The sequence below is a fragment of the Roseovarius dicentrarchi genome, from assembly GCF_003316635.1.
GTDB classification, from domain to species: domain Bacteria; phylum Pseudomonadota; class Alphaproteobacteria; order Rhodobacterales; family Rhodobacteraceae; genus Roseovarius; species Roseovarius dicentrarchi.
On sequence record NZ_QNQP01000020.1, the window covers coordinates 1 to 55085 of the forward strand.

Below are 55085 nucleotides of genomic sequence, written 5' to 3' on the forward strand. Positions count from 1 at the left end.
CCACGTCGCAAGCAAAGCCCCCAGACGGACTCGCTATATGAGGGCGGTCCGCCTGGGGGCTTTGTCACTCCAGAGGTGGGTCAAAATTAAACGCTGAAACGGGGTCAGTTTTAAACGCTCATTGACAACGCTATTCCGAAAGGCTTGATCGACCGGGACTATTCGGCGGGCGTCATTCCCAAGCCGCGCCCGAAAGATCGGCCCTATGCCAACCGGCCTTGGGCGGTCGAGGAACGCACCGTTGTGCTGGATCGGTCCGCGCCTCACGTCCGGGTGGCGGTCGCGCTGATTATGAACACCGGCCTTGATCCGTCCGACGCGCTCAAGCTGACCCGTCGCCAGATCGACGGAAACACGATCTGGGGCGTCCGGGGCAAGACGGGGCACGAGGTCGCCATTCCTATCGGCCCGACGCTGCAAAAGGCTCTGGACGCGGCACCGGCACACGACGCGGTGACGATCCTTGCCACGTCCAGCGGGAAGCCTTGGACCTACAACGGCTTTTCGACGGTCTGGCACCGCTTCAAGAAGAAGCTGGAAGCCGAGGAAGCTGTGCAACCCGGTCTGACACTCAAGGGCCTGCGGCATACCGTGGCCACGACGCTACGCGAGGCGGGGCTTGAGGAACGCCAAATTGCGGACCTGCTGGGGCAGAAAACCCCGTCGATGGCCCGCCACTATTCCCGGTCTGCCAACCTTGCGGACCGCAACCGGATCACGATGGAAACACTGGAAAAGGAGAACGAACGCCGATCACAAGTTGTCAAACCATTCAAGAAAACTGTCAAACCCTGAAAGGCTCAAGAATGAATATCGAGCAATATCAAGCGTTTGAATGGTGCCCGGGGGCGGAATCGAACCACCGACACGAGGATTTTCAATCCACTGCTCTACCCCTGAGCTACCCGGGCACCGGGAATGCGTTTGCATTCGGGTGAGGGCGTTCTAGGCGAGGCTATCGGCGCTGTCCAGAGGGTTTGTAATTATTTTCAGTGCAGTTTGGCGCGTTCTGCCTCGGCGGCCAAAATTGCCTCTTCCACATCATCGGGATCGGTTGACGGGATGGCATAGCCACCGCCCAGCCAGCGCGCCAAATCGACGTCGGCGCAGCGCTTGGAGCAGAATGGGCGGTGGGTCGGATCGGTTTTTCGCGCGCAGATCGGGCAGCTCATGCGGGCATCTCCAGCGGCGCGCGGTCGCGCTTGCGTTGCAGCTCAAAATGGCCAAGTGGCGTCCAGCCGACCAACGCGGTTTCGGTCGTGTCCGCGCGGAATGCGGCGCGCAGGGCGTCTTCGAACTGGCGACGGTCCTTTTTGGCCATCGGCGCAAGGTCCAGCACGATCTGCCCGCCGAGGCCGCGCAGGCGCAGCTGGCGGGGCAGCTCGCGTGCGGCGGCGATATTGGCCTTGTGGCCCGCGGCGGGGCTGGTATCGGCCCCGGTGTTCACATCGACGGCAACCAGCGCGCGGGTCGGCTCAACATACATCGAAGCGCCGCCGGTCAGGGGGACATGCGCGCTTTCAAGCAGGGCGATCTGATCGAGGACGCCCTCGCCCTCGAACCCGCCGGGATCGGTCACGACATCAGCGGGCGCAGTCCACTCGCGCCATGCCAGCTGGTGGGGGCTGTCGCCCTCGGTCAGCATTTCGGCGTCGCCCTCACGGTCTGCCAGTACTGCGGCGGCCAGATCGGCCATGGCGCGGATATCGTCGGCAATGGCAGAATCGTCCGCCACCGCACAGGAAGAGCGCAGGATCAGACCCAGCGCGCTGGTGTCTACCTCATCCATTTCCGCATGCGCGATCTGCATCAGTGCATCGCGCCGGGCATCATCGCGAATGGCGCGGCTGACATTCAGGCCGGGGGCGCCCGGCGTCACAATGGCGTAGCGCGCTTTGAACAGCAGTTTTTGCGTTACCGGCAGCGCCTTGCCCGGCTCGGCCAGGCCCGTCACCTGCACCAGCAGCACCTGACCGGGCGCAAGGCCGCGCACCTGCCGCAGGAAGGCAGGGCCGTCCGGGGTCCGCAGGAACATGCCTCCCTGCCCCTTCACGGGCCGGTCGGCGATGGCGCGATAGATCGTCCCGGCACGCGGTCCGCCGCTGTCGATCAGCACATCCTCAAGCCGTCCGGCAACCAGCCGCGCGGCAGCCTCGTGCCCGTTATAGTGATCCAGAACAATGGTTTCGCGGCTCATGATTGCGGCCTCCAGCCTGCGGCGGTCAACAGATTTGCCGTCTCGGCCAGTGGCAGGCCGACAACGGAAGTGAATGATCCGGCGATCCACGGGATGAGCGCGCCCGCAGGCCCCTGGATGCCGTACCCGCCTGCCTTGCCGCGCCAGTCACCGGTGGCGAGATAGGCAGCGATTTCAGTATCAGACAGGCGTTTCATTTTCACCTTGGTCAGGACATCGCGCTGCCAGAGCCGGCCTGCGCGCCGCACTGCAACGGCAGTGATCACACTATGGCGGCGGCCGGACAAGGCGCTCAGAAACGCGCGCGCCTCGGCCTCGTCTTCGGGCTTGCCCAGAATGCGGCGACCCAGTGCAACGGTCGTATCGGCGGTCAGAACGATGTCGCCTGCGTCCGCCTTGACCGCCCACGCCTTTTCCAGCGCCATGCGAATGCAGTAGGGGCGCGGCAATTCGGACCGGTGCGGCGTCTCGTCAATGTCGGGCGGGCAAATGGCATCGGGCGTCACGCCGATCTGGGCCAACAGCTCGCGCCGACGCGGGCTGCCAGAGCCGAGGATCAGTCTGGGACGGGGATCAGGGGAAAGCGTCATTCGGGCACCCAGTTTTCATACGGGGCGCGACCGCGTTTCGCTGTGGCGAAACGCTTTCCCGCACGCGGCGATATGGTTCGTCGCCGTTACTTGAAACGATAGTTGATCCGGCCCTTGGTCAGATCGTAGGGGGTCATTTCGACCTGTACTTTGTCGCCTGCCAGAACGCGGATGCGGTTCTTGCGCATCTTGCCTGCCGTGTGCGCGATGATCTCATGGCCGTTCTCCAGCTCGACCCTGAATGTCGCATTCGGCAGGAGTTCCTTGACGACACCGGGAAATTCGAGCGTATCTTCCTTGGCCATGGGGTCTCCTGTAAAAGCAATTTCCGCACATTGGCGGAACAGCGCCTTAGATGGCCCCATTCACCGCAATTTTCAAGGGCTAAAGCGCCGCATGCCGCAGCGCAGCACGATCTAGCGCAAGGATGTGATGATCGGCGCCCCGTCCCGACCGGCCTGATCGTCCCAATGACTGCGATTCAGCACCCCGCCATCGGCCCGCACATGCGCCACGCGCGCCAGATCGACCTCGCCAAAGGTCCAGCCGGGCTGGTTCAGCACGCCTTCGGCAATCACGCCTGTCGCCGGAAACCCCACGTCAGGCGGGCCGAATATCCCGCCCATGCCCACATTCTCATCAACTGCAGGCGACCACGGCGCGGCCCCGACGGTAGAGGACATGACGCTGACGCATTGCGCTTCCAGCGCGCGGGCCATCGACCCGATTCGCACCCGGCTGTAGCCTGCCAGCGCCTCTGTGCAGGATGGCACCAGCAGCAGTTCGGCATCGCTGACGGCGCGCGCCAAGAGCGGAAATTCGCTGTCATAGCAGATCAGAACGGCGATCTTGCCCAATGACGTATCAAACACCTGCAACTGATTGCCCGGCACCACATCCCACGGCGTACGCTCGAACCGGGTCATGATCTGCTTGTCCTGCGTGCCGCGACCGCCGCCCGGCGCGAACAGGCGCGCACGGTTGACGGGGCGCGCGCCATAGGCCTCGTCGAATACCGGCGCCGACGCGGCAAGGATATGCACGCCATGTCCGGCGGCCAGATCGGCATGCAGATCGTCGACATCCCCGATCAGATCCGACACCACATGCAGGCACTGCTCCAGATCGCCCGCCGCCTCTGGCCCCGCCAGCATCGACAGCTCCAACGCGCCGTATTCCGGGAACACCAGCAGATCGGCCCCCTGCCCTGCAGCGTCTTGCACCCAGTCGGTCAGCTTGGCCTTGTAGGCCGCCCAATCGGGCAGCGGATCCAGCGGGTATGCGGCTGTTGCTATCTTCATGTTCATCACCTTACCTGCGCCGCGCGGCTGGTCCAGCCCCGGCTGTCATCTTTCCGGCAAATACTCGCCCCGCAGGGCAGGTCGCTGTCAGGCGGCCTCGGCTGTAAACTGTAGCTTGGCCAGCCGGGCATAAAGGCCGCCTTCGGCCACAAGCGATTCGTGCGTGCCGATCGCCACGATGCGGCCCGCCTCCATCACGATGATGCGGTCCGCCTTCTTCACCGTTGCCAGACGGTGCGCCACGATGATCGTCGTGCGCCCTTCGGCCAGCTTGTCCACGGCCAACTGCACCGCGCGTTCGCTTTCGGCGTCCAGCGCGCTGGTCGCCTCGTCCAGCAACAGCACCGGCGCATCGCGCAGGATGGCGCGGGCGATGGCGATGCGTTGCTTTTGCCCGCCCGACAGCATGACACCGCGCTCGCCCACCTCGCTGGAGTAGCCTTCGGGCAGCGCCATGATGAAATCATGCGCCGCCGCCGTGCGCGCCGCTGCCTCGACCTCGGCGTCGGTGGCGTCCAGACGGCCAAAGCGGATGTTCTCCCGCGCCGATGTGGCAAAGATCACAGGATCCTGCGGAACCAGCGCCATCACGCGGCGGAAATTGTCGCGGCGCATGTCCGACAGCGCCGTGCCGTCCAGCAGGATACGCCCCCCGAGCGGGTCGTAAAAGCGTTGCAACATCTGAATGACGGTCGTCTTGCCCGCGCCCGACGGGCCGACCAGCGCAATCGTCTCTCCGGCGCGGATATGCAGATCGAAGCCATGCAGCGCGGGCACATCAGGCCGCGCCGGATAGACGAAATCGACATTCTCGAACCGGATATCACCAGTCACCGGGCTGGGCAGGGCCACCGGATCGGCCGGATCCTCGACGGGGTCGGACGCGCCCAACAGCTCGACCAGACGCTCGGTCGCGCCGGCGGCGCGCTGCAATTCACCCCAGATTTCGGACAGGGCGCCAACGGCGCCCGCGACCATGATCGAATAGATCACGAACTGCACCAGCGCGCCCGCGCTCATGCCGCCGCCGCGCACATCGCGCGCGCCGATCCACAGCACACAAACGACGCCCGTGAACACCAGGAAAATGACGATCACCGTCATCGCCGCGCGCACGCGGATGCGCTGGCGGGCGGATTCGTAGCTGCGTTCGGTGGCGGCACCGAAATCGGCGCGCGTCGCTGTCTCATGGGTGAACGCCTGTACGGCCTGAACGCTCAACAGTGCCTCGGACGCCTTGCCGGAACTTTGCGCGATCCAGTCCTGATTGTCGCGGCTCAGCTTGCGCAGCTTGCGGCCCAGCGTCATGATCGGGACGATGATCAGCGGCACGATCAGCAGTACCAGCCCCGTCAGCTTGGGCGAGGTGGCCAGCATGAGAACCAGACCACCCAGCAGGATCAGCAGATTGCGCAGCGCGATCGAGATCGACGATCCGATGACGCTCAGGATCAGGGTGGTGTCTGTGGTGATCCGGCTCAGCACTTCACCGGTCATGATTTTTTCAAAAAACACCGGCGACATGCCGATGACCCGGTCAAACACGGCGCGGCGAATGTCCGCCACCACCCGCTCGCCCAGTTTGGTGACCAGCGCATAGCGCAGGCCGGTGCCAATCGCCAAAAGCGCGGTGATCACCAGCGCGCCCATGAAATAGCGATCGAGAATCGCGCCGTTTTCAACGCCGAAATTGTCGATGACGCGGCGCACGGCCAGCGGCAGCGCCAGCGATACGGCGGCGGTCAGGAACAGCGCGGCGGCGGCGGCGGCCATCAGCCCCTTGTAGGGCATCAGGAACGGCACCAGCGCAGCCAGCGCCCCGATGCGCTTGGAGGGATCGCGATCCCGCATTTCGGCGGTTGCAGCGGCGTTGCGTGCCATGGCGCACTCCTCGTGGTGACGGTCAGCTTGCCCGCGTTCTGGCCCTGCCGCGCGATAGGGTCAAGCGCCCATTCGTCGCGGGGGGCGCGGCGCCCCTATTCTGCCGGGGCGGGGTCTTGCGCGCGTTCAGCCTCGATCCGGCGCCATTTGGCGACGTTTGCGTTATGCTGGTCCAGCGTTTCGGCAAAGGCGTGCCCGCCCGATCCGTCAGCGACGAAAAAGACGAAATCAGTCTGCGCCGGATCAACCGCCGCCTCGATGCTGGCGCGGCCCGGATTGGCGATGGGGGTGGGCGGCAGACCTTGAATGACATAGGTATTCCACGGCGTTGCCTTGCGCAATTCGCTGGCGCGCAGGCCCCGGCCCAGCACGCCCTTGCCTTCGGTCACGCCATAAATCACCGTCGGGTCGGTTTGCAGGCGCATGCCCTGATTCAGCCGGTTGACAAAGACCGAGGCCACCTGCCGCCGCTCGGCGGCGACGCCGGTTTCCTTTTCGATGATCGAGGCCAGAACCAGCATTTCCTGCGCATCCTTCAGCGGCAAGCCGTCGGCGCGGCTGGCCCATGCGGCGGCCACCAGCACCTCCTGCGCGGTCTGCATCCGCTCGATCAGGCTGGCGCGGGTGTCGCCCTTGCGCACCTCATAGCTGTCGGGGGCCAGCGTGCCTTCGGCGGGCAGCTCGGCCACGTCGCCCTCCAGCACGTCGATGGATTTCAGCGCATCGACGATCTGCCAGCTGGTCGTGCCCTCGGCAATCGCGATGCGGTAACGGGTGTCAGCCTGCGCGCGCACTTCGGTAAAGCTGTCCGGCGCCTCCTCGGTCGCCGGATCAAAGGCGGCCTTTTCCACATAGCGGCCCGCCTCGATGTCCAGCTCGCGCACCTGCACTTCGCTGCTGGTCACGCCGATGCGGTACACCACTTCGGTGCCGCAGGTACTGGCCCCGCCGCGCGTGATCAGATTGGTGATCTCGCCCATGGTCGAACGCTCGGGGATCAGCCAGCTGCCCGCTTTAAGATCGCCCGCCTTGCCCGCATAATCGGCGCCCATGCGAAAAATCATCGGGCTGGTGATGGCGCCCTGCTCGGCCAGATCGATTGAAACGCCGCGCATGGAGGCGCCGCGATCAACCCGAAGACAGATCGGCGCGTCGTTTGGCCCCTCGGCGGTGTAGGTATTTTGCCCCCACAGGATAATCCCCCCCACGAGGAAGACCACGACGACCAGAAAACTGATCGCGCTGGAGGCAATGTTGCGCCACATCAGCGCAGAGCGCCAAAGCAGATGCTGGCATTCGTGCCACCAAAGCCGAAGCTGTTCGACAGTGCGATCTTCACCGGACGCTCGACCTTCTTGTTCGGGGCCAGATCCAGCGGGGTTTCCACCGCCGGATTGTCCAGATTGATCGTCGGCGGCACCACCTGATCGCGGATCGCCAGAATTGCAAAAATCCCCTCGATCGCGCCGGCCGCACCCAGAAGGTGGCCCGTCGCCGATTTGGTCGAACTCATCGTGGCGGTGCTGGCCGCATCGCCAAGCAGCCGCTCGACTGCCTTCAGCTCGATCGTGTCGGCCATCGTCGAGGTGCCGTGCGCGTTGATGTAATCCACCTCCGAAGGCTCGGCCCCGGCATGTTTCAGTGCCATCTTCATCGCGCGATAACCGCCATCGCCATCCTCCGCCGGGGCGGTGATGTGATAGGCGTCGCCCGACAGGCCATAGCCCAGAACCTCGGCATAGATCTTGGCGCCGCGCGCCTTGGCATGCTCGTATTCCTCCAGCACCACGATGCCGGCGCCCTCGCCCATGACGAACCCGTCGCGATCCACATCATAGGGGCGGCTGGCGGCCTGCGGGTCGTCCGCGCGCTTGGTGCTGAGCGCCTTGCAGGCGTTGAAACCGGCAATGCCGATCTCGCAAATCGCCGCCTCGGCGCCGCCTGCGACCATGACATCGGCATCGCCGAACATGATCAGCCGCGCCGCATCGCCGATGGCATGCGCGCCGGTCGAACAGGCCGTCACCACCGAATGATTCGGCCCCTTGAAGCCATAGCGGATCCCCACCTGCCCGCTGATCAGGTTGATCAGCGCGCCGGGAATGAAAAACGGCGACACGCGGCGCACGCCCTTGTCGCGGATGATCAGCGTCGTTTCCTCGATCGAGCGCAGGCCGCCGATGCCGGAGCCGATCATGACGCCGGTACGCTCGCGCCCTTCGTCATCGGTGGGCATCCAGCCGCTGTCCTCCACCGCCTGCTGGGCAGCGGCAACACCGTAAAGGATGAAATCATCGACTTTGCGGCGCTCTTTGGGCTCCATGTAATGGTCTGCGTTGAAAGTGCCGTTTGTACCGTCGCCGTCAGGCACTTCGCAGGCGTATTTGGTCAGCACGTTGGCCGGATCGAACCGCGTGATCGGACCCGCGCCCGATTGTCCGTCCAAAAGACGGCTCCAGCTTTCTTCGACGCCGGATGCCAGCGGTGTGACCAATCCCAGGCCCGTTACAACGACACGCCGCATACGCAGTCCCTTCCCTTTGTTCCGTTTCCGGTCTTACCCCGCCTTGGGTCCGGGGGGCAAGACCGCGCCGCGCACTGCGCCCGACATCCTTATACCAAAAGGCCCCCGCAAAACTGCGGAGGCCCTTTGTTTTTTCGCCCGGCAGGCCGCACGCGGCCCGCGATAGCTCAGGAGGCTTCCTTGATGAACTTGACCGCATCGCCGAAGGTCTGGATATTTTCGGCGGCGTCATCGGGGATCTCGATGCCGAACTCTTCTTCGAAGGCCATGACCAGTTCGACCGTGTCGAGGCTGTCTGCGCCCAGATCGTCAATGAACGAGGCGTTTTCGACAACCTTGTCCTCTTCGACGCCCAGATGCTCAACAACGATCTTCTTCACGCGGTCTGCGATATCGCTCATGTCATAATCCTCATGTCTCGGTGGGCATTTGGCCCGATTGTGCCCCCGCCCGGCAGGCGGGTAGCGGCGTGAATGATGCCCTGATGGGGCGTGGTGTCAAGGCCCGCTGCGCGGGTCCGCAAGGGCGCACATGGCGCGCGCCCCAAGGTGAATCTGCGCCGCCTATAGCATATGCCGCTGGCGACGCAAACGATTTCCCCACCTTGCGCCTGAACGGCAATCGGCGCCGGCCACGGTGAAAACCGCACCGCGCCTGGGCGTGGCTTCGCTCAGAGCATCGCCATCCCGCCATTGACGTGCAGCGTGGCGCCCGTGACATAGCCTGCCTCCTTGCTGGCCAGGTAGAGGACAGCGGCGGCAATCTCATCGGCCTCGCCCATGCGGGCGGCGGGAATCTGGCCGTTTATCTTGGCCTTCTGGTCCTCGGTCAGCTTGTCCGTCATCGGGGTGGCGATGAAACCGGGGGCGACCGCGTTGGCAGTAATGCCGCGGCTGGCGACCTCGTAGGCGATGGATTTTGTCAGGCCGATCACGCCGGCCTTGGACGCGGCATAGTTGGCCTGACCGGGGTTGCCGGTGGCGCCCACGATGGAGCTGATGTTGATGATCCGGCCCCAGCGCGATTTCATCATCGGGCGCATGACGCCCCGGCACAGGCGCATGGTGGAGGTCAGGTTGACGTCCAGAACGCTTTGCCATTCGTCGTCGGACATGCGCATGAAAATCTGGTCGCGGGTGATCCCGGCATTGTTGACCAGAATATCGACGCTGCCCATCGCCTCGATCGCCTGTTTCGGCAATGCCTCGACCGCGTCCTTGTCCGACAGGTTGCAGGGCAGCACATGCGCGTTCGTGCCCAGTTCAGCGGCCAGCGCCTCCAGCGGTTCGGTGCGCGTTCCGCTCAGCCCGACCGTAGCGCCGGCGGCGTGCAATGCGCGCGCGATGGCGCCGCCGATGCCGCCCGACGCGCCGGTTACCAATGCGGTTTTGCCTGTAAGATCAAACATTTCAATATTCCTTTTGCTGTCGATTGAGCGGTGCAAGATTTTTCGCGAAAAATCTCGGCCCGGCATCAGCTGTTTTTCACGGCCTCAACCGCTGCCGCGACGTCGTCCGGGGCGGCGATGTTGCGCACGGCGGTATCGCGCGCGATACGGCGCACCATGCCGGACAGCGCCTTGCCGGCGCCGATTTCCCATGTTTCGGTCATGCCCTGGGCCGCCATATACTCCACGCTTTCGCGCCAGCGCACCGATCCGGTCACCTGCGCAACCAGCAGCGCGCGAATCTCTTCGGGGTCGGTGACCGCCTCGGCGCGCACGTTGGCGATCAGCGGCACAGCCGGGGTATCCATCGGCACCTCCTCCAATGCGGCGCGCATGACGTCGGCGGCGGGCTGCATCAGGGCGCAGTGGAACGGGGCGCTGACCGGCAACAGCATCGCGCGCTTGGCGCCCTGCGCCTTGGCCAGATCGACGGCACGCTCCACGGCGGCCTTGTGGCCGGACACAACCACCTGAGCGGGGTCATTGTCATTGGCCGCCTCGCACACCTCGCCCTGCGCGGCCTCGGCTGCGATGGCCTCTACAGCGGCCAGATCGAGGCCCAGCAGCGCGGCCATGGCGCCCTGCCCGACCGGCACAGCCTCTTGCATGGCGCGGCCGCGAATCCGCAAGAGCCGCGCGGTATCGGCCACGCTGAGCGCGCCGGCCGCGGCCAGCGCCGAATATTCGCCCAGCGAATGGCCCGCGACAAAGGATACGGCGTCCAGCGTCACGCCCTCGGCCTCCAGCGCGCGCATCACCGCCAGCGACATGGCCATCAGTGCCGGCTGCGCGTTCTGCGTCAGCGTCAGCTGTTCCTGCGCGCCGTCCCAGATCAGCGCCGACAGCCGCTCGCCCAGCGCGTCGTCAACTTCGTCGAACACGTCGCGCGCTGCCGGATATGCGTCGGCCAGGGACTTGCCCATGCCGATGGTCTGCGCGCCCTGCCCCGGAAAAATGAATGCTCGGCTCATGCCGCTCTCCTTCGTCTTGTGTCGTTCTGCGATATCGCGCAGCGCCGCGCGAGGCAATGCCGGGCTGCCGATTGCAAGATTGCGCGCATCCCCCTAAGCGGTACAGTCGACCCAGCTTCGAGCAAAGGATACAGCATGCACGCCGCAAATACCCCCCTAAGTTATGGATGGATCACCAAGACATTCCACTGGGCCATCGCCCTGATGATCCTGACGATGTTTGCCCTGGGTTGGATCGCCAGCACGCTGGCGGGCTGGATCGAGGCGCCGGACATCATTGTGTCAGATAACACAATCTGGTGGACCAAGATCCTGTTCTCCACCCACAAGACGCTGGGCGTGGCCATCTTTTTCCTTGCGATCCTGCGCATCCTTTGGGCCATCTCACAGCCCAAGCCCAAGCTATTGAACGGCGACAATACCGCCGAGGCGACGCTGGCCGAAACGGTGCATTGGCTGCTTTATGGCTCGCTGGTTCTGGTGCCGCTCAGCGGCTGGGTGTATCACGCGGCCACCACGGGCTATGCCCCGATCTGGTGGCCGCTGGGGCAGAACCTGCCGTTTGTCGACAAGGATCCGCAGCTTGCCGAGATCAGCGCCGCGCTGCATTTCATCCTGCAATGGGTGCTGGCCGGGGCGGTTTTGCTGCATATCGTCGGCGCGTTGAAGCACCACTTTGTTGACGGCGACGCCACCTTGCGCCGGATGCTGCCCGGCTATACCGAGGCATTGCCCACTGACCGGCAGCCCGGCCATGCCCTGCCGATACTGGCCGCGCTGGTTATCTGGGCCGCCGCACTGGGCGCCGGTGCCTGGGCTGGCTGGCTGACGCCCGCAGCCAGCGCGCAAGGCGAAGCACTGGTCGAGGTGCAAAGCGACTGGACCGTGCAGGACGGCGCGCTGACCATCGCCATCGTTCAGGGCGGCGCCGAGGTGACGGGCAGCTTTGCCGACTGGACGGCCAGCATCGCCTATAGCGAGGTGCCGGATGACGCGGGCAAACATGGCGACGTCACCGTTAAGATCGCAATCGCATCCCTGACACTGGGCAGCGTGACAGGACAGGCCATGGGCCCCGATTACTTCGCGGCCGAGGAATGGCCGACCGCCACATTCGCCGCCGATCTGGTCCAGTCCGAGGATGGGTTGATTGCGGACGGCACGCTGCGCATCCGCGATCAGGAAATGCCGGTGCAGATGCCCGTCACCCTGACCATCGAGGGCGATATCGCCGACGCCGCCGGATCCCTGACCGTTGATCGCCGTGATTACGCCGTCGGCCTTGGCACGCAGGACGAAAGCACGCTGGCCTTTGACGTGAGCATCGACTGGCAGCTGACCGCAACGCGCGCCGCGACCGAGTAAACCGCGCATGAAAAAGGCCCGCACCCCCGAATGGGATGCGGGCCGCAAGGTGCGCGCAAAACGTGGCCGCTGCTTAGTCGGCCTTGCTGGCCTCGATCGAGATCTCGACACCCAGCTCATCGCTGATGTTCGGGGCGTATTTGCCCAGACCGAAATCAGAGCGCAGGATCTTGGTCTCGGCATCGAAACCAATCCACTCCTTGCCGGCCATCGGGTGCGTGCCCTGCTGGTTCAGTTCTGTCTCCAGCTGGACGGATTTGGTGATGCCGTTGATGGTCAGATCGCCGGTGATGATCGCCTCGTCATCGCTGGTGACTTCGATCGAGGTCGATTTGAACGTCAGCATGTCGCCGTCCTTGGCGTCAAAGAATTCCGGCCCCATGAAATGCGTCAGCCGCTCTTCCCAGCCTGTGTAATACGCGCTGAGCGGGATCGACACGTCGACCGAAGATGCGGCAGGATCTTCGGCGTCGAACATGATTTCGCCTTCCCAGCCGGAAAACACGTTGAAGGTGGTCGAATATCCAAGGTGGTCATAGGTAAACATCGCCTGGCTGTGGCTGGGGTCCAGAACATACTTGACCGGCTCGGCGGCGGCGCCGGTTGCGGTCAAAGCTACGGCTGCGGCTGCGAAAAGTGCAGTTTTCATGGATAATCTCCGTTTGTTGGATGTGATGTGCGCAACCTATCGCAAATCCCCGCAGAAGCAATCATGCCCCAATCACCATCGCGTATAGGCTGCGCCCCTTGCATTCGGGGCGCAATGGCCATATGGCTCGCGCCTGTTCTGCAAATATGGAAAACCGCGCAGTCTCTCGTGGTGGGGTCGCAGGACAGCATTGCCCCGCCTATGAAATGCGCCTTGACAGAAGTGGATACCAACATGCCCCTTTACGAGCATGTCTTGATCGCGCGCCAGGACTTGTCCAGCGCCCAGGCCGAGGGCCTGATCGAACATTTTGGCACCGTGCTGGCCGATAACGGCGGCAAACTCGTGGATCACGAGTATTGGGGTGTCAAAACGATGGCCTACAAGATCAACAAGAACCGCAAGGGCCATTACGCCTTCCTGCGTTCGGACGCGCCGTCCGAGGCCGTGCAGGAAATGGAGCGTCTGATGCGCCTGCATGACGACGTGATGCGCACGCTGACCATCAAGGTCGAAGAGCACAAAGAGCTGCCTTCGGTTCAGATGCAAAAGCGCGACGAGCGTGCCGAGCGCCGCGAGCGCCGTTGATCAACGCCCCCAGGACAAGGACATAAACCATGGCTACAAAACCATTTTTCCGTCGCCGCAAGGTCTGCCCCTTCTCGGGCGATAATGCACCTGCCATCGACTACAAGGACACACGCCTGCTGCAGCGCTACATCAGCGAACGCGGCAAGATCGTCCCCAGCCGTATCACCGCCGTTTCGGCCAAAAAGCAGCGTGAGCTGGCCCGCGCGATCAAGCGCGCCCGCTTCCTCGCCCTGCTGCCATACGCCGTTAAGTAAGGAGCAATACAATGCAAGTTATCCTTCTTGAGCGCGTCGCAAAGCTGGGCCAGATGGGCGACGTCGTCGACGTCAAGGCCGGTTTCGCACGCAACTACCTGCTGCCCCAGCGCAAGGCGCTGTCGGCCTCGCAGAAGAACATCGCTGACTTCGAATCGCGCAAGGCGCATCTTGAGGCCCATAACCTTGAGACCCGCAAGGACGCCGAGAAGATGGCCGAAAAGCTGCACGGCCAGCAGTTTGTCATCATCCGTCAGGCGGCCGATTCGGGCGCGCTGTACGGCTCGGTCACAACCCGCGACGCGGCCGACGCCGCCACCGAGAACGGCTTTGAGCTGGACCGCAAGCAGGTCAGCCTTGGCAAGCCGATCAAGGAACTGGGCCTGCACGATGTCTTCGTGTCGCTGCACCCCGAGGTTGACGCGACAGTCACGCTGAACGTCGCCCGTTCGCCCGAAGAGGCCGAGCTTCAGGCGTCCGGCAAGTCGATCCAGGAACTGGCCGCCGAAGAAGAGGCAGCCGCCGATTTCGAGATCGCCGAGCTGTTCGACGATATCGGCTCCGCCGCCTCGGACGACGACAATCTGTCCGACGCCGCCGCAGAAGCGCAGCCCGAGGACGACGAGTCCTGAACCTGCCTTCAGGCATCATTGTACAAACAGAAAAGCCGCGCAGGAAACTGCGCGGCTTTACCGTTTTCATGATACCGGCCGGGATCAGTGCTTTGAGCTATAGATACGGCAATCTTGAATGCTCAGAACCCGTTTGGCCACAGCCGGTTGAGGCGCCTGCCGACACCGTTTCGACCTATCGGCAGGTCGCAGGGTTGATCAGGCCATGCCCAACGCTTCCTTGTACATCTCAAGGACAGCTTCCTCTTCGGCGATGTCATCCTTGTCGCGCTTGCGCAGCGCTATGACCTTGCGGATGACCTTGGTATCGTAGCCGCGCCCCTTGGCTTCGGCCATGACTTCCTTCTGTTGCTCGGCAAGGTCCTTTTTCTCGGCATCCAAACGCTCGATCCGTTCGATGAACTGGCGCAGTTCGTCGGCGGTCACGCGGTAGGTATCGGGGGTTCCGGGGCTCTGATCGTCCATGCTGCTCTCCGCATCATCGTAAAGCCGTGTGATTACCGCGCAGCCGCACGGCCCGCAAGCCCCGCCTGCTTGAGTTGAGACAGCATATCGATTAGGTCAGCGGGCAGACGCCGAAACAAGGAGAACGGCCCGATGGAAATGCTGATCTGGTCTGGCGCGGCGGTGTCGCTGCTGGGGCTTTGCGGGTTGATCTGGTGTGTGGTGCGCGTGTGGCGCGCCCGGCGCGCGCGTTTGGACGATGCCGCAATGCGGGCCGTCCTGAGCAAGGTTTTGCCCGTGAATACAGGCGCCCTGTTTCTGTCGGTCATAGGTCTGATGATGGTCGTCCTTGGGATCATGCTGCGCTGACCAGCCACAGCCGCAAGGCTGACAAACTGCGCCCGCCTGCCTGTCGGCATCGACAGATCTTGCATCACTCCGCAGTGGCCGGTTCAGGAATGTGCGGCGCAGACGGCTCTTTTTGCATGGAATTTGGCTCCACCCTGCCGGCCTGATCCTCGACAGCTGCGCCCGTCCCTGCCTGCACCGCTTCGACGAGGGGCCGGGCAGCGGTGTTTTCGTCGCCAGATGGCGTCAGGCGCACGGCCCGCATACCATTCATCTGGCCAAGCCGCCCCAACGCGACCACATGTTTCTGGCTGGTCTCCAGCCGGATCTGAAGCGGCCGGTCCATATGAAACGGCAGCACGTCCCCCGGTGCCAACTGGCAAAGCTGTGTCAGTGGTACGGAAAGCCGGGCCAGCACCGCATCCATGCACACGGGCGCATTCATCGCGCTTTGCTCCAGCGTGTGCTGCGGCTGCTCTTCGCCCGGCTCGGCAGGGCGCTTGACCGGGGTGGCCGGCACCGGCAGAAGGAACACGATGCGGCCGGGCAGCGCCGCCTCGCCCATTTCGACCGTCATGCGAAACACATGGAACGCCGCCGCATTCAGCGCGAGCGTCATGCCGCGCGCATCCTCCATCATCACGCCAAACTGGAAGCCTGTGGCCCAGTGATCCGGTGTTTCCTCGCTCAGCTGCGCGCCCGCGCGCTCCAGCGTGATGTCGATCAGGGGCGCCGCAATCGCCGCATCGGTGCGGGTCACGGCCCGGCCACTGGGCGGGCGCCCGCTGATGCGCCCGGTTGTCTGCACTTCGATCAGTGCCGCAAGCAGCGCCTCATCCAGACGTGCCGCGCCGCGCGCCCCCTTGGGGCCGTCCAACAGCACCAAAAGGCCGCCGCCGTCAAATTCGGGGCGCAATGCGGTTTGCGACAGCTCAACCTGCTCAACCGTTGTCACCACCATCGGCAGATCGAAATGCGTGTCGGACGTCTGGGCCAGCGCAAGGCGAATCGCCTTGGCCGGGGACATGGCGCGCGCCTGATATTCCTCGCGAGAGGCCCGCGCCTTGCGATGTATCACCTTATTGCCGCCATCCGTCACCATGCGCCCGCCCGTGCCATCCCTTGCCAGATCTTCACCGCACCGACCTTAACCCACCTTTGGTTACCAAATCGTTTCCGCCGCCCGGCTCAAGTGGCGCCAGCGGCAGGGTCACGCGAAATGCAGCCCCGCCCTGCCCCGGCAGATAGGCGACCGACCCGCCAAGCCGGTGCATGATCTCGCGGCAGATCGCCAGCCCAAGCCCGGCACCGGGCGCCCGCGTTTCGCCCAGACGCGAGAATTTCTCAAAAATCAGCGCCTCATCCTCGATCGGGATGCCGGTGCCATTATCGACAAAATCCACGGTCAGCGTGGTGCTGTCCCGCTCGGCCCGGATATCCAGCACGGGATGCGCCGCGTCACAATATTTGCGCGCATTGGCGATAAGGTTGATGAACACCTGTGCCAGCCGGTCAATGTCGGTTTGCAGCAAGACGGCCTCGCTTGCGGCATCGCGCCGGATATTCAGGCTGCCGGCCGCGCCGCCGACCGCACCGGAGATGGCCCGGTCCAGCACCTGCGCCAATGTGCCGGACTGCACATTCAGAACGACCTGCCCCGATTCCAGTACCGACAAATCCAGCAGATCGTCCAAGAGCCGCGTCAGCCGCAAAGATTCGGCATGAATGATCGACGCGTATTTCTGCAACTGCTCCGGCGTCAGATCGCCGCCCAGCAATATTTCGGAAAAGGCACGGATCGACGTCATCGGCGTGCGCAATTCGTGGCTGACCTGGCTGAGAAACCCGTCCTTTTGCACAGACAGCTGGGTCAGCTTTTCATTCACCACGCGCAACTGGCGCGCGGTGCGGGCCTGCTCGGTTGATTTCGCCTCCAGCCGGTTTGAGTACTCCATGATCTGCGCCGTCTCGTCGGCCACGGCCAGCAGATCCTCGACCGATACGGTGGCGCGGCCAACGATCTGGCTGACCATGGCGTGGGCGGTGGCAGCGCCGACCGACCCCGACAGGCGACGCTCCAGGAATTCCAGAAATTCCGGCGACGGTTCAGGCAGATAGCCGCTGAGGCCCTGACGGCGGGCGGCGCGGGCAAACAGCTCCTGCGCCTCGGCGGCGCCAAGGATGCGCTGCGACATGATCAGCAGATCCTCGGACTGGCCCAGCCCGCCCGTCCAGCTGCCGGGGCGCTGCGAATGGTCGAACACGTTGACAAATTGCGCGCCCTGTAGCCGCTCCACCGGGCGGGGGAAGGTGAACAGCGACACCGCGCAGAATGCCGCGCAGTTCAGCAGCATCGACCACATCACCGCATGCACCAGCGGGTCCATGCCCCCGGTCCAGAACATCGCATAGGGGCGCAGCCAGGACTGGCCGAACAGACCGGCCTCCATCACGCGCACCGGCAGGATCACGCCCGCGCCAAAGCTGGGAAGCAGCAGGCAATACAGCCAGAAGGCAAAGCCCACGCTCAGCCCCGCCAGCGCGCCCAGCCGCGTGGCCCCGCGCCAGACCAGCCCGCCCATCAGCGCGGGCAAGAACTGCGCCACGCCGGCAAAGGCGATCAGCCCGATGGCGGCCAGCGCCGTGCCGCCGCCCGACATGCGGAAATAGAGGTATCCCAGAAACACCACGGCACCGATCGACAGCCGCCGCGCCAGCAGCGCCACATGCCGCACATCGCCCGACATCATCGCCGCACCCCCCGTCGCGCGCAGCCAGATCGGCATCACGATATGGTTCGACACCATCGTTGACAGCGCAATGGCGGCCACGATAACCATCGACGTGGCTGACGAAAATCCCCCCAGAAACGACAGGATCGCCAGCCCGTCCTGCCCCGCCAGCAGCGGCAGCTTCAGCACGAACAGGTCCGGGTTCGTGCCGGCTGGCATCAGGTCCAGCCCCACGGCGGCAATCGGCACCACAAACAGGCTGATCAGCATCAGATAAAGCGGAAAGGCCCAGGCGGCAGTGCGCAGATGGCTTTCATCCTCATTCTCGACCACCATCACCTGAAACATGCGCGGCAGGCATAGAAACGCCGTCGCCGACAGCAGCGTCAGCGCGGTCCAGCGGCTGGGCGTCACGGTGAATTCGGCAATGGGCGACGCATCAATCCGCGCCAGCGTCTGCGCAATGCCGCCCTCCAGCCCCCAGACGACGAAAACCCCGACCGCCAGCAGGGCAAACAGCTTGACCACCGCCTCCAGCGCGATGGCGATGACGACGCCGTGGTGCCGCTCGTTCGCGTCCAGGTTTCGCGTGCCGAAAAGGATGGTAAACAGCGTCAGGCCCAGCGCGACATAGATGGCGATCGACTGCTCGCTGCGGGCCTGAAGGCTGGGACCGGCCGGCGTGAATGCCGCGAAGGACAGCGTCACCGATTGCAGTTGCAAGGCGATATAAGGCGTCGCGCCAATCACGGCCAGAATGGTGACGCAAACCGCCAGCGTATTGGACTTGCCATAGCGCGACGATATCATGTCGGCGACCGAGGTGATCCGCTGGCTGCGGCCCACGCGCACCATCTTGCGCAGGGTCCACCACCAGCCGATCATCACCAGCGTCGGGCCCAGGTAGATCGTCACATATTCCAGCCCCGACCGCGCGGCAAAACCAACCGCGCCATAGAATGTCCATGCCGTGCAATAGATCGACAGCGACAGCGTATAGACCAGCGGCGAGCGCAGCCAAGCCCCCCGCCCGCGCCGCGCCGCCCGGTCAGCGGCAAAGGCCACGCCAAACAGCAGCACCACATAGGCCACGCAGACCAGCACCAGAAGTGTAAAGGTCGCCATCAGCCGCGCCGCGCCGGTGGCGCGTCATCACCGGTATCGGGGCTGGCCGTATCCATGTCATCCGGCCCGGCATCCTCGCGCGCCGCGACGTCGCCGCTTGCGCCCAGTCCGCGCGAGACGAGGGCAGACAACACCACCAACAGCGCCCAGACCGCAAAGAGATACAGCAGCACATGCGATGTGCGCGGCGCCGCGCCCTCCTGCGCGCCGACCCACAGAAGCGGCACCAGAAACAGCAGCGCCCCCAGAATGGGCAGCAGGCCCGCCGCGTCAATCAGGCGGCGGCGCCGGTAGGTGCCCCGCGCGACGAATTCGGCGCGTCTGCCGGGGGCGTCTTCGCTCATTTGCGGGCCGCCAGGCTGCGCACGGCCTCCAGCATTTCGGCGTTGGAAAAGGGTTTCGTCATGAACATGCTGGCGCCGGACCGCTCGGCCATTTCGCGGTCCTTGCGCTGGCCGCGCGCCGTCAGCATCAGCACCGGGGTCTGCGCCAGATCCGCATCACCGCGAATATCGGCCAGCAGATCGAACCCCGAGCGCCCCGGCAGCATCACGTCCAGAATGATCAGATCGGGCCGCCGGGCGCGCACCACCTCCATCGCGTCATGCCCGCCCGAATGGCTGCGCACCTGCCAGCCGTCCCGCGAGAGTATGAAGGTGATCGCCTCGATGATGTTCGGCTCGTCCTCGATCAGCAGAACCTGGCTGCCCATACGGCGCGCCCTCCTTGGCAGCGGGATGCATATGAGGCCACTATTGGGCAAACGCCCCGCGCATGTCAAAACCAAGCTGCGCGGGCGCCGCGTCATGCCCCATCGTCGAAGGCAGCCAGAACCGATGCCTCCCGCCGGGCCGTGCAATCTGTGCGCGGGCAGATGCGGCAGGCAACGCCGACCGGCGCCGCGGCAGCGCCGCCCTCCTCGGCCTCATCCGGCAACAGCAGCATGAAGGAGCGCATCAATGGCGGCATGTTGAACACCGGCGTTCCCGCCACCTCGCACGCGGCAAAGGCCTGAACCGGCAGCGCCCCCCGGTCCGGCTGCACGATGCGCTGGCGCAGCGGCATGGCGGGCTGCGAGGCGGCGCGAAACAGCGGCCATAGCGGACACGCCCCGGCCAGCCGCGTGGCGCCAAAGCCCGGCAGCGGCTTCAGCGTTCCGATTGCGCCGCTGGCGTCGGCGCTGATCAGGCCAACGGGGCCAACCGCATCCTCGGGCATGGCCGCAAGGCGGCGCATCAGGCGCGGCAACGGCACGTCCAGATCCTGCGCCAGTGCCAGCGGCGCAAGCCCATGCCGCGCCACGGAGGCCAGCAGCGCCTCCTGCGGCAGCGCCGCCGCATCTGCCCGGTATGTCTCCAGCGCGGAGTGCGCCAGCGTGTAGGCGCCCGTTTCGGGACGCAGATCCGCCGCGCTCAGCGCGGTTTCGACATCGCCGCCCTGCTCCAACACGTCGAACCGGTGCCCTGCGGCGGTCAGGAAACGGTCCACCTCATCCTGCGGCGTCAGGATATCGCGCCCGCCCGCCGGCCCGTCATCCAGATAGCGCACCAGGCGCTGCGCACCCTCGGCCAGCCGCTGGCTGTCCTCGCCCAGATTGCGATGAAACCGCGCGCGCCATTCCGGCTCCAGCTCCGGGGTTTCCACAAGGATCGACGCGGTCGAGCGGATGGCGGTCACCACCGTCAGCACCTCATGCAGGGACGCGGCCAACTGCGGATCATGCGCCAGCCGGTCCGACAGCGCATCGACCTGCCGCGCCGATGCCTGCGCGCGCCGCAACGTGCCCGCCAGCAGATGCGCCCAGCCGGGAAAGCGGCCGGCAAATTCCTCGGCGCGGTCGGGGTCGGGCGCAGGCGTGCCATCCGCAAGGCCGGCCTCGGCCGCCTCGCCCACCGCCTCGCGCAGCGCGGCGATCAGCGCAACCTCGCTGCCATGCGACAGGGTCTGCGCATCCACCTCCAGCACCTTGGCCAGCCGCAAAAGGATGCCGCCGCCGATTCTGCGCCGGTTATGTTCGATCAGGTTCAGATAAGACGGCGAAATTCCGGCCTGCCGGGCCAGATCGCCCTGCGCGATGCCGCGCGCCAGACGCCGCTGGCGGATGCGCGTGCCCGTCAGCGAGCCGCCGGCAATGTCCTGGGCCATGGCATATCCTTTTAAAATCAACGCCATTTGCTGGCGATTGACAGATATTTACAAAATACGATTTTCGCCTGTGGAATAATTTACAAAAATATCGTTCTGCGCAATGCAGTTGTTGAGAAATTTTCTTAGCCCATGTCATAGTACCTTTGCACAACTGTGCGATCCGGGTAGCGCGCGGAGGAGGCGCGCCATTCGTGATTACTCAACAGGGAGGATTTTCATGTCCACATCAAATTTCACGCGCCGCGGCCTGATGAAAACAAGCGCCATTGCAGGCGCGGGTCTGGCCGTTCCGACGATCTTTACAGCCAGCAGCGTTTCGGCCTTTGCCAATGATCCGACAGATTCCAGCACCGTCACGCTGGGCTTCAACGTGCCGCAATCGGGCCCCTACGCCGATGAGGGCGCGGACGAGCTGCGCGCCTATCAGCTGGCGGTCGAGCATCTGAACGGCGGCGGCGACGGCGGCATGATGCAGACCTTCAGCTCGAAGGCGCTGCAGGGCAACGGCATCATGGGCAAGAAGGTGGAATTCGTCACCGGCGACACCCAGACCAAATCGGACGCCGCCCGCGCATCGGCCAAATCCATGATCGAAAAGGACGGCGCGGTGATGATCACCGGTGGATCGTCCTCGGGCGTGGCCGTGGCCGTGCAGGCGCTGTGCCAGGAGGCCGGCATCATCTTCATGGCGGGTCTGACGCACGCCAACGACACCACCGGCAAGGACCGCAAGGCGAACGGTTTCCGTCACTTCTTCAACAGCTGGATGTCCGGCGCGGCGCTTGCGCCCGTTCTGACCAAGGCATACGGCACCGACCGCAAGGCGTATCACCTGACCGCCGACTACAACTGGGGCTACACCACCGAAGAGGCTGTGCGCAACTCGACCGAAGCCCTCGGCTGGGAGACAGTGAACGCGGTCAAGACGCCGCTGACACAGACCGACTTCAGCGCCTATATCACGCCCGTCCTGCAATCGGACGCCGACGTGCTGGTGCTGAACCACTACGGCAACAACATGGTCAACAGCCTCACCAACGCGGTGCAGTTCGGCCTGCGCGACAAGATGGTCAACGACAAGAAGTTCGAGATCGTCGTGCCGCTCTACTCCGAGCTGATGGCGCGCGGCGCGGGCAAGAACGTGGCCGGCATCTTTGGCTCGCAGAACTGGGACTGGAAACTGCAAAAGCAGCTGGGTGACCGCTTTGTCGGCACCGATGCGTTCGTCAAATCGTTCGGCGAAAAATACGGCTTCCCGCCCAGCCAGGCGGCGCATACCTGCTATGTGCAGACCCTGCTTTATGCCGACGCGGTCGAGCGTGCGGGCAGCTTCGCCCCCTGCGCGGTGGTCGAGGCGCTGGAAGGGTTCGAGTTTGACGGTCTGGGCAACGGCCCGACCCTCTACCGTGCCGAAGATCACCAGTGCTTCAAGGACGTTGTCGTCGTGCGCGGCAAGGAGAACCCCGAGAACGAATTCGACCTGGTCGAAATCGTCGAGGTGACACCGGCCGAGCAGGTGACTTACGCGCCCGACGCGCCCGAGTTTGGCGGCAGCGCCGCGACCCTGGGCCAGTGCAACGACGGCGCCTAAGCTGATCACAGGCCGCCCCGCCCGCCAGCGCGGCGGGGCGGCCTGACATCGCACACGCAATGCGCCCCCTTGGGGCCAGCCGGCCATTTGTGCCGGGCTCTTATCTGACATGTGAGGCAGACAATGGATGCAATAATCCTGCAAATCCTCAATGGACTCGACAAGGGATCGGCTTACGCGCTGATCGCCCTTGGCCTGACATTGATCTTTGGCACGCTGGGGGTGGTGAATTTCGCCCATGGCGCATTGTTCATGATCGGCGCCTTCTGCGCCGTCACGATCAGCCGCATCCTGACGTTCAGCCATGAAGTGGTGGACGAGACGCGCACAGATTTTCTGGGCAATCCGATGAAAGTCGATGTGCCCTACATTCACAGCATCGTCGGCCAGAATGCCGGTGATTTCATGATCGACTGGGCGGTGCCCCTGTCGATCCTGTTTGCCATTCCGGTGATGATCGGCATCGGCGTCATCATGGAACGCGGCCTGATCAAGCATTTCTACAAACGCCCCCATGCCGACCAGATCCTGGTGACTTTCGGCCTGGCCATCGTGCTGCAAGAGATCATCAAGTTCTACTACGGCGCCAACCCGATCCCGACGCCCGCGCCCAGCGCATTCCGCGGATCGTTCGACTTTGGCGCGATGCTGGGGCTGGGTGAAAACTCGATCATCTACCCCTACTGGCGTCTGGTCTACTTTGCCTTCTCACTGGTCATCATCGGCGCCGTCTTTGCCTTCCTGCGGTTCACCACCTTCGGGATGGTCGTGCGCGCCGGCATGGCCGACCGCGAGACGGTGGGCCTGCTGGGCATCAATATCGACAAGCGGTTTACCATCATGTTCGGCATCGCCGCCGCTGTCGCGGGGCTTGCCGGCGTGATGTACGCGCCGATCAACAGCCCCAACTATCACATGGGCATGGATTTTCTGGTGCTCAGCTTCGTTGTGGTCGTCGTTGGCGGCATGGGCAGCCTGCCGGGCGCCGTACTGGCCGGGTTCCTGCTGGGAATTCTGGAAAGCTTTGCCTCGATGTCCGAGGTGCTGGAGCTGCTGCCGGGTATCAATCAGATCGTCATCTATCTGGTCGCGATCATCATTTTGCTGACCCGCCCGCGCGGCCTGATGGGCCGCAAAGGCGTGATGGAGGACTAATCAATGCTTGGAATGACACGAAAAGACGCCGTGATGCTGGCCATCGTTGCCATCGTCGCACTGCTGGCCCCCTTCATCCTGAACCCGTTTCCCGTCGACTCCGGCTTTGCCCAGTTCAACGCGGGCTATCCGGATCTGATGCAACGCTTCGCCATCTTCGGCATCTTCGCCATCGGCTTCAACATCCTGTTCGGCCTGACCGGCTATCTCAGCTTTGGTCACGCGGCATTTCTGGGGGTTGGCAGCTATGCCGCGATCTGGATGATGAAGCTGCTGACCACCAACATCCTGCCCGGCATGGTGATGGGCATCATCGTCGCGGGCCTCTTTGCGCTGGTGGTCGGCTTCATCTCGCTGCGCCGGTCGGGCATTTACTTTGCCATTCTGACGCTGGCCTTTGCGCAAATGTCCTACGCGCTGGCCTATTCGGTGCTGACGCCCATCACCGGCGGCGAAACCGGATTGCAGCTGAAGCTGAACGACGCCCGCCTTCTGGATGCCCCGCTGGCACCGGGCGAGCGGGCCGATGCGAACCTCTTCGGCATCGACATGACGTCCAGCTATGACCTGATCGTCGGCGGATGGCAGTTCACCTTCAACGCGGGCTACTACATTGCGGCCCTGGTGCTGGTGCTGGCCTTTTACCTGTCGATCCGCATCTTTCGCTCGCCCTTTGGCATGATGCTGCGCGCGATCAAATCCAACAACACCCGCATGACCTATACCGGCCTGAATGCGCGCCCCTATGCGCTGGCGGCGTTTGTCATCTCGGGCATGTATGCGGGTCTGGCTGGCGGCCTGATGGTGGCGATGGACACCCAGGTGGGGCCCGAGCGGATGTTCTGGACCGCGAGCGGAGAAGTTGTGCTGATGACCATCCTTGGCGGCGCGGGCACGCTGATTGGCCCGGTTCTGGGCGCGGGCCTGATCAAATACATGGAAAACATCATTTCCAAGATCAACAGCAGCATCCTGCACGAATGGTTCTACTGGATGCCCGACGGGCTGGAGGATTTCGTGATCACGCTGATCTACCCCTTCGTCGGCAAGGGCTGGCACCTGACACTGGGCATCGTGTTCATGCTGGTTGTCATCTTCCTGCCCGGCGGTCTGGTGGAGGGCGGACAGCGCATCAAGCGTCTGTTCGAATCCAAAAAGACCGGCAAGACGTCCGACCAAACAACCCCCGCCGAATAAGGAAACGCAGTCATGGGTATTCTCGAAGTCAAGAACGTGAACAAGCGTTTCGGCGGCCTGCAAGCACTGAGCGATGTGAACCTCAGCATTGCGGAAAACACCGTCCACGCGATTATCGGCCCCAACGGGGCCGGTAAATCCACCCTGCTCAATGTGCTGGTGGGCAAGCTGATCCCCGATACCGGATCGGTGATGTTCGACGGCCAGTCGGTGCTGGGGCGCAAGCCATACGAGATCAATCAGATGGGCATTTCCCGCGTGTTCCAGACGCCCGAGATATTCAGCGATCTGACGGTGCTGGAAAACATGATGATCCCGATTTTCGCCAAACGCGACGGCGCCTTTCGCATGCACGCGATTGAAAGCGTCGCCAACGAACGCGCCGTGGTGGAGCAGGCCGAGCATATGCTGGAAAGCCTGAACATGGCCGACCAGCGGCACAACCATTCGGCCTCCATGTCGCGCGGCAACAAGCGGCGTCTGGAAATCGGCATGTGCCTGTCGCAGGAACCCCGCCTTTTGCTGCTGGACGAACCCACCGCCGGCATGGCGCGCGCCGACACCAACAACACCATCGACCTGCTGAAGCAGATCAAGTCCGAGCGCGACATCACCATCGCCATCATCGAACACGATATGCACGTCGTTTTCTCGCTTGCCGAGCGGATCACCGTTCTGGCCCAAGGCACGCCGCTGGTCGAGGATACCCCCGACAATATCAAGGGCCACCCGAAGGTTCGCGAGGCCTACCTTGGCGAAAGCGCCACCGCCTGAGGGCATAATTCTGCGCCGCAGATGCGCCAGAAAGGACAGACAAGATGACCACCGACATCACTGAAAAACCCGACTTTTCCAAGCACGCGAACCACGCCGCCACCGCCCCCGCCTTCCTGTCGGTCTGGGGGATGCAGGCCTATTACGGCGAAAGCTACATCGTGCAGGACATCAGCTTCAACGTGCATGAGGGCGAAATCCTGGCGCTGCTGGGCCGTAACGGCGCGGGCAAGACAACAACGCTGCGCGCCATCGCCCGCATGGACAATCCGCAACTGAACCACGGCGAAATCTGGCTGGACCATCAGCCCCTGCACAAGATGAAAAGCCACGAGGCCGCGCAGGTCGGTATCGGCCTTGTGCCCGAGGATCGCTGCATCATCCCCGGCCTGACGGTCGAGGAAAATCTGCAACTGGCCCAGATCGCCCCGCCCATCGGCTGGTCTATCGACCGGCTATACGATCTGTTCCCCCGCCTGGCCGAGCGGCGCCTGCAAGAGGGCGTGACCCTGTCGGGCGGCGAGCAGCAGATGCTGGCCGTCGCGCGCGCATTGGCCCGCGATATCAAGGTCTTGCTTCTGGACGAGCCGTACGAGGGGCTGGCCCCGGTGATCGTGGACGAGATCGAGAAAACCCTGCGCATCATCAAATCGCAAGGCATCACCACCATCCTGGTGGAGCAGAACGCCGTCCGCGCGCTGGAGCTGTCGGACCGTGCCGTGATCCTTGACACCGGCGGCATCGTATTTGACGGTAGTGCAGCCGAGGTTCTCGGAAACGAGAAGCTGCGCGCGGAATACCTGGCGATCTGACAGGGTGGCCCTGCCATATCAGGGCCGCCCCGATCTGCCCGCACCGATAGCTACAAAAGGTACACCCCATGTCCGACAAAACCTATCCGCCATCTGCGGAATTTGCCAAAAACGCCCATATCGACGCCGCCAAATACGAAGAAATGTATGCCGCCTCGATCAAGGACCCCGAAGCGTTCTGGGCCGAACATGCGCGGGATCTGGACTGGATCGAGCCCTTCACCAAGGTCAAGAATACGTCGTTCCAGCATGGCAACGTCGATATTCGCTGGTTCGAGGATGGCGTTCTGAACGTTGCCGCCAACTGCATCGACCGTCACCTGAAAACGCGCGGCGGCCAGACGGCGATCATCTTTGAACCCGACGATCCCGAAACGCCCGCCCAGCACATCACCTACAAAGAGTTGCACGAGAAGGTGAACCGCTTCGCCAACGTGCTGCTGAGCCAGGGCATCATGCGCGGCGACCGGGTGGTGATCTATCTGCCGATGATCCCCGAGGCGGCCTATGCCATGCTGGCCTGCGCGCGTATCGGCGCGGTTCACTCCATCGTCTTTGCGGGGTTTTCCGCCGACGCGCTGGCCAACCGCATCAACAATTCGGGTGCCAAGGTCCTCATCACCGCCGACGAGGCCCCCCGCGGCGGCCGCAAAACGGCGCTGAAATCCAACGCCGATGCGGCCCTGCTGCACTGCTCGGACAAGGTGCGCTGCCTGGTTGTCAAACACACGGGCGGCCAGACCACCTGGATTCAGGGCCGCGATATCGACCTGAAGGCGCAGATGGAGCAGGCCAGCCCCGATTGCCCCGCCCGCCCGATGAAGGCCGAAGATCCGCTGTTCATTCTCTACACATCCGGCTCGACCGGGCAGCCCAAGGGCGTAGTTCACAGCTCGGCCGGCTATCTGCTCTATGCCGGGCTGACGCATAAATACGATTTCGACTACCATGACGGCGACGTGTTCTGGTGCACCGCCGATGTCGGCTGGGTGACCGGCCACAGCTATATCATCTACGGCCCACTGGCGAACGGCGCGACCACCCTGATGTTCGAGGGCGTGCCGACCTACCCCGATGCCAGCCGCTTCTGGCAGGTCTGCGAAAAGCACAAGGTGAACCAGTTCTATACCGCCCCCACAGCCATTCGCGCGCTGATGGCCCAAGGCAACGGACCGGTCGAGAAATGCGATCTGTCCGCGCTCAAACTGCTGGGCACCGTGGGCGAGCCGATCAATCCCGAGGCGTGGAACTGGTATAACGAGGTCGTCGGCAAGGGCAAATTGCCCATCGTCGACACCTGGTGGCAGACCGAAACCGGCGGCCACCTGCTGACCCCCCTGCCCGGCGCGACGGCGACGAAGCCGGGCAGTTGCACGAAACCGTTCTTCGGCATCCAGCCTGTCATCCTTGACGCCACGTCCGGCGAGGAAATCACCGAGACGGAAGCCGAGGGCGTCTTGTGCATCACGGACAGCTGGCCCGGCCAGATGCGCACCGTCTACGGCGATCACGAGCGGTTCGAACAGACCTATTTCTCCGATTACAAAGGCTACTACTTTACCGGCGACGGCTGCCGCCGGGACAAGGACGGCTATTACTGGATCACAGGGCGCGTCGATGACGTGATCAACGTGTCGGGCCACCGTATGGGCACCGCCGAGGTCGAATCCGCCCTTGTCGCCCATGCCAGCGTCGCAGAGGCCGCAGTGGTCGGCTATCCGCACGACATCAAGGGGCAGGGCATTTACGCGTATGTCACTGTGATGAACGGCGTCGAAGAAACGGATGAGCTGCGCAAAGAGCTGGAAAAATGGGTCCGCACCGAAATTGGCCCCATTGCCAAGCCGGACATCATTCAATGGGCGCCCGGCCTGCCCAAGACACGGTCCGGCAAGATCATGCGCCGCATTCTGCGCAAGATTGCCGAGAATGATTTTGACACGCTTGGCGACACGTCAACACTGGCCGATCCTGCGGTTGTGGATGATCTGATCGAAAACAGAAAAGCACAAAAGTAAAAACAAAAGCCCCGCAAGCCATGTGCTTGCGGGGCCAAGAAAATTCGCAGAATTTTCATACCTAGATTTTTCGGCGAAAAATCTCAGCCGCGCCCGCGGTAAGGCGGCACGCCCTGATCGGGTATCCATACACCTTCGGGCATCGGTCCGGTCTGATAGAAAACGTCGATGGGGATGCCGCCGCGCGGATACCAATATCCCCCGATCCGCAGCCATTTCGCGGCAGTAAATTCCGCAACACGCCTGCCGATACTGATCGTGCAATCCTCGTGGAACGCGCCATGATTGCGGAAGCTGCCCAAATACAGCTTCAACGATTTGCTCTCGACCAGCCACTCCCCCGGCACGTAGTCAATCACCAGATGCGCAAAGTCCGGCTGGCCCGTCATCGGGCACAGCGACGTGAACTCCGGCGCCACAAAGCGCACGTTATAGTCCACATCGGCCTGCGGGTTCTTGACGCGCTCCAACTCGGCCTTGGCCGGGTCGTCAGGCAGGGCCGTATTGGCGCCCAACTGCTTGAGATCACTGTAGATACTGTCGCTCATAACATCCTCTTCCGGCGTTAGACGCCGCGCTTGTTTCCCCATAACATCACATGCAGCTGCGGCAGCACCCGCGCCGCGTGCCAGTGATCGGCAATCACCCGGTCGACCAGCCAGCGCATCCGGCATTCAATCCCCGCCAGATCCACAACCGCGTCGGCCTGATCGGCGGGCGGCGGGGTGTGATTGCCCGGTTGCAGGTAAACCGGCAGTTCGGGATGGCGCGCCGCCACGTCGCGCGCATAGGCAAAATCGGCCTCGTCGAACACCACGATCTTCAATACCGTGGGTGCGCCCCGCGCCGCGTCAATACAGTCTTGCAGCAGCGCCCAGTCTGTTTGCATTTCCGATGAGGGCGGCTTGGGGCTGAGCACCAGCATTTCCAGCTGCGCGAACCAGTCCCTGGCAACGCTCCCTTGGGTTTCCATGGCAAAGCCATAGCCTTCGGCGCGCCCCAGTGCGATCAGATCGCCCAGCGGCTGGATCGCCGGATTTCCGCCCGACAGCGTTACCGTCAGGGGCTGGCCGCCTGACAGGCGGCGCACCTCATCCATCACGGCGCCCGCGCTCATCGGCGCCCAGTCGCGGCGATAGTCACTGTCCACCGCATGCAGGCTATCGCACCAGACGCAGCGATAATCACAGCCGCCCGTGCGCACGAAGACCGTCGGCACCCCGATCAGCGCGCCCTCCCCCTGAATCGTCGGTCCAAAGATTTCCGAAATGCGGATGACGTCGCTCATGGCCGATACTCGGCCCATGTTTTCGGCGTTTCGCTGATTTTCACCGCGGCAGTTTCCGTCCAGCGGGCCGCGCACCAGTCAAACAGATGCTTTGCCATCCGCTCGGCCGTGACGCAATCATCGCCCAGAACGTCATTCAAATGTCGATGGTCCAACTCGTCATCAATATAACGCTTCAACGGCGCCAGCTCCAGATAGTCGCGCACAAAGCCATGTGCATTCAGCGTCTCTGACGCCAGTTCGACGACGACGATATAGTTATGCCCGTGCAACCGCGCGCATTGATGGTCGTCCGGCAAGCCGAACAACTGGTGCGAGGCGGAAAAGTGGAACTCTTTGCTAATACGGTACATCGTCTATTCCTTCCCGGTCGCGGCGCGCCAGAAATCGGGGTCCGCATACATCGTAGGATCTTCCACACCGGCCAGATCGAATGCCTCGCGCCGCTCAACGCAGGTGCCGCAGCGCCCGCAATGCATATCGCCGCCCTTGTAGCAGGACCACGTTTCAGCAAAAGGCGTGCCGTATTTTGCGCCATCCGCCGCAATATCGGCCTTGGAGCCATGCACATAAGGCGTCAGCAACTCAACGCTTGCATATCCATCGAGCGCACGATTCTGCATCGCCTGAAACGCGTCTATGAATTCCGGGCGGCAGTCGGGATAGATGAAGTGATCGCCGCCATGCACCGCCGTTGCCACGGCATCCACCTTTTGCGCCGCCGCCATGCCAAAGGCGATTGCCAGCATGATCGCGTTCCGGTTCGGCACCACCGTCAGTTTCATCGTTTCCTCGGCATAATGGCCGTCCGGCACGTCGATGTCATCGGTCAGCGCCGACCCCGTCAAGGCCGCGCCAACGGAGGCAATATCGACCACTTCGTGCGGTACACCCAGGCGCGCGGCGCAGGCGGCGGCATATTCCAGCTCTTTCAGATGGCGCTGGCCGTAATCGAACGATAGCAGCGCATGTAACTGATGCGTCGCCGCAACCCGGTGCGCCAATGCCACCGAATCCATCCCGCCGGAGCAGATGACTATAACTTTCATGTCTCGTCCTTGTTTTGGGCGGGTAGGCTGCGACCGCATACCTGCCATTTAGTCGCCGCGCCGCCCGGTGACAACCCGGCCAACCCCCCGCAGGCGATCCCGATCGGGTCAGATTTAACGGCGCACCGTCGCCGGCGCCAACAAACCCGGTTTTCTATGGCGCGCCCATGCCATATAAGCCATCCAAAATCAAAGCGCGCCCCGTGCCGGGCGCCAGCCGCCGAGGAACCGAAATGCCCAAAGAATCGCATGACGACGATGTCGCCTTTATCAAGGCACTGGCCGAGCTATTGAATGAAAACGAACTGACCGAATTGCAGGTCAAACGCGAATATGGCGAGGATGACAGCCTGAACGTGCGCGTCAGCCGCAAGGTCGAGGCCGCACCGCAATATATCGCGCAGGCCCCCGTGCAGCACGCCCCCGCAGCCGCCAGCGGCCCGGCCCCCGCCGCCGCACTGGCCCAGGATCCGGGCGAAGATCCGGCCAGCCACCCCGGCGCCGTCACGTCGCCCATGGTCGGAACCGTCTATACGCAGGCCGAACCGGGCGCGCCCTCTTTCGTGTCGGTCGGTGACAAGGTCAGCGAGGGCGACACCCTGCTGATCATCGAAGCGATGAAAACGATGAATCACATCCCCGCCCCGCGCGCCGGCACCGTCAAACGCATCCTGGTCGAGGATGGCGGCGCCGTGGAATACGGCGCGCCCCTGATGATCATCGAATAAGGCAAACGCAATGTTCGAGAAAATCCTGATCGCCAATCGCGGCGAAATCGCCTTGCGCGTCATTCGCGCCGCGCGCGAAATGGGCATCCAGTCCGTCGCCGTCCATTCCACCGCTGACGCGGATGCCATGCATGTACGCATGGCGGATGAAAGCGTGTGCATCGGCCCGCCTTCGGCGACCGACAGCTATCTGTCTATCCCGGCGATCATCGCGGCCTGCGAAGTAACCGGCGCACAGGCGATCCATCCCGGCTATGGCTTTTTGTCCGAAAATGCCGCCTTCGTGCAGATTGTCGAGGATCACGGCCTGACCTTCATCGGTCCGACCGCCGAACATATCCGCGTCATGGGCGACAAGATTACCGCCAAGGACACCATGAAAAAGCTGGGCGTTCCTTGCGTTCCCGGCAGCGACGGCGGCGTGCCGACACTGGCCGAGGCCAAGCGCATCGGTGATGAGATCGGCTATCCTGTCATCGTCAAGGCCACCTCCGGCGGCGGCGGCAAGGGCATGAAAGTGGCGCAGGACGCGTCGGAAATGGAACGGGCCTTTCAAACCGCCCGCGCCGAGGGTAAATCGAACTTCGGCAATGACGAAGTCTATATTGAAAAATACCTGACCACCCCGCGCCATATCGAAATTCAGGTCTTCGGCGATGGCAAGGGCCGCGCCGTCCATCTGGGCGAGCGGGACTGCTCGCTCCAGCGGCGTCACCAGAAGGTATTCGAGGAGGCCCCCGGCCCCTCCATCACCCCGGAAGAGCGTGCGCGCATCGGCAAGGTCTGCGCCGACGCCGTGGCGCGCATCAACTATATCGGCGCCGGCACGATCGAATTTCTCTATGAAAACGGCGAATTCTATTTCATCGAAATGAACACGCGGTTGCAGGTGGAACACCCGATAACCGAGGCAATCTTTGGTGTTGACCTGGTCCGCGAACAGATCCGCGTAGCTGCCGGCCTGCCGATGGATTTTCAACAGGACGACCTGAAAATTACCGGCCACGCGATCGAGGTGCGTATCAACGCCGAAAAGCTGCCCGAATTCGCGCCGCGCCCCGGCAAGATCACGCAGTTTCACGCGCCCGGCGGGCTTGGCGTGCGGATGGATAGCGCGCTTTACGATGGCTACACCATTCCGCCCTATTATGATTCGCTGATCGGCAAGTTGATTGTCCACGCCCCCGACCGCACCGCCGCATTGGCGCGGCTGAACCGGGCGCTGAGCGAGCTGATCATTGATGGCGTCGATACCACGGTGCCATTGTTCCACGCATTGCTTCAGGACGCTGACATCCAGTCAGGCGATTACAACATTCATTGGCTGGAACACTGGCTGGAGACGCATCTGCGGGGCTGAGGCGTGCCATGACGGACCCGGATTTCGCACTCACGCCCGAGCTGTTGCTCAATGCCTATGCGGCAGGCGTGTTTCCCATGTCCGAAGGGCGCGACGATCCCGAGATTTTCTGGGTCGATCCACGCCGCCGTGGGGTTTTGCCGCTGAACGGGCTGCATATCTCGCGCAGTCTGGCCAAACGCATGCGGCGGGGCGGCTACACGGCGTCCCTGAACACCGATTTTGCCGGCGTCGTCGATGCCTGCGCAGACCGTCCCGAGACGTGGATCAACGCCGAAATTCGCCGCCTTTACGTCATGCTGCATCAACTCGGCCACGCCCATTCGCTGGAAATACGCCAGGGCGGGACCGTGATCGGCGGCATTTACGGCGTCACCCTTGGCGCCGCGTTTTTCGGGGAAAGCATGTTTTCGCGCGCCACTGACGGCTCGAAACTTGCACTGGTGCATTTGACGGATCATCTGCGCCGCTGCGGATTCATGTTGTTTGATACGCAGTTTATCACCGACCATCTGGCCAGTCTCGGTGCGATTGAAATCAGTCGCGCGGCCTATCGCAAGAATCTGGATCTGGCGTTGCAGCATCCGGCGGACATCATGTGGCATCCGCTCGATCCGGATCCTCAGTCAGTCTTGCAGCGCAGTACCCAGACGTCATAGCGCGGATGATCCAGCGCGTTCAGCGCCGGCGACGAGGCGATCATCCACCCGGTAAAAACCGGCGCGTCCGTCCCCTCCTCCCGCATCACCAGATAGGCATAGGCATCCGCCGCTGGATCGCCGGAAGGGTAGCGGCATTCAACCATTTCGATGCTCAGGCGTCCGAATGTTGCCTGCCCGCCTCGGGTAAGGGTGAAATCCGTCGTTTCGCCTGATATCTTTTCAACCGCGCGCAGCATGACGCCGGTCCCGGTCACAGCACTTTCTTGCGCCGCCGAGGCGGCGGGCAGCAGCAAAGCGACAAGCAGGGCGAGCATTCTCATTCGGCGGGGCTCGCGCCGGAATCGTCGCCGCCGACAAACTTCATCAGCAGTGACACCAGACTGATCGACCCTTGGGTAAATTCGATCTGATCGCCCGGCTCAAAATAGATCGGCGAGCCGCCCGGCAGTATCTCCACGTAGTTGCCGCCCAGCAGCCCCTCGGAGGATATCGCAAGCGCGCTGTCATCCGGCACCTCGATGCTGCGCGCCACGCTGATCGTGGTGCCCGCGCGATACGTCGCGGGGTCCAGCGCCATGGACGTGACGCGCCCCACCTTGACCCCGGCCAGGCGCACATCAGTGCCAACAGTGATGCCGTCCGCAGAGCGAAAGCTGGCCGAAAGCTCGTAACTGTCGCCCGCCGCCGAGGCGCCGGTCAGCTTGCCCGCATAGGCCACAAAACCCAATGCGACCGCGACAACGACCGCGCCCGCGATGATTTCGCTCTTGTTTTCAGCCATGTCCGCTCTCTGCCAATGGGCGCCTTATTCGGGCTTCCACGCCTCGTAATCGCTGCGCGGCTTGGGATCGCTGCGGCGCAGCGATCCGGCGGGGGCATAGGCCAGCGCCGTCCCGGTCAGATTCTCAAGATGCGGCTTTTCCCATGGCTGATGAACCAGCGGCGTTTCGCTGGGCGGATCCTGATAGGTGTGGTGCAGCCATCCGTGCCATTCGGGGCTGACGCGGCTTGCCTCGGCCTCGCCGTTGTAGATAACCCAGCGGCGGTCGCCGTCCTTGGAGCGGTAAAAGATATTGCCCTGCGAATCCTCGCCCACCTTGGCGCCCTTGCGCCAAGTATATAGCTGCGTGTTCAGCGTCTGCCCGTGCCACCAGGTTACGGCGCGCAACAGCGTGTTGAGAATTCCCATATCGTCCTCCGCCAATCGTTGCCTCTGATATGACGCATCATCGGGCAAACGTCCAGTCGTCCAACGCATTGCTCCGCCCTCTGCGACAGGATTCCGCGACGTCGCACTGCCCCTGCCACAAACAAAAAGGGCGGACCAATCGGCCCGCCCCTGAAATTATCAACACGTCCCGGACATCAGCCCGCGCTGGCGCCTTCTTTCTTCTTGGCGCTCTCGGCGTAGATCATCAGCGGCGCGGCGTCGGACGTCACCGCCTCCTCGTTCACGACGACCTCCTCGACGTTGTCCATGCCCGGCACTTCAAACATCGTATCCAGCAGGATATCCTCCAGGATCGAGCGCAGCCCGCGCGCGCCTGTCTTGCGCTTGATGGCGCGTTTGGCAATCGCCGTCAGCGCATCGTCGGTAAAGGTCAGTTTGACGTTCTCCAGCTCGAACAGACGCTGATATTGCTTGACCAGCGCATTCTTGGGCTGGGTCAGAATGATCATCAGCGCGTCTTCGTCCAGATCCTCAAGCGTGGCGATGACGGGCAGGCGGCCAACGAATTCGGGGATCAGACCGAATTTCAACAGATCCTCGGGCTCCAGATCCTTGAACACCTCGCCAACACCGCGATCGTCCTTGTCGCGCACATCAGCGCCAAAGCCCATCGCGCTGCCCTTGCCGCGCGCTGCGATAATCTTGTCCAGTCCGGCAAAGGCACCGCCGCAGATGAACAGGATGTTGGTCGTGTCCACTTGCAGAAATTCCTGTTGCGGATGCTTGCGCCCGCCCTGCGGCGGTACGGCGGCAACGGTGCCTTCCATCAGCTTCAGCAGCGCCTGCTGCACGCCCTCGCCCGACACGTCGCGCGTGATCGACGGGTTTTCGGACTTGCGCGTGATCTTGTCGACCTCGTCAATGTAGACGATGCCGCGCTGCGCGCGCTCGACATTGTATTCAGACGCCTGAAGCAGCTTGAGGATGATGTTTTCCACATCCTCGCCAACATACCCCGCCTCGGTCAGAGTGGTCGCATCGGCCATGGTGAACGGCACGTCCAGAATCCGCGCCAGCGTTTGCGCCAGCAGCGTCTTGCCGCAGCCGGTGGGGCCGATCAGCATGATGTTTGATTTCTGCAACTCGACATCGCCGCTCTTGCCGGAGTTGTTGAGGCGTTTGTAGTGGTTGTGAACCGCAACCGACAGCACCTTTTTCGCCGTGGCCTGGCCGATGACGTAATCGTCCAGAACATCGCAAATCTCCCGCGGGGCGGGCACCCCTTCGGAGGATTTGAGGCCGGCGCTGCGCGTCTCCTCGCGGATGATATCCATGCACAGCTCGACGCACTCGTCGCAGATAAACACGGTCGGACCCGCGATCAGCTTGCGCACCTCGTGCTGGCTCTTGCCGCAGAAACTGCAATAGAGGGTGTTCTTGCTGTCGCTGCCTGAATTATTCGACATGATCTACCTTTCGGGCGGTGCGTTGCAATCGGGGCCCGCGCGGAAATGCGGGCCGCCTTTGATGTTAACTTAGGGCAGGCACCGGGCGGCGACAATCGCAAAATGGCGCGCCCGGTCCATGTGTCATCGGCCCTTAGGTCTTGGGCGTTTCCTCGTCCTCGGGCTTGGCCCGGTTTTCGACGATCTCATCGATCAGGCCCCAGTTCTTGGCGTCTTCGGGCGACATGAAGTTGTCACGCTCCAGCGCCTCCTCAACCTTTTTCAGGGTCTGGCCAGTATGCTTGACGTAAATCTCGTTCAGCCGCTTTTTCAGCTTCAGCGTCTCTTCGGCGTGGATCATGATATCGGTCGCCTGCCCCTGATACCCGCCCGAGGGCTGGTGCACCATGATGCGGCTGTTGGGCAGCGAGAAGCGCATGCCGGGCGCGCCCGCGGTCAGCAACAGCGAGCCCATCGAGGCCGCCTGCCCGATCACCAGCGTCGACACCTTGGGGCGGATATACTGCATCGTGTCGTAGATCGACAATCCGCTCGTCACCACACCGCCGGGGCTGTTGATGTACATGCTGATTTCCTTGGACGGGTTTTCCGCCTCAAGATGCAGCAACTGCGCGACGATCAGGCTGGACATGCCGTCATGGACCGGGCCGCTGAGGAAGATGATCCGCTCTTTCAGCAGGCGCGAGAAGATGTCGTAGGCCCGCTCGCCCCGGCTGGTCTGTTCGACCACCATCGGCACGAGGGTATTCATATAGGTGTCCATTGGGTCTGTCATAATCTGCCTTGCCTGCTGATGTGCCTCTGATCCTTACCTGACCAGATCCTAAAAGAGTCTTAGTGGCGCGCCCAATGGCCTGCAAGGGCGTGCCGGGAAATTGTCAGCGCCGCTTTGCCGCCCATGCACAGATCCCACATAGGGCGACTGAAAGGAACCGTTTTGCGCCAGATCAAGGCGTCTGTGTGCGGGATCCAAAATGTAGGATTATCTGGAACCGTTCCAAGGAGAATCGGAAGATGCATCGCATTCTATTCGCAACCACTGCCATCGGCCTGATCGCCGCGCCCCTTGCCGCAGACGAGCTGCGCGACGCGGCGCTGGAGTATTTCGTGCCGCTGCCCTCTACCCTGATGGCACCCAAGGACAACACGATCACGCCCGAGAAAATTGATCTGGGCAAGGCGCTGTTCTTTGATCCGCGCATGTCAGCTTCGGGCGTTTTTTCGTGCAACTCGTGCCACAACCTGGCGACCGGGGGCGATGACAACATGCCCGTGTCCATCGGCCACGGCTGGCAGACCGGGCCGCGCAACTCGCCCACGGTGCTGAACTCGGTCTTCAACGTCGCGCAGTTCTGGGACGGCCGGGCCGAGGATCTCAAGGCGCAGGCCAAGGGCCCGGTGCAGGCCGGTGTCGAAATGGCGAACACGCCGGAAAATGTCATCGCCACGCTCAATTCCATGCCGCAATATGTCGAATGGTTCAAAGGCGCCTTCCCCGAAGAGGCCGATCCAGTCACCTTTGACAACTTCGCCAAGGCGATCGAGGCGTATGAGGTCACATTGACCACGCCTGCGCCTTTTGACGCCTACCTGAATGGCAATATCGATGCGCTGGATGCCGACGAAAAAGAGGGGCTTCAGCTGTTTATGGATAACGGCTGCGTCGCGTGCCACAATGGCGTGAACGTGGGCGGGCACGATTACTATCCCTTCGGCCTGATCGAAAAGCCCGGTGCGGATATCCTTCCCGAGGGCGACGTGGGCCGTTATGCCGTGACCGAAACCGCCGATGACGAATATGTCTTCCGCGCCTCCCCGCTGCGCAATATCGAGCTGACGGCGCCGTACTTTCACTCTGGCGTGGTCTGGGGCCTGAAGGAAGCGGTGCAGGTCATGTCGATCTCGCAACTGGGCGCGGAAATGAACGATGAGGAGACGGACAAGATCGTTGCCTTCCTCGGCTCTTTGACCGGCGAGATGCCGGAAGTGATATATCCCGTGCTTCCGACCGAAACCGATACAACGCCCCGCCCCACTGGTGAAATCATTCCAGAAGGCCTGGCCGAATAACAGCCGCCCTGCCCGCCCCGGTCCGCCGGGGCGGTGCCTTGCTGGCCTCTTGGATCAGGCGCTTTCGCGGCCAATCGTGCGGCACAGCAAGAGAACCGGGATCAGCCCAAAGCCGACCAGCGCCAGCGACGGCACCGCCGCCTCGCGCAGCCGCTCGTCCGCGGCCAGCCGGTAGGCCTGCACCGCCAGCGTGTCAAAGTTGAACGGGTGCAGGATCAGCGTGGCGGGCAGTTCCTTCATCACGTCCACGAACACGATCAGCAGCGCGGTCAGAACCGACGTGCGCGCAACCGGCAGATGCACCCGCCACAGCAGCTTGGCCGAGCCCTGGCCCAGACTGCGCGCGATGGCATCGAAATGGTGTGGCACCGTCGCCATGCCGCTATCATAGGCGTTGAGCGCGGCGGCCATGAACCGCGCCATGTACGCCAGCACCATCAACCAGATGGACCCGGTGATCAGCAGCCCGGTGCGGATACCGAAATTGTCCCGCATGAAGCTGTCAATGGCATTGTCCAGCCCCGCCATCGGCACCATCAAACCGACAGCAATCACCCCGCCCGGCACCGCATAACCCAGCCCCGCCCCCACAACCAGCGCGCGCGACGTGCGCCCCGGTTTGGTGCGGGCGCGAAATCCGATCAGGATCGCGCCGATCACCGTCAACACCGACGCGACGGCGGCCAGCGTCACCGAATTGCCCATCAGCGACAGGTAACGTGGCTGAATAATGCTCTGCCCCGATCCCCACGCCATGACGCCCAGCATCACAACCGGGATCAAAAAGCCCAGCAAAACGGGGGCCAGACAAATCATCATAGCCCCCCATCCTTTCCATCCGGTTAACACCGGTTTGGTCAGCACCTCAAACCGCGCGCCGCCACGCCCGGCACGCCGCGCCTTGCCGCGCTGCGCGCGCTCCAGCCCCGCAAGCAGCAGCGCAAAGCTCAGCAGGCAAAGCGACAGTTGCGCCGCTGTCGCCCGCTCGCCCAGTGAAAACCACGCCTGATAAATGCCCGTTGCGAAGGTCTGTACGTTAAAGAACGCGACGGTGCCATAATCGGCGATCGTCTCCATGATCGCCAGTAACGTGCCGCCCATAATGGCAGGGCGCGCCATCGGCAGCGCCACCGCCCAGAACGCGCCCAGCGGCGGGCGCCCCAGCGTGCGCGCCACCAGAAACGCGTTCGAGCTTTGTTGCCGGAACGACGCCCGCGCCAGCAAATAAACGTAGGGATACAGCACCATCGTCAGCATCAGCGCGGCGCCGCCCAAACTGCGGATTTCGGGGAACCAATAGTCACGCGGGCCCCATCCCGTGACGTCGCGCAGCAGCGTCTGCACCGGGCCGGGATGATCCAGCAGCGACGTGTAGGCATAGGCCAGTACATAAGCCGGAAAGGCCAGCGGCAGCGCCAGTGCAACCTCCAGCCAGCGCACACCGGGAAAGCGGTAGACCGTCACCAGCCATGCGGTGGACGTGCCGATGACAGCCGCGCCGGTGCCGACAATCGCCACCAGCGCAAGAGTGGTCACCGTGTAGCGGGGCAGCACCGTCGACAACACATCGCGCCACGTATCCCAGTCGCCGCCAAAAGCCGCCAGCGCAGCCGCAACAATCGGCGCCACGCATAACGCTGCGACCACCCAGGCCAGCCGGTACATCAGCCGTTCGGTCAACAAATTCCCCAGACACCAGGCGCCTATGCCTGAGCGTTTTGATCACTATTACCCGTGCAGCACAGGGTCAAGGCCGCGGCCCAGCTAAAACCGTCCGCAATCTGCCACGCAGCCGACCCGGCGAGAAGAAAACCGCCCCTGATCCATGCATCTGAACGGTCTGTTTACACTTCACTGCTAGCCCGGAGGAGGAAGCCGGTCTTTACACGCGCCCGGATTCGGGACAACGTGACGCATCCGGGCGCGCAGGCCGTACAAATGCCGCGCGCATCTATCATCAGGGAGATATTAGATGAAATCACTTCGCACTCTTGCCACAGCTTCAGCCACGGCTTTGCTGCTGGGCGCGGGCAGCCTGGTGTCCGCACAGACGCTGAACTTTGCCTACGACGCCGATCCGGTTTCGCTCGACCCGCACGAACAGCTCTCAGGCGGTACGCTGCAACTCAGCCACATGGTATCGGACCCGCTGGTACGCTGGAACGCCGATCACGGCTTTGATCCGCGCCTTGCCACCGAATGGGAGCGGATCGACGACACCACCATGCGCTTTACCCTGCGCGAGGGCGTCAAGTTCCACACCGGCAACGTGATGACCGCCGAAGACGTGGTATGGACCATCGAACGCCTGAAATCCTCGCCTGATTTCAAGGGTATCTTCTCGGGCTGGACATCGGCCACCGCGATTGACGACACCACGATCGAGATCAAGACAGACGGCCCCAGCCCGCTGATCCTGAACACCGCCACATATGTATTCCCGATGGACAAGAAGTTCTACGAGGAAGGCGGCGCAGAAATCGCCAAACACGGCGACAGCTTTGCGTCCAAGAACGTGTCCGGCACCGGCCCCTTCACCATCTCCGAGCGCGAGCAGGGCGTGAGAATGGTGTTCAAGCGCAACCCCGATTACTGGGATACCAACAGCCCCGGCAACGTACAGACCGCCATCCTGACCCCGATCAAGGAGGCGCCGACCCGCGTTGCCGCCCTGCTGTCCGGTGACGTGGATTTCATCGCACCTGTGCCGCCCACCGATCTTGAGCGTATTCGCAACGACAAGAATGTCGACCTGATCACACTGCCCGGCACGCGCATCATCACGCTGCAACTGAACCAGAACCGCAACGAGGCGCTGGCAAATACCAAGGTTCGTCAGGCGATGGTCCATGCCATCAACAACGAGGGCATTGTCGAGAAAATCATGAAGGGTTTCGGCACCGTTGCGGCGCAAAACTCGCCCGCGGGCTATGTCGGACACAACCCCGAGTTGACGCCCCGCTTTGACGTTGCCAAGGCCAAGGCGCTGATGGAAGAGGCCGGCTATGCCGACGGTTTCAGCGCCTCCATGATGTGCCCGAACAACCGCTACGTGAACGATTACAAGATTTGCGAAGCGGCCGCTGCAATGCTGGCTCAGATCAAGATCAAGATCGACCTGACCACAATGCCCAAGGCGCAATACTGGCCCAAATATGACGAGCGCGCGGCAGACATCATGATGATCGGCTGGCATTCGGACACCGAGGATTCGGCAAACTTCTTTGAATTCCTCAACATGACGCCGGACGCCGACACAGGCAAAGGTCAGTACAACTCAGGCGGTTATTCCAACCCCGAGGTCGACAAGATGACCATGGCCAGCTTGACCGAAACGGACGCAGACAAGCGGGCCAAAGATCTGCAGCAGATCGAAAAGCTGCTGTATGACGATGCCGCGTTTATCCCGCTGCATTGGCAGGATCTGGCCTGGGCCGCACGCAAGGGCGTGGACGTCGAGCCTGTGTTGAACGTGATGAACTTCCCGTATCTGGGTGACCTGATCATTCAGGAATAACCGAACGCGGCGGGCCGGTTTTACGCCGGCCCGCCGCGACGTCACCCGCATCGCGGGGGTTGACGCAGCGTCCCGCCTGAGATTAGACGCCACTCATCTTCAGCACACGGTCCATTCCTCCAGCACACGCCAGAGACGATAGCCAACCATGCACATCATCGCATTTCTCATTCGGCGCGCCGTTCAGGCTGTGATCGTGATGTTCGTCATCTCCCTGATCGGGTTTTCGATTCAGGACAATCTGGGCGATCCCCTGCGCGAACTGGTCGGACAATCCGTGTCCGAAGCCGACCGCGAGGTGATGCGCGACGAGCTGGGCCTGAACGATCCGTTTCTGGTGCAATACGGCCGCTTCCTTGGCAAAGCCGTGCAAGGCGATCTGGGCAATTCGTATTTCTTCAAGCGCCCCGCGCTTGATGTCATTCTGGACAAATTCCCGGCCACGTTCGAGCTGGTCCTAGGCTCCGTGGTCATATTCCTCGCACTGTCGATACCCGGCGGCATATATTGCGCGATCAACCATGACAGATGGCTGGCCAAAACGATCATGACCGCCTCGATCATCGGCATCTCGGTCCCGGTCTTCCTGACCGCGATCCTGCTGGTCTGGCTGTTCGGGGTCGAGCTGGGCTGGCTACCGGCCTTTGGCCGCGGCGATACCGTGACGCTGCCCTGGGGCTGGGACACGGGCTTTCTGACGCTTGACGGTCTGGCACATCTGATCCTGCCCTGCATCGCGTTGTCGTCGATCATGCTGCCGCTTTTCATCCGCCTGATCCGGGCCGAAATGATGGAGGCGATGGGCACCGATTACGTTCGCTTTGCCAAGGCCAAGGGCCTCAGCACCCCGCGCGTGCGCTACGTCCATGCATTCCGCAACACGTTACTGCCCGTTGTCACCGTCGGCGGCCTGATGATCGGCACGTTGATCGCCTACACCATCCTGACTGAAACTGTGTTTCAGTGGCCGGGTATGGGTTTCCTGTTTCTTGAGGCTGTGAACCGCGTCGATACACCGCTGATCATCGCATATATCATCGTCGTCGGCCTGATCTTTGTCGTCGTCAATACCATCGTCGATTTCGTCTACACACTCATCAATCCGATGGTCAAACTGCCAGGAGCCAAATCATGATTACCTGGCGCGGCTTTCTCAAACGGTTCCTGTCGGACCCTGTTGCCATCGGTGCCGGCATTGTCCTGCTGATTTTGGTCGTTCTGGCCGCATTGGCGCCGTGGATTGCCCCTCAAAACCCCTATGACCTGCTGCAACTGAACATCATGGACAGCGAACTGCCCCCGTCATGGCGCGATGGCGGAGACGGGCGTTTCTGGCTGGGCACCGATGCCCAGGGGCGCGGCGTGTTCAGCACCATCCTCTACGGCACCGGCATCTCGCTGCTGATCGGCATAGGTGCCGTCGTCGTGCAGGGCATTCTGGGCGTCAGCATCGGCCTCTGGGCCGGGTATCGCGGCGGATGGGTCGACAGCTTTCTGATGCGTCTTGCCGATATCCAGATGTCGCTGTCCACCCTGATGATTGCAATCATCGCGCTGGCCCTGTTTCAGACCGCATTCGACGCCAACATCTATGCCGACTATGCGATCATCATGCTGATCGTCATCATCGGCGTGGCTGAATGGCCCAAATTTGCGCGTACCGTGCGATCCTCCGTTCTGGGCGAAAAGAACAAGGAATATGTCGACGCCGCCCGTGTGATCGGCCTGCCCGCGCGCAAGGTGATGTGGATCCACATCCTGCCCAACACGCTGACACCCGTGCTGGTGATTTCAACCATTCAGGTCGCCGAGGCAATCATGACCGAAGCGGCCCTGTCTTTCCTTGGTCTCGGTATGCCGGTGGACAAACCCTCGCTGGGGTCGCTGATCCGCTCGGGCTTTGAATTCATCTTCTCGGGCAGCTGGTGGATCACGCTTTATCCCGCCATCGTTCTGGTCGCCTTGGTGCTGGCGCTGAACCTCTTGGGCGATTGGCTGCGTGATACCCTGAACCCGAAACTGCGCCGGGGAGACGACTGATGGCCCTGTTAGAAGTCCGCGATCTGCACGTCGCCTTTCCGCGCGGCAAAAAAGGCGAGGTTGAGGCCCTGCGCGGCGTCGATCTGACGCTGGAAAAAGGCCAGCGGCTGGGCGTTGTTGGCGAATCCGGTGCCGGCAAATCCATGCTTGCCTTTGCGATCCTGAACCTGATCGCCGATCCCGGCCGCGTCAGCAAGGGCAGCGTAAACTTCGATGGTCACAACCTTCTGACCATGTCGGACCGGCAGATCAGGTCGATCCGTGGCAACCGCATCTCGATGATCTTTCAGGATCCGATGGTGACGTTGAACCCGGTGCTCAGCATCGGCACACAGATGATCGAAACGCTCAAGGCGCATCGCAAAATCTCGACGGCGGAGGCGCATCGCCTCAGCGTCGAAAAGCTCAAGCTTGTGGCGATTCCATCGGCGGAAAGCCGGATGGACGCCTACCCGCACGAATTGTCGGGGGGCCTGCGCCAGCGCGTTGTCATCGCCATCGCCCTGCTGACCGACCCCGAGCTGATCATCGCGGACGAGCCGACGACAGCGCTGGATGTCACCATCCAGGCGGAAATCATGTCCCTGATCCTGACGCTCTGCCGTGATAACGACGTGGCGTTGATCCTGATCACGCATGATCTGGGTGTGGTGGCCGAAGTGACCGAACGTCTGATGATCATGTATGCCGGAAAATGCGTCGAAACCGGGCGCACCCGCGATATCATCGACGCGCCGAAACACCCCTATGCCGTCGGGCTGCTGAAGGCGCTTCCGCAGAATTCCACGCGCGGGGCCAAACTGTATCAGATCCCCGGCTCCATGCCGCCGATCACGAATCTGCCGGCCGGCTGCCCTTATCATCCGCGCTGCGAACGCGCGACCGATGAATGCCGGGCCACCATGCCCCCCTTGCAAAGCGGCGTCGCCTGCTTTCACCCGATGCATGAAACCGAGATGCTTGAGGGCGCGGAGACAGCAAAATGACAGATCCAATCGTCGAAACACGCGGGCTGGAAGTGCGATTTCCCCTGCCCTCGCATTTTCTCAGCCGGGAAAAGCCGGTTCTGCACGCGCTGTCCGGCGTCGATGTACAAATCCAGCGGGGCGAGACGTTCTGCGTCGTCGGCGAATCCGGCTGCGGCAAGACGACGCTGGGCCGCGCCATCATGGGGCTGCTGTCGCCCTCCTCGGGCGAGATTTACTTTCGCGGGCAGCGCATCGACACAATGGACGAGGCAACGCGCAAACCGGTGCGTGCCGATATGCAAATGGTGTTTCAAAACCCCTACGCATCGCTGAACCCGCGCCGCAACGTGTTTCAGACGCTGGCAGAACCGATCCGTCACCTGATGCCCGAAAAATCCGAAGCGGATGTGCGCACCCAGGTCGAGGATGTGCTGGACGCGACCGGCTGCGATCAAAGCTGGCAGCGCAAGCTGCCGCACGAGTTTTCCGGCGGCCAGCGCCAGCGCATCGCGATTGCGCGTGCCTTGGTGACCAACCCCGCCTTCGTTGTGGCGGATGAGCCGATTTCGGCGCTGGACGTGTCCATTCAGGCGCAAATCCTGAATTTGCTCAACGATTTGCAGGACGAACGTGATCTGACCTACATGTTCATCACCCACGATCTGAGTGTGGTGGAGCATTTCGGCGATCGCGTCGCGGTGATGTATCTGGGCCAGATCATGGAACTGGCCCAGACCAGCCAAATCTACGATGCGCCCAAACATCCCTATACGCAGCTGCTGCTGGATGCGATCCCGAAGCTCAGCGGCGGATCGTTTGACGCCCCGCGCACACCGGGCGAGCTGCCCGATCCGGTCAATCCGCCCCCAGGCTGCCCGTTTGCGCCGCGCTGCCCTATCGCACAGGATATCTGCCGCGCCGAGCGTCCGCGCCTGCGCCCCATCGGTGACAGTGGCACGATGGCCGCCTGCCATCTGGCGGAATAGACCGGATTGTTCGATTCAGACAACTCTGGCCGCCATCCCTGTGGATAAGCTGGCAACGCACGGCAGAATTTGCCGCGCACCTTATGCAGTCACCCGCCGATATCTGCGCGCGCAACCGCCGTTGCCTTGAGCACGGCGTAGCATTCCAGACCGGGCCGCAGCGCCAGTTGTTCAAGCGCATCAGCCGTAATGCGCGCCAGCAGTTTTGCCGAGCCGATGCGCAGCGATAATGCCACCCCTGGCCCGTCGCCACGGTGAATATCATCAATCACCGCAGGCAGGATATTGCGCGACGACAGGCCTTCGGGCCGGACCAGCGACACCAGAACGTCCTGCGCCAGCACCCGGATGCGCAATGTTTTCCCGACCTCTGCCGTGATCCCCGGCAGGCGCAGATCGCCGCCGCCTGTCTCAAGCCGGCTCAGTCCGCGCGGATAACACTCAACCACGCGCGCCATCAGAACCGACCCGGCCTCGCGCACGCCGATCAGCGGCACCATGGCCGGATCGCTCAACACGTCGGTCACGTCGCCCTGGCGCAGAACCCGGCCCCGTCCCAGTACCACGATCCGGTCCGCCAGCCTCGCTATTTCGGCCATGCTATGCGTGACATAGATGATCGGCACCGTGCCGGTATCGCGCAGCCGCTCCAGATAGGGCAGGATTTCATCCTTGCGCGGGCCGTCCAGCGCGGCCAACGGCTCGTCCATGATCAGCAGGCGGGGCCGCATCAGCAGGGCGCGGGCGATTGCCACGCGCTGCTTTTCCCCGCCGGACAGGTTGCGCGGGCGGCGCTGCATCAGGGCGCCGATGCCCAGCATGGCGATGATCGCATCTTGGTCGGGGCCCGGCGCACCGCGCGGCGCATAGCGCGCGCCAAACGCGATGTTGTCCGCCACATTCAGATGCGGAAACAGCCGCCCTTCCTGAAAAACCACGCCAATCCGGCGCCGCGCCGCGGGCAGGCAAATACCCTGATCGCTGTCCAGCAGCACATCACCGCCCAGCATGATCCGGCCCCGGTCCGGCGTCAGCAGCCCGGCAACCGCATTTGCCAGCGTCGTCTTGCCTGACCCCGAGGCGCCGAACACCGCCGTCACACCCGGCCCGGCCGTAAATGCGGCCTCCAGCGCAAAATCATCAAACTGATGCCCGATATCCACTTGCAGGCTCATGCGCCGATCCTTGCCGCCATGCGCCGCGCCAGCCATTCCGACAGCAGTACCGCGCCGATGGCCACCCCCGAGGCCAGCAGCACCAGACGCAGCGCCGCCCCCTCCCCGCCCGGCACCTGCAAAAAGGCGTAGATGGCCGAGGGCAGCGTCTGCGTCTGGCCCGGTATGTTGGCGACGAACGTGATGGTTGCGCCAAATTCGCCCATCGCCTTGGCAAACCCCATGACCGCGCCGGCCAGGATCCCCGGCCCGATCAGCGGCAGCGTGACGCGCGCAAACCCCGCCCAGCGCCCGGCGCCAAGGGTGGCCGCCGCCTCCTCCAGCTTGGGGTCGACCGCCTCGATCGACAGGCGGATGGCGCGCACCATCAGCGGAAACCCCATGACAGCGGCGGCCAGCGCCGCCCCGGTCCAGCGAAAGGCCAGCACGATCCCCAGCGAGTCCAGCAGCCCGCCAACCGCGCCGTTACGGCCAAAGGTCAGCAGCAACAGATAGCCCGTCACCACCGGCGGCAGCACCAGAGGCAAATGCACCAGCGCGCTGACCAGCGCATGGCCCGGAAACCGCCGCCGCGCCAGCAGCCACGCCACCGCAATCGCCACCGGCAGGCTGAACAGCGTCGCGATCAGCGACACTTTTAGCGACAGCGCCAGCGCCGTATATGCGGCGGCGTCCAGCATCAGGGCGCGGGTGCCATCGGCACGAAACCATGCGCCTCGAACACTGCGCGCGCCTTGTCACCTTGCAGGAATTCCATGAACGGGACGCCCGCATCGGTCAGCGCCGCAGCTGGGTAAATGATCGCGTCATGCATGCCATCCGGCACGCGGTGAACCACCCGCACCGCCGGTTCTGCCGCGGCATCGGTGGCATAGACCACGCCCAGCGGCGCCTCGCCCAGCGCGACCAGCGCCAGCGCCGCGCGCACGTTATCCGTCTGGGCCAGATGCGGCAGCAGCGCGTCCCAGGCGCCCGATGCCTCCAGCCACGCGCGCCCATACATGCCGGCCGGGACGCTTTCGGTCTGGCCAATGGCCATGCGCCCGCCGGCCAGACGCTCCAGCAGGGCCGGTGCGCCCGTATCTGGCAGATCGGGCGCCTTGGCCGGGGCGATCAGAACCAGCGCATTGCCTACCAGCGCCACGCGGCGCGCGGGATCTACCGCGCCTTGCGCCTCCAACCAGTCCATCCAGTCTGTATTGGCCAAAAACGCCACATCGGCCGGCGCCCCCTCGCTGATCTGCCGCGCCAGAAGACCGCTGCCCCCGAGCGATACCGCCACCTCGCCGGGATAAAGCGCGGTGATTTCCTCCATCGCGTCCCGCAGGGAGGCTGCGGCAAATACCACGGTGCGATCATCGGCGTGCACGGCTGGCGCCGCCAGCAACAATAGCGCAGTGACAGCAGTAAACCGGCGCAAAAGCCGCCGGGCGAGTGGGGTGCATTTCATCATCATCGGTTTCTTCACCATCTTCCAATACGTTGCACATGTCCCGGTATGATGCGCTGCGCCGTCCGGGAACATACTGCAAGCTGTTGTTATTCCCGCGATCCTCGCCATATGATTGGCAAAGGCAAGCGTTAAAGTCCAAAAACCTTGCAGCAGGACGCCAACCGCAGGAACCCTATCATCGCCGCCCCATCGACGCATATTCCAATCGACATGAGCGACGCGCATAAAACCGGATTGCGCACGCAGTTTGGGGCGCTGTGCTATCGGATGCGACGTGGCAAGCCGGAGGTTCTGCTGATCACCAGCCGCGGATCAGGGCGCTGGATCGTGCCCAAGGGCTGGCCGATGGACGGCAAGACCCCCCCGCAAAGCGCCGAAATCGAGGCATGGGAAGAGGCCGGCGTGCGCGGGCGGATTCATCCGCGCTGCCTCGGCCTTTATCACTATCGCAAAAGCGTGCCGGGCGGCGACCTGCCCTGCGTGGCGATGCTCTACGCGCTCAAGGTGCAGGAGGTCGCCGCGGATTATCCCGAGGCTGGCCAGCGCAAACGTAAATGGCTGCGCCCCAAGAAGGCGGCCAAGCTGGTGGACGAGCCTGAATTGGCCAATATGATCGCCCGTTTCGATCCGGCCCTGCTCAGGGCGTGACAGACGGGCCGCGCTTGATATCCACGGCAATGCCTATATCTTGGATAGGTAGGAACGGACCCGGATAGATGATCAAGTTTTCACTTAAATGCGCGGAAAATCACCGCTTTGACAGCTGGTTTCAGTCGGCTGCATCCTTTGACAAGCTGGCGCGCTCGGGCCTGATCACCTGCGCCGAATGCGGCAGCGCCGATGTCACCAAGGCGATCATGGCGCCCAGCGTCCAGTCCGCGCGCACAGCGCCGAAACCTGCCGCGCTCGGAACGCCTGAGACGGACGCGCAGCAGGCCATTGCCCGCCTGCGCAAGGAGGTGCAGGCAAATTCCGAATATGTCGGCAAAGATTTCGCCCGCAAGGCGCGCGAAATGCACGACGGCACGGCGCCCGAACGCTCCATCTATGGGGAGGCGCGCGCAGACGAGGCGCGCAAGCTGGTCGCGGATGGTGTGCCGATCCTGCCCCTTCCCTTCCGTCCGATGCGCAAGGTAAACTGACCCACCAAAATTTCCCTGACCAGAGGCGCGTCAATGACCGGCAGTCACGATCTTACGCAGCTTTTTTCCGGCATGGCGCCCGTGCTGGACCATGCCACTTACGTTTTTGCCACACTGCCGGACCGCACTGTGCCGCCGGGCCTGACGCCGCGCATGATCATGCAAGAGGCTGAGGGAACGACCCTGATCCTCACGCAAGAGGCGGCAACCGCTGCGGGCCTGCCGTTTGAATTTCCCTGCCGCATGATCACGCTGACTGTCCATTCCGCACTGGACGCGGTCGGGTTTCTGGCCCGCATCACGACCCGGCTGGCCAGCCTTGGCATGGGGGTGAATCCGGTCGCCGGATTCTATCACGACCATCTGTTTGTCCCATTGGACAGGGCCGATGACGCGATGACAGCCCTTGCCGAAATGGTGCGCGAGGCGCGCGGCTGATCATTCCTGCGTGATCCCCGCTATTGCGCTGGCCCGCTGCCGCGCGTAAACCGCCCCCGAACTTACCGCAAGGGACGCAATCATGCCCGTTCTCGTGATGAAATTCGGCGGCACCTCCGTCGCCAATCTTGACCGCATCCGCCGCGTTGCCAAACGTATCGGCGTCGAAGTGGCCAAAGGCTATGACGTGATCGTCATCGTGTCGGCCATGTCCGGCAAAACCAACGAACTGGTCGGCTGGGTGGGCGAGACGTCGCCGCTCTATGACGCGCGCGAATATGACGCCGTGGTGTCATCGGGCGAAAATGTCACCGCCGGCCTGATGGCGCTGACCTTGCAGGAAATGGAGATTCCCGCGCGCAGCTGGCAGGGCTGGCAGGTGCCGGTCAAGACCTCCAGCGCCCATTCCGCCGCGCGCATCCTGGATATTCCGCCCGAAAACATCATGGCCAAATTCGCCGAGGGCATGCGCGTGGCTGTCGTCGCCGGCTTTCAGGGCGTCAGCCCCGAGGGGCGCATCACCACGCTGGGCCGGGGCGGATCGGACACCACTGCCGTTGCCTTTGCTGCCGCCATGGGCGCCGAGCGGTGCGATATCTACACCGATGTCGACGGCGTCTATACCACCGATCCGCGCATTTCGCCCAAAGCGCGCAAGCTGGACCGCATCGCCTATGAGGAGATGCTGGAACTGGCCAGCCTGGGTGCCAAGGTGCTGCAAACCCGCTCGGTCGAACTGGCGATGCGGTTTAACGTCAAGCTGCGCGTGCTCAGCAGCTTTGAGGAACAATCAGATGACGCCGGCACCCTTGTCTGCGCCGAGGAGGAAATCATGGAATCCAAAGTTGTGACCGGCGTCGCCTATTCCCGCGACGAGGCCAAGATGACCCTTATGTCCGTCGCCGATCAGCCCGGCATCGCCGCCGCCATCTTTGGCCCGCTCAGCGAGGCGGGGGTGAATGTGGACATGATCATTCAGAACATTTCCGAAGACGGGCGCACCGACATGACCTTTTCATGCCCGACCGAACAGGTCGCGCGCGCGGAAAACGCCCTGAAAAAGGCGGTCGAGGCCGGCAATATTGACTATGGTCATTTGGTAGCCGACACCAATGTTGCCAAAATCTCGGCCGTTGGTATCGGCATGCGCAGCCAGTCAGGCGTGGCGGCAAAAATGTTCCGCACGCTCAGCGACGAGGGGATCAACATCAAGGTGATTGCAACCTCCGAGATAAAGATTTCCGTTCTGATCGACCGGAAATACATGGAACTTGCCGTTCAGGCGCTGCATGATGCCTTTGACCTGGACAAGGCCGGATAAGGCTCCCGCACCACCACGCGCGGCGCATTTCGCCCGAATACAGAAAGGCGCGAGAGCACCACGCAGATGAGCCATGATTTCCAGACTGACAGCCGGCAAATGCTGGGCCGCCTGCGCGCCGTCATGGCCGAGGATGCCGCAGGTCAGGCGCGTCTGGATCAGATCACCCGGCTGATCGCCGAGGAAATGCGCATCGAGGTCTGCTCGATCTACCTTTTCCGCGACGAGGACATGCTGGAGCTGTGCGCGACCGAGGGTCTGAACCCCGAGGCCGTCCACAATACCCGGATGCGCGTGGGCGAGGGTCTGGTGGGCCGCGTCGCGCGCACCGGTCAGGTCATCAATACAGATGATGCGCCAAACATGCCCGGTTTCCGCTACATGCCCGAAATCGGCGAAGAGGGCTATTCGTCCTTCATGGGCGTGCCGATTCAGCGGCTGGGCGAAAAGCTGGGCGTTCTGGTGGTGCAGTCGCGCGATGCGCGCAGCTTCTCCGAAGAAGAGGTGTACGCGGTCGAAGTCATCGCCATGGTGCTGGCCGAAATGACAGAACTGGGCGCCTTTATCGGCGATGGCGCCGCGATGAAGGCGCGCCACCAGCACCCCGTCCAGTTTCGCGGCACTACCGCGCAGGAAGGCGCGGCGCGCGGCCATGTCTGGCTGCATGAGCCGCGCGTGATCGTCACCAACCTCATCGGCGAAGACCCGGTGCGCGAGCTTGAGCGCCTGAACGAGGCCGTGGACGAGCTGCGCGTCGGCGTGGACCGCATGCTGACCAGCGCCCGTTTCGGCGACAAGGAACAGCTGGAAGTGCTGGAAGCCTACCGCATGTTCGCCAATTCCAAAGGCTGGATGCGCCGCATGGAAGAGGACATCAACCGCGGCCTGTCTGCCGAGGCTGCGGTGGAAAAGGAACAATCCACCGCCCGCGCCCGTCTGGGACAGGTGGCCGATGCCTACCTGCGCGACCGCTTGCATGATCTGGACGATCTCAGCAACCGCATGCTGCGCATCCTGACCGGGCAAGGCACCGGAACTGCCGCTGAAATGCCGCCCGATCCCATTCTGATCGCGCGCAATATCGGCCCCGCCGAGCTGCTGGATTATGGCCGCAGCCTGAAGGGTATCGTGCTGGAGGAAGGCGCCGTTGGCAGCCACGCCACCATCGTCGCCCGCGCCTTGGCGATCCCGCTGGTGATACACGCCCGCAACATCACGACCGAAGCGATGAACGGCGACCCCATCCTCGTCGATGGCGATCAGGGCATCGCCCATCTGCGCCCCGGCGAGACGATCATCGCCGCCTTCCGCGACAAGATGGCGATGCAAGCCAAGGCGCAGGAGCGTTACGCGTCGATCCGGGACAAGCCCGCCACCACCCTTTGCGGTCAGACCCTGGCGCTGAACATGAACGCCGGGCTGATGGCCGACCTGCCCAGCCTTGAAAATTCCGGTGCCGAGGGTGTGGGTCTCTTCCGTACTGAACTGCAATTCCTTGTCCGCACGAAAATGCCCAAACGGGCCGAGCTGAGCGAGCTTTACAGCCGCGTGATGGATGCCGCCAAGGGGCGCGAGGTCGTGTTTCGCACGCTCGACATCGGTTCGGACAAGGTGCTGCCCTATATGAAACCCACGGACGAGCCGAACCCGGCCATGGGATGGCGCGCGATTCGGGTGGGTCTGGACAAACCGGGCGTCATGCGGATGCAGCTTCAGGCGCTCATTCGCGGCGCGAACGGGCGCCCCCTGTCGGTGATGTTCCCCTTCGTCGCCCAGCGCGAGGAATTCGATGCCGGCCGCGCCGAGCTGGACAAGGCGCTGGAGCGCGAGCGCATCCTTGGTCACCCCATGCCCGCCACCATGAAACTGGGCGCCATGCTGGAAACCCCCAGCCTTGCCTACGCGCCGGATCAGTTTTACCGCGATGTCGATTTCCTTTCGATCGGGGGCAACGACCTGAAACAGTTCTTCTTTGCCGCCGACCGCGAGAATGAGCGCGTGCGCCGCCGCTATGACACGCTTAACGTCAGCTTTCTGACGTTCCTTCAGGGCATCACGCAACGCTGCCTGGCCACAAACACGCCGCTCAGCTTCTGCGGCGAGGATGCCGGCAGACCGGTCGAGGCGGCTTGCCTTGCGGCAATCGGCATCCGCACGCTGTCGATGCGCCCCGCCTCAATCGGGCCGGTAAAGTCCATCCTGCGCCGGACCGATCTGGACGAATTGCGCAGCGTCATAGATGAGGCCGGACGGCGCGGCGATCAGTCGGTGCGCCCTGCCGTGCTGGATTACCTGCGCGAGAAACTCTAACGTTTCGAGGTCTTTACAACGGGGGCCGCAATACGCTGCCTGAATTTCTCCACCACCTCGGCATGGGGCATGTCCGCATCCATGGCAAGCCGCCGCAAGCCGAAATGCACATGGGCCATTTGCTGATAATAGCTGGTAAAGACGTAGTTGGTCGCCGCCCCCGCCGCAGCGCCCAGGATTGGCACCGTCTGAGCGGCCAGTTTCTGGCCCAGAACCACACTCAGCCGGGGCGCCACGCGCGAAATCAACGCCTGCATCGCCTTGCCTGTGACCGCGACACGCGTCGTCAAAAATGCCAGATCGGCGCCATCGTCGTGGTCCAGCGGCCCGGCAGCGGCAAAAACCTGCACACAATCAAAGCGGACCCCTTCCTCGGCGGGGTCAAAGTCATATTCGGCAGCGACATCCTGTATCGCACGCAGCAGAACCGTTGTCGTGATCGGCAATTCCGCCAACGCAGAGGGCAGGCCGCCAAATCCGCCGGCCGCGCCCATCGCCGTTGTCACCGCACGGTTCAGCCAGCTGGGTTGCCCGCCGACCACCCCGCGCGATCGCTGCGCGGCGCCCATTGCCATGGTCAGCGCCTGTTCGGTGCCGCCCTCCAGCCGGTCGCGCACGCTGTCCGGCAGCTTTTCCACCAGCGCTTCGGCGCGGCCCCCCAGAACATTGAGCACCTGCATGCCCAGATTACCCGCACGCGCATGCCGCTGCACCAGCGCGTCCAGCCGCAGAGCCACCTCTGCCTTGTCTATCGGGGGGTCAAGATAATCCATCATCGGACATAGATCAGCATGTTACCCACCGGTTTCAAGCTGCGCGTGTCACTTTTCCGACAATACCGTTCCAGCTACCCGGAGTCAGGTCCAGTCCCAGCACGCGGTCCGGGTTGGTTGGTGGCGGCATAATGACATCGTCCAGCCGCCGGAACCCGAAGCGCCCGTAATAAGGCGCGTCCCCGACCAGCATGACCCGGTCCCAGCCCGCATCGCGCGCCACTGCCAGCGAGCCGCGCATCATGTACCCGCCCAGCCCTTCGCCCTGATGGGTCGGGTGGACGGCGATTGGCCCCAGCAGCAGCGCAGGCGCGCCGCCGACCTGAACCGGCCAGTAACGTATTGCGCCGGCCAGAATACCGCTTGCATCCCGCGCGACCGAGCTGAGGCCCGGCACCGGCGGCACCCCGTCGCGCAGACGG

At 63.1% G+C, this 55085-nt stretch carries 59 protein-coding genes and 1 tRNA gene (1 of these 60 running past the window's edge); 26 read left to right on the top strand and 34 right to left on the bottom strand.

Annotated features, from left to right (window positions below):
- The first annotated feature begins 144 nt into the window (after positions 1-144).
- Entirely contained in the window at positions 145-795 is a 651-nt protein-coding gene (locus DQ230_RS13185) for a tyrosine-type recombinase/integrase (protein WP_162497443.1), read from the top strand.
- A gap of 41 nt (positions 796-836) precedes the next feature.
- Here the strand turns inward: DQ230_RS13185 and DQ230_RS13190 are convergent.
- The 12 genes from DQ230_RS13190 to fabD all read right to left on the bottom strand — a co-directional run bounded on the left by DQ230_RS13190 (position 837) and on the right by fabD (position 10911).
- Positions 837-911: transfer RNA gene (locus DQ230_RS13190), tRNA-Phe, on the bottom strand.
- Between the two features lie 78 nt (positions 912-989).
- On the bottom strand, positions 990-1172 hold the full coding sequence (locus tag DQ230_RS13195; protein WP_113913082.1) for a DNA gyrase inhibitor YacG: 183 nt from the start codon (positions 1170-1172) through the stop codon (positions 990-992).
- Positions 1169-2197, bottom strand: coding sequence for a ribonuclease E/G (locus DQ230_RS13200; RefSeq protein ID WP_113913083.1), 1029 nt, complete (start codon positions 2195-2197; stop codon positions 1169-1171). Before DQ230_RS13200 ends, DQ230_RS13195 begins: the two co-directional genes overlap by 4 nt.
- On the bottom strand, positions 2194-2787 hold the full coding sequence (locus DQ230_RS13205) for a Maf family protein (protein WP_113913084.1): 594 nt from the start codon (positions 2785-2787) through the stop codon (positions 2194-2196). Before DQ230_RS13205 ends, DQ230_RS13200 begins: the two co-directional genes overlap by 4 nt.
- 86 nt (positions 2788-2873) lie before the next feature.
- Positions 2874-3092 (bottom strand): translation initiation factor IF-1, encoded by a 219-nt coding sequence (gene infA, locus DQ230_RS13210; RefSeq protein ID WP_005978431.1) that lies wholly within the window; start codon positions 3090-3092, stop codon positions 2874-2876.
- Positions 3093-3203: 111 nt separating this feature from the next.
- Complete coding sequence (locus DQ230_RS13215) at positions 3204-4088, bottom strand: carbon-nitrogen hydrolase family protein (RefSeq protein WP_113913085.1); 885 nt, start codon at positions 4086-4088, stop codon at positions 3204-3206.
- 87 nt (positions 4089-4175) lie between these two features.
- Positions 4176-5969 carry an ABC transporter transmembrane domain-containing protein gene (locus tag DQ230_RS13220; protein WP_113913086.1) on the bottom strand — a complete coding sequence of 598 codons (1794 nt, stop codon included), beginning with the start codon at positions 5967-5969 and terminating at the stop codon, positions 4176-4178.
- 95 nt (positions 5970-6064) lie between these two features.
- Positions 6065-7234 (bottom strand): endolytic transglycosylase MltG, encoded by a 1170-nt coding sequence (mltG, locus tag DQ230_RS13225; protein WP_113913087.1) that lies wholly within the window; start codon positions 7232-7234, stop codon positions 6065-6067.
- Entirely contained in the window at positions 7234-8493 is a 1260-nt protein-coding gene (fabF, locus tag DQ230_RS13230) for a beta-ketoacyl-ACP synthase II (protein ID WP_113913088.1), read from the bottom strand. The genes mltG and fabF overlap by 1 nt, the downstream gene beginning before the upstream one ends.
- A gap of 167 nt (positions 8494-8660) precedes the next feature.
- Entirely contained in the window at positions 8661-8894 is a 234-nt protein-coding gene (locus DQ230_RS13235; RefSeq protein WP_076531917.1) for an acyl carrier protein, read from the bottom strand.
- A gap of 269 nt (positions 8895-9163) precedes the next feature.
- Positions 9164-9901, bottom strand: coding sequence for a 3-oxoacyl-[acyl-carrier-protein] reductase (fabG, locus tag DQ230_RS13240; protein ID WP_113913089.1), 738 nt, complete (start codon positions 9899-9901; stop codon positions 9164-9166).
- A gap of 65 nt (positions 9902-9966) precedes the next feature.
- Entirely contained in the window at positions 9967-10911 is a 945-nt protein-coding gene (gene fabD, locus DQ230_RS13245; protein ID WP_113913090.1) for an ACP S-malonyltransferase, read from the bottom strand.
- Positions 10912-11046: 135 nt separating this feature from the next.
- Between fabD and DQ230_RS13250 the strand changes: the two genes are divergently transcribed.
- On the top strand, positions 11047-12276 hold the full coding sequence (locus DQ230_RS13250; protein WP_113913091.1) for a cytochrome b/b6 domain-containing protein: 1230 nt from the start codon (positions 11047-11049) through the stop codon (positions 12274-12276).
- A gap of 73 nt (positions 12277-12349) precedes the next feature.
- Here DQ230_RS13250 and DQ230_RS13255 read toward each other — a convergent pair whose 3' ends face one another.
- The gene (locus tag DQ230_RS13255; RefSeq protein ID WP_113913092.1) at positions 12350-12925 is read right to left on the bottom strand and encodes a YceI family protein; all 576 of its coding nucleotides are present in this window, start codon (positions 12923-12925) and stop codon (positions 12350-12352) included.
- 234 nt (positions 12926-13159) lie between these two features.
- Here DQ230_RS13255 and rpsF point away from each other — a divergent pair, with 234 nt between their 5' ends.
- From rpsF to rplI, 3 genes are read left to right on the top strand one after another with little or no spacing between them, the layout of a single operon-like run.
- A complete protein-coding gene (gene rpsF, locus DQ230_RS13260) occupies positions 13160-13513 on the top strand; it encodes a 30S ribosomal protein S6 (RefSeq protein ID WP_113913132.1) in 354 nt (117 codons plus the stop codon).
- Positions 13514-13542: 29 nt separating this feature from the next.
- Positions 13543-13770, top strand: a complete 228-nt coding sequence (rpsR, locus tag DQ230_RS13265; protein WP_025061827.1) for a 30S ribosomal protein S18 — start codon at positions 13543-13545, stop codon at positions 13768-13770.
- Positions 13771-13781: 11 nt separating this feature from the next.
- Positions 13782-14402, top strand: a complete 621-nt coding sequence (gene rplI / locus DQ230_RS13270) for a 50S ribosomal protein L9 (protein WP_113913093.1) — start codon at positions 13782-13784, stop codon at positions 14400-14402.
- Between the two features lie 198 nt (positions 14403-14600).
- Here rplI and DQ230_RS13275 read toward each other — a convergent pair whose 3' ends face one another.
- A complete protein-coding gene (locus DQ230_RS13275; protein WP_113913094.1) occupies positions 14601-14867 on the bottom strand; it encodes a DUF2312 domain-containing protein in 267 nt (88 codons plus the stop codon).
- A 132-nt stretch (positions 14868-14999) separates the two neighbouring features.
- Between DQ230_RS13275 and DQ230_RS13280 the strand changes: the two genes are divergently transcribed.
- On the top strand, positions 15000-15215 hold the full coding sequence (locus DQ230_RS13280) for a hypothetical protein (protein ID WP_113913095.1): 216 nt from the start codon (positions 15000-15002) through the stop codon (positions 15213-15215).
- A gap of 64 nt (positions 15216-15279) precedes the next feature.
- Here the strand turns inward: DQ230_RS13280 and DQ230_RS13285 are convergent, their stop codons facing one another.
- The 5 genes from DQ230_RS13285 to DQ230_RS13305 form a co-directional block, all read right to left on the bottom strand.
- Positions 15280-16296 (bottom strand): FliM/FliN family flagellar motor switch protein, encoded by a 1017-nt coding sequence (locus DQ230_RS13285; protein WP_113913096.1) that lies wholly within the window; start codon positions 16294-16296, stop codon positions 15280-15282.
- Positions 16297-16327: 31 nt separating this feature from the next.
- Positions 16328-19051, bottom strand: a complete 2724-nt coding sequence (locus DQ230_RS13290; protein WP_113913097.1) for an ATP-binding protein — start codon at positions 19049-19051, stop codon at positions 16328-16330.
- Positions 19051-19395, bottom strand: a complete 345-nt coding sequence (locus DQ230_RS13295; RefSeq protein WP_238987534.1) for a hypothetical protein — start codon at positions 19393-19395, stop codon at positions 19051-19053. The genes DQ230_RS13290 and DQ230_RS13295 overlap by 1 nt, the downstream gene beginning before the upstream one ends.
- Positions 19392-19763: a response regulator transcription factor gene (locus DQ230_RS13300; protein ID WP_113913098.1), complete on the bottom strand. Its 372-nt coding sequence runs from the start codon at positions 19761-19763 to the stop codon at positions 19392-19394. The genes DQ230_RS13295 and DQ230_RS13300 overlap by 4 nt, the downstream gene beginning before the upstream one ends.
- A gap of 92 nt (positions 19764-19855) precedes the next feature.
- The gene (locus tag DQ230_RS13305; protein ID WP_238987535.1) at positions 19856-21196 is read right to left on the bottom strand and encodes a helix-turn-helix domain-containing protein; all 1341 of its coding nucleotides are present in this window, start codon (positions 21194-21196) and stop codon (positions 19856-19858) included.
- Positions 21197-21416: 220 nt separating this feature from the next.
- Here DQ230_RS13305 and DQ230_RS13310 point away from each other — a divergent pair, with 220 nt between their 5' ends.
- The 6 genes from DQ230_RS13310 to acs all read left to right on the top strand — a co-directional run bounded on the left by DQ230_RS13310 (position 21417) and on the right by acs (position 28746).
- A complete protein-coding gene (locus DQ230_RS13310) occupies positions 21417-22790 on the top strand; it encodes a substrate-binding protein (protein WP_113913099.1) in 1374 nt (457 codons plus the stop codon).
- A 123-nt stretch (positions 22791-22913) separates the two neighbouring features.
- A complete protein-coding gene (locus DQ230_RS13315; protein ID WP_113913100.1) occupies positions 22914-23945 on the top strand; it encodes a branched-chain amino acid ABC transporter permease in 1032 nt (343 codons plus the stop codon).
- A gap of 3 nt (positions 23946-23948) precedes the next feature.
- The gene (locus tag DQ230_RS13320; protein ID WP_113913101.1) at positions 23949-25142 is read left to right on the top strand and encodes a branched-chain amino acid ABC transporter permease; all 1194 of its coding nucleotides are present in this window, start codon (positions 23949-23951) and stop codon (positions 25140-25142) included.
- 12 nt (positions 25143-25154) lie between these two features.
- The gene (locus tag DQ230_RS13325; RefSeq protein ID WP_113913102.1) at positions 25155-25916 is read left to right on the top strand and encodes an ABC transporter ATP-binding protein; all 762 of its coding nucleotides are present in this window, start codon (positions 25155-25157) and stop codon (positions 25914-25916) included.
- A 56-nt stretch (positions 25917-25972) separates the two neighbouring features.
- A complete protein-coding gene (locus tag DQ230_RS13330) occupies positions 25973-26728 on the top strand; it encodes an ABC transporter ATP-binding protein (RefSeq protein WP_113913134.1) in 756 nt (251 codons plus the stop codon).
- Between the two features lie 68 nt (positions 26729-26796).
- On the top strand, positions 26797-28746 hold the full coding sequence (acs, locus tag DQ230_RS13335; RefSeq protein WP_113913103.1) for an acetate--CoA ligase: 1950 nt from the start codon (positions 26797-26799) through the stop codon (positions 28744-28746).
- 83 nt (positions 28747-28829) lie between these two features.
- Here the strand turns inward: acs and queF are convergent, their stop codons facing one another.
- From queF to queC, 4 genes are read right to left on the bottom strand one after another with little or no spacing between them, the layout of a single operon-like run.
- Positions 28830-29294, bottom strand: a complete 465-nt coding sequence (queF, locus tag DQ230_RS13340) for a preQ(1) synthase (RefSeq protein ID WP_113913104.1) — start codon at positions 29292-29294, stop codon at positions 28830-28832.
- Positions 29295-29311: 17 nt separating this feature from the next.
- Complete coding sequence (gene queE, locus DQ230_RS13345) at positions 29312-30034, bottom strand: 7-carboxy-7-deazaguanine synthase QueE (RefSeq protein WP_113913105.1); 723 nt, start codon at positions 30032-30034, stop codon at positions 29312-29314.
- Entirely contained in the window at positions 30031-30387 is a 357-nt protein-coding gene (gene queD, locus DQ230_RS13350; RefSeq protein WP_113913106.1) for a 6-carboxytetrahydropterin synthase QueD, read from the bottom strand. Before queD ends, queE begins: the two co-directional genes overlap by 4 nt.
- A gap of 3 nt (positions 30388-30390) precedes the next feature.
- Positions 30391-31083, bottom strand: a complete 693-nt coding sequence (gene queC, locus DQ230_RS13355; protein ID WP_113913107.1) for a 7-cyano-7-deazaguanine synthase QueC — start codon at positions 31081-31083, stop codon at positions 30391-30393.
- A 233-nt stretch (positions 31084-31316) separates the two neighbouring features.
- Here queC and accB point away from each other — a divergent pair, with 233 nt between their 5' ends.
- The 3 genes from accB to aat are packed head-to-tail and all read left to right on the top strand — an operon-like array spanning position 31317 to position 33830.
- Positions 31317-31811, top strand: a complete 495-nt coding sequence (gene accB, locus DQ230_RS13360) for an acetyl-CoA carboxylase biotin carboxyl carrier protein (RefSeq protein WP_113913108.1) — start codon at positions 31317-31319, stop codon at positions 31809-31811.
- 10 nt (positions 31812-31821) lie between these two features.
- Positions 31822-33171 (top strand): acetyl-CoA carboxylase biotin carboxylase subunit, encoded by a 1350-nt coding sequence (gene accC / locus DQ230_RS13365; protein ID WP_113913109.1) that lies wholly within the window; start codon positions 31822-31824, stop codon positions 33169-33171.
- An 8-nt stretch (positions 33172-33179) separates the two neighbouring features.
- A complete protein-coding gene (aat, locus tag DQ230_RS13370; RefSeq protein WP_113913110.1) occupies positions 33180-33830 on the top strand; it encodes a leucyl/phenylalanyl-tRNA--protein transferase in 651 nt (216 codons plus the stop codon).
- Here the strand turns inward: aat and DQ230_RS13375 are convergent.
- From DQ230_RS13375 to DQ230_RS13395, 5 genes are all read right to left on the bottom strand, one after another.
- Positions 33794-34153: a DUF2155 domain-containing protein gene (locus tag DQ230_RS13375; RefSeq protein WP_113913111.1), complete on the bottom strand. Its 360-nt coding sequence runs from the start codon at positions 34151-34153 to the stop codon at positions 33794-33796. The genes aat and DQ230_RS13375 overlap by 37 nt on opposite strands.
- Positions 34150-34614, bottom strand: coding sequence for an outer membrane lipid asymmetry maintenance protein MlaD (gene mlaD / locus DQ230_RS13380; protein ID WP_113913112.1), 465 nt, complete (start codon positions 34612-34614; stop codon positions 34150-34152). Before mlaD ends, DQ230_RS13375 begins: the two co-directional genes overlap by 4 nt.
- Positions 34615-34638: 24 nt before the next feature.
- A complete protein-coding gene (locus DQ230_RS13385; RefSeq protein WP_113913135.1) occupies positions 34639-35022 on the bottom strand; it encodes an NADH:ubiquinone oxidoreductase subunit NDUFA12 in 384 nt (127 codons plus the stop codon).
- Between the two features lie 176 nt (positions 35023-35198).
- Positions 35199-36470, bottom strand: coding sequence for an ATP-dependent Clp protease ATP-binding subunit ClpX (gene clpX / locus DQ230_RS13390; protein ID WP_113913113.1), 1272 nt, complete (start codon positions 36468-36470; stop codon positions 35199-35201).
- 133 nt (positions 36471-36603) lie between these two features.
- Positions 36604-37245, bottom strand: coding sequence for an ATP-dependent Clp protease proteolytic subunit (locus DQ230_RS13395; protein ID WP_113913114.1), 642 nt, complete (start codon positions 37243-37245; stop codon positions 36604-36606).
- 239 nt (positions 37246-37484) lie between these two features.
- On the opposite strand from DQ230_RS13395, the gene DQ230_RS13400 reads away from it, so the two are divergent.
- Positions 37485-38540, top strand: a complete 1056-nt coding sequence (locus DQ230_RS13400) for a cytochrome-c peroxidase (protein WP_113913115.1) — start codon at positions 37485-37487, stop codon at positions 38538-38540.
- Positions 38541-38594: 54 nt separating this feature from the next.
- Here DQ230_RS13400 and DQ230_RS13405 read toward each other — a convergent pair whose 3' ends face one another.
- Positions 38595-40205 (bottom strand): ABC transporter permease, encoded by a 1611-nt coding sequence (locus DQ230_RS13405; RefSeq protein ID WP_113913116.1) that lies wholly within the window; start codon positions 40203-40205, stop codon positions 38595-38597.
- Between the two features lie 307 nt (positions 40206-40512).
- Between DQ230_RS13405 and DQ230_RS13410 the strand changes: the two genes are divergently transcribed.
- The 5 genes from DQ230_RS13410 (at position 40513) to DQ230_RS13430 (ending at position 46051) form a co-directional block, all read left to right on the top strand.
- The gene (locus DQ230_RS13410) at positions 40513-42057 is read left to right on the top strand and encodes an ABC transporter substrate-binding protein (protein ID WP_113913117.1); all 1545 of its coding nucleotides are present in this window, start codon (positions 40513-40515) and stop codon (positions 42055-42057) included.
- Between the two features lie 148 nt (positions 42058-42205).
- Positions 42206-43192: an ABC transporter permease gene (locus tag DQ230_RS13415; RefSeq protein ID WP_238987537.1), complete on the top strand. Its 987-nt coding sequence runs from the start codon at positions 42206-42208 to the stop codon at positions 43190-43192.
- Entirely contained in the window at positions 43189-44097 is a 909-nt protein-coding gene (locus DQ230_RS13420; protein WP_113913118.1) for an ABC transporter permease, read from the top strand. Before DQ230_RS13415 ends, DQ230_RS13420 begins: the two co-directional genes overlap by 4 nt.
- Positions 44097-45083, top strand: coding sequence for an ABC transporter ATP-binding protein (locus DQ230_RS13425; protein ID WP_113913119.1), 987 nt, complete (start codon positions 44097-44099; stop codon positions 45081-45083). Before DQ230_RS13420 ends, DQ230_RS13425 begins: the two co-directional genes overlap by 1 nt.
- A complete protein-coding gene (locus DQ230_RS13430; RefSeq protein WP_113913120.1) occupies positions 45080-46051 on the top strand; it encodes an ABC transporter ATP-binding protein in 972 nt (323 codons plus the stop codon). Before DQ230_RS13425 ends, DQ230_RS13430 begins: the two co-directional genes overlap by 4 nt.
- An 89-nt stretch (positions 46052-46140) precedes the next feature.
- Here DQ230_RS13430 and modC read toward each other — a convergent pair whose 3' ends face one another.
- Genes modC through modA form a run of 3 tightly spaced genes read right to left on the bottom strand, consistent with a single transcriptional unit; the run spans position 46141 to position 48697 of the window.
- A complete protein-coding gene (modC, locus tag DQ230_RS13435; RefSeq protein ID WP_113913121.1) occupies positions 46141-47226 on the bottom strand; it encodes a molybdenum ABC transporter ATP-binding protein in 1086 nt (361 codons plus the stop codon).
- The gene (gene modB, locus DQ230_RS13440) at positions 47223-47906 is read right to left on the bottom strand and encodes a molybdate ABC transporter permease subunit (RefSeq protein WP_203228076.1); all 684 of its coding nucleotides are present in this window, start codon (positions 47904-47906) and stop codon (positions 47223-47225) included. The genes modC and modB overlap by 4 nt, the downstream gene beginning before the upstream one ends.
- Positions 47906-48697, bottom strand: a complete 792-nt coding sequence (gene modA / locus DQ230_RS13445) for a molybdate ABC transporter substrate-binding protein (RefSeq protein ID WP_238987538.1) — start codon at positions 48695-48697, stop codon at positions 47906-47908. The genes modB and modA overlap by 1 nt, the downstream gene beginning before the upstream one ends.
- Positions 48698-48889: 192 nt before the next feature.
- On the opposite strand from modA, the gene DQ230_RS13450 reads away from it, so the two are divergent.
- The 5 genes from DQ230_RS13450 (at position 48890) to ptsP (ending at position 53890) form a co-directional block, all read left to right on the top strand.
- Positions 48890-49327: an NUDIX hydrolase gene (locus DQ230_RS13450; protein ID WP_113913138.1), complete on the top strand. Its 438-nt coding sequence runs from the start codon at positions 48890-48892 to the stop codon at positions 49325-49327.
- Between the two features lie 68 nt (positions 49328-49395).
- Positions 49396-49821, top strand: coding sequence for a DUF1178 family protein (locus DQ230_RS13455; protein ID WP_113913123.1), 426 nt, complete (start codon positions 49396-49398; stop codon positions 49819-49821).
- 33 nt (positions 49822-49854) lie between these two features.
- Positions 49855-50259, top strand: a complete 405-nt coding sequence (locus DQ230_RS13460) for an ACT domain-containing protein (protein WP_113913124.1) — start codon at positions 49855-49857, stop codon at positions 50257-50259.
- Between the two features lie 82 nt (positions 50260-50341).
- Positions 50342-51580 (top strand): aspartate kinase, encoded by a 1239-nt coding sequence (locus DQ230_RS13465; RefSeq protein WP_113913125.1) that lies wholly within the window; start codon positions 50342-50344, stop codon positions 51578-51580.
- A 66-nt stretch (positions 51581-51646) separates the two neighbouring features.
- Positions 51647-53890 (top strand): phosphoenolpyruvate--protein phosphotransferase, encoded by a 2244-nt coding sequence (ptsP, locus tag DQ230_RS13470; RefSeq protein ID WP_113913126.1) that lies wholly within the window; start codon positions 51647-51649, stop codon positions 53888-53890.
- Here the strand turns inward: ptsP and DQ230_RS13475 are convergent.
- Together DQ230_RS13475 and DQ230_RS13480 are read right to left on the bottom strand one after the other, a co-directional pair.
- Positions 53887-54663: an EcsC family protein gene (locus tag DQ230_RS13475; protein ID WP_113913139.1), complete on the bottom strand. Its 777-nt coding sequence runs from the start codon at positions 54661-54663 to the stop codon at positions 53887-53889. The genes ptsP and DQ230_RS13475 overlap by 4 nt on opposite strands.
- 34 nt (positions 54664-54697) lie before the next feature.
- Positions 54698-55085 carry the 3' portion of a GNAT family N-acetyltransferase gene (locus DQ230_RS13480; protein ID WP_113913127.1) on the bottom strand. Its footprint extends 98 nt past the window's final position, so only the last 388 of its 486 coding nucleotides appear in the window; the start codon falls outside the window, past its right edge; it ends in the stop codon at positions 54698-54700.

What these genes read in the sequence shown, in the direction of transcription:
- DQ230_RS13425 (WP_113913119.1), top strand. Translation starts at nt 44,097, where the DNA reads ATGGCCCTGTTAGAAGTCCGCGATCTGCACGTCGCCTTTCCGCGCGGC.
- rpsR (WP_025061827.1), top strand. Translation starts at nt 13,543, where the DNA reads ATGGCTACAAAACCATTTTTCCGTCGCCGCAAGGTCTGCCCCTTCTCG.
- DQ230_RS13315 (WP_113913100.1), top strand. Translation starts at nt 22,914, where the DNA reads ATGGATGCAATAATCCTGCAAATCCTCAATGGACTCGACAAGGGATCG.
- DQ230_RS13285 (WP_113913096.1), bottom strand. Translation starts at nt 16,296, where the DNA reads ATGGTGACGGATGGCGGCAATAAGGTGATACATCGCAAGGCGCGGGCC.
- modC (WP_113913121.1), bottom strand. Translation starts at nt 47,226, where the DNA reads ATGAGCCTGCAAGTGGATATCGGGCATCAGTTTGATGATTTTGCGCTG.
- DQ230_RS13405 (WP_113913116.1), bottom strand. Translation starts at nt 40,205, where the DNA reads ATGTACCGGCTGGCCTGGGTGGTCGCAGCGTTATGCGTGGCGCCGATT.
- DQ230_RS13475 (WP_113913139.1), bottom strand. Translation starts at nt 54,663, where the DNA reads ATGGATTATCTTGACCCCCCGATAGACAAGGCAGAGGTGGCTCTGCGG.
- DQ230_RS13200 (WP_113913083.1), bottom strand. Translation starts at nt 2,197, where the DNA reads ATGAGCCGCGAAACCATTGTTCTGGATCACTATAACGGGCACGAGGCT.
- clpX (WP_113913113.1), bottom strand. Translation starts at nt 36,470, where the DNA reads ATGTCGAATAATTCAGGCAGCGACAGCAAGAACACCCTCTATTGCAGT.
- queE (WP_113913105.1), bottom strand. Translation starts at nt 30,034, where the DNA reads ATGAGCGACGTCATCCGCATTTCGGAAATCTTTGGACCGACGATTCAG.
- queD (WP_113913106.1), bottom strand. Translation starts at nt 30,387, where the DNA reads ATGTACCGTATTAGCAAAGAGTTCCACTTTTCCGCCTCGCACCAGTTG.
- mltG (WP_113913087.1), bottom strand. Translation starts at nt 7,234, where the DNA reads ATGTGGCGCAACATTGCCTCCAGCGCGATCAGTTTTCTGGTCGTCGTG.
- DQ230_RS13400 (WP_113913115.1), top strand. Translation starts at nt 37,485, where the DNA reads ATGCATCGCATTCTATTCGCAACCACTGCCATCGGCCTGATCGCCGCG.
- accB (WP_113913108.1), top strand. Translation starts at nt 31,317, where the DNA reads ATGCCCAAAGAATCGCATGACGACGATGTCGCCTTTATCAAGGCACTG.
- rplI (WP_113913093.1), top strand. Translation starts at nt 13,782, where the DNA reads ATGCAAGTTATCCTTCTTGAGCGCGTCGCAAAGCTGGGCCAGATGGGC.
- fabD (WP_113913090.1), bottom strand. Translation starts at nt 10,911, where the DNA reads ATGAGCCGAGCATTCATTTTTCCGGGGCAGGGCGCGCAGACCATCGGC.
- DQ230_RS13410 (WP_113913117.1), top strand. Translation starts at nt 40,513, where the DNA reads ATGAAATCACTTCGCACTCTTGCCACAGCTTCAGCCACGGCTTTGCTG.
- modB (WP_203228076.1), bottom strand. Translation starts at nt 47,906, where the DNA reads ATGCTGGACGCCGCCGCATATACGGCGCTGGCGCTGTCGCTAAAAGTG.
- DQ230_RS13395 (WP_113913114.1), bottom strand. Translation starts at nt 37,245, where the DNA reads ATGACAGACCCAATGGACACCTATATGAATACCCTCGTGCCGATGGTG.
- infA (WP_005978431.1), bottom strand. Translation starts at nt 3,092, where the DNA reads ATGGCCAAGGAAGATACGCTCGAATTTCCCGGTGTCGTCAAGGAACTC.
- DQ230_RS13310 (WP_113913099.1), top strand. Translation starts at nt 21,417, where the DNA reads ATGTCCACATCAAATTTCACGCGCCGCGGCCTGATGAAAACAAGCGCC.
- DQ230_RS13375 (WP_113913111.1), bottom strand. Translation starts at nt 34,153, where the DNA reads ATGAGAATGCTCGCCCTGCTTGTCGCTTTGCTGCTGCCCGCCGCCTCG.
- DQ230_RS13290 (WP_113913097.1), bottom strand. Translation starts at nt 19,051, where the DNA reads ATGGCGACCTTTACACTTCTGGTGCTGGTCTGCGTGGCCTATGTGGTG.
- rpsF (WP_113913132.1), top strand. Translation starts at nt 13,160, where the DNA reads ATGCCCCTTTACGAGCATGTCTTGATCGCGCGCCAGGACTTGTCCAGC.
- DQ230_RS13205 (WP_113913084.1), bottom strand. Translation starts at nt 2,787, where the DNA reads ATGACGCTTTCCCCTGATCCCCGTCCCAGACTGATCCTCGGCTCTGGC.
- DQ230_RS13325 (WP_113913102.1), top strand. Translation starts at nt 25,155, where the DNA reads ATGGGTATTCTCGAAGTCAAGAACGTGAACAAGCGTTTCGGCGGCCTG.
- modA (WP_238987538.1), bottom strand. Translation starts at nt 48,697, where the DNA reads ATGGTGAAGAAACCGATGATGATGAAATGCACCCCACTCGCCCGGCGG.
- fabG (WP_113913089.1), bottom strand. Translation starts at nt 9,901, where the DNA reads ATGTTTGATCTTACAGGCAAAACCGCATTGGTAACCGGCGCGTCGGGC.
- queF (WP_113913104.1), bottom strand. Translation starts at nt 29,294, where the DNA reads ATGAGCGACAGTATCTACAGTGATCTCAAGCAGTTGGGCGCCAATACG.
- fabF (WP_113913088.1), bottom strand. Translation starts at nt 8,493, where the DNA reads ATGCGGCGTGTCGTTGTAACGGGCCTGGGATTGGTCACACCGCTGGCA.
- DQ230_RS13450 (WP_113913138.1), top strand. Translation starts at nt 48,890, where the DNA reads ATGAGCGACGCGCATAAAACCGGATTGCGCACGCAGTTTGGGGCGCTG.
- DQ230_RS13220 (WP_113913086.1), bottom strand. Translation starts at nt 5,969, where the DNA reads ATGGCACGCAACGCCGCTGCAACCGCCGAAATGCGGGATCGCGATCCC.
- aat (WP_113913110.1), top strand. Translation starts at nt 33,180, where the DNA reads ATGACGGACCCGGATTTCGCACTCACGCCCGAGCTGTTGCTCAATGCC.
- accC (WP_113913109.1), top strand. Translation starts at nt 31,822, where the DNA reads ATGTTCGAGAAAATCCTGATCGCCAATCGCGGCGAAATCGCCTTGCGC.
- DQ230_RS13455 (WP_113913123.1), top strand. Translation starts at nt 49,396, where the DNA reads ATGATCAAGTTTTCACTTAAATGCGCGGAAAATCACCGCTTTGACAGC.
- DQ230_RS13430 (WP_113913120.1), top strand. Translation starts at nt 45,080, where the DNA reads ATGACAGATCCAATCGTCGAAACACGCGGGCTGGAAGTGCGATTTCCC.
- queC (WP_113913107.1), bottom strand. Translation starts at nt 31,083, where the DNA reads ATGAAAGTTATAGTCATCTGCTCCGGCGGGATGGATTCGGTGGCATTG.
- mlaD (WP_113913112.1), bottom strand. Translation starts at nt 34,614, where the DNA reads ATGGCTGAAAACAAGAGCGAAATCATCGCGGGCGCGGTCGTTGTCGCG.
- DQ230_RS13320 (WP_113913101.1), top strand. Translation starts at nt 23,949, where the DNA reads ATGCTTGGAATGACACGAAAAGACGCCGTGATGCTGGCCATCGTTGCC.
- DQ230_RS13295 (WP_238987534.1), bottom strand. Translation starts at nt 19,395, where the DNA reads ATGAGCGAAGACGCCCCCGGCAGACGCGCCGAATTCGTCGCGCGGGGC.
- DQ230_RS13420 (WP_113913118.1), top strand. Translation starts at nt 43,189, where the DNA reads ATGATTACCTGGCGCGGCTTTCTCAAACGGTTCCTGTCGGACCCTGTT.
- DQ230_RS13460 (WP_113913124.1), top strand. Translation starts at nt 49,855, where the DNA reads ATGACCGGCAGTCACGATCTTACGCAGCTTTTTTCCGGCATGGCGCCC.
- DQ230_RS13215 (WP_113913085.1), bottom strand. Translation starts at nt 4,088, where the DNA reads ATGAAGATAGCAACAGCCGCATACCCGCTGGATCCGCTGCCCGATTGG.
- DQ230_RS13305 (WP_238987535.1), bottom strand. Translation starts at nt 21,196, where the DNA reads ATGGCCCAGGACATTGCCGGCGGCTCGCTGACGGGCACGCGCATCCGC.
- DQ230_RS13280 (WP_113913095.1), top strand. Translation starts at nt 15,000, where the DNA reads ATGGAAATGCTGATCTGGTCTGGCGCGGCGGTGTCGCTGCTGGGGCTT.
- ptsP (WP_113913126.1), top strand. Translation starts at nt 51,647, where the DNA reads ATGAGCCATGATTTCCAGACTGACAGCCGGCAAATGCTGGGCCGCCTG.
- DQ230_RS13415 (WP_238987537.1), top strand. Translation starts at nt 42,206, where the DNA reads ATGCACATCATCGCATTTCTCATTCGGCGCGCCGTTCAGGCTGTGATC.
- DQ230_RS13465 (WP_113913125.1), top strand. Translation starts at nt 50,342, where the DNA reads ATGCCCGTTCTCGTGATGAAATTCGGCGGCACCTCCGTCGCCAATCTT.
- DQ230_RS13385 (WP_113913135.1), bottom strand. Translation starts at nt 35,022, where the DNA reads ATGGGAATTCTCAACACGCTGTTGCGCGCCGTAACCTGGTGGCACGGG.
- DQ230_RS13195 (WP_113913082.1), bottom strand. Translation starts at nt 1,172, where the DNA reads ATGAGCTGCCCGATCTGCGCGCGAAAAACCGATCCGACCCACCGCCCA.
- DQ230_RS13300 (WP_113913098.1), bottom strand. Translation starts at nt 19,763, where the DNA reads ATGGGCAGCCAGGTTCTGCTGATCGAGGACGAGCCGAACATCATCGAG.
- DQ230_RS13250 (WP_113913091.1), top strand. Translation starts at nt 11,047, where the DNA reads ATGCACGCCGCAAATACCCCCCTAAGTTATGGATGGATCACCAAGACA.
- acs (WP_113913103.1), top strand. Translation starts at nt 26,797, where the DNA reads ATGTCCGACAAAACCTATCCGCCATCTGCGGAATTTGCCAAAAACGCC.
- DQ230_RS13255 (WP_113913092.1), bottom strand. Translation starts at nt 12,925, where the DNA reads ATGAAAACTGCACTTTTCGCAGCCGCAGCCGTAGCTTTGACCGCAACC.
- DQ230_RS13235 (WP_076531917.1), bottom strand. Translation starts at nt 8,894, where the DNA reads ATGAGCGATATCGCAGACCGCGTGAAGAAGATCGTTGTTGAGCATCTG.
- DQ230_RS13275 (WP_113913094.1), bottom strand. Translation starts at nt 14,867, where the DNA reads ATGGACGATCAGAGCCCCGGAACCCCCGATACCTACCGCGTGACCGCC.